The 57671-nt window shown below is 69.9% G+C and carries 42 protein-coding genes and 3 pseudogenes; 26 read left to right on the top strand and 19 right to left on the bottom strand.

Features of this window, described 5'->3' with window-relative positions; translation table 11 throughout:
* Nucleotides 1-131: 131 nt before the first annotated feature.
* The 4 genes from ACFYX3_RS29145 (at nucleotide 132) to ACFYX3_RS29130 (ending at nucleotide 2885) form a co-directional block, all read left to right on the top strand.
* Nucleotides 132-443, top strand: a complete 312-nt coding sequence (locus tag ACFYX3_RS29145) for a hypothetical protein (RefSeq protein ID WP_389019380.1) — start codon at nucleotides 132-134, stop codon at nucleotides 441-443.
* A gap of 9 nt (nucleotides 444-452) precedes the next feature.
* Nucleotides 453-1064, top strand: coding sequence for a DUF1254 domain-containing protein (locus tag ACFYX3_RS29140; RefSeq protein WP_389019377.1), 612 nt, complete (start codon nucleotides 453-455; stop codon nucleotides 1062-1064).
* A gap of 57 nt (nucleotides 1065-1121) precedes the next feature.
* Entirely contained in the window at nucleotides 1122-1403 is a 282-nt protein-coding gene (locus ACFYX3_RS29135; RefSeq protein WP_389019374.1) for a DUF1214 domain-containing protein, read from the top strand.
* Nucleotides 1404-1601: 198 nt separating this feature from the next.
* The gene (locus ACFYX3_RS29130) at nucleotides 1602-2885 is read left to right on the top strand and encodes a cation:proton antiporter (protein WP_389019370.1); all 1284 of its coding nucleotides are present in this window, start codon (nucleotides 1602-1604) and stop codon (nucleotides 2883-2885) included.
* A gap of 196 nt (nucleotides 2886-3081) precedes the next feature.
* Here the strand turns inward: ACFYX3_RS29130 and ACFYX3_RS29125 are convergent, their stop codons facing one another.
* Complete coding sequence (locus ACFYX3_RS29125; protein WP_389019368.1) at nucleotides 3082-3213, bottom strand: hypothetical protein; 132 nt, start codon at nucleotides 3211-3213, stop codon at nucleotides 3082-3084.
* Nucleotides 3214-3357: 144 nt separating this feature from the next.
* Between ACFYX3_RS29125 and ACFYX3_RS29120 the strand changes: the two are divergent.
* A pseudogene (locus tag ACFYX3_RS29120) lies at nucleotides 3358-4564 on the top strand (ISAzo13 family transposase).
* A 7-nt stretch (nucleotides 4565-4571) separates the two neighbouring features.
* On the opposite strand, the gene ACFYX3_RS29115 reads toward ACFYX3_RS29120, so the two are convergent.
* Nucleotides 4572-4943, bottom strand: a complete 372-nt coding sequence (locus tag ACFYX3_RS29115) for a transposase (RefSeq protein ID WP_389019364.1) — start codon at nucleotides 4941-4943, stop codon at nucleotides 4572-4574.
* Nucleotides 4944-6462: 1519 nt separating this feature from the next.
* On the opposite strand from ACFYX3_RS29115, the gene ACFYX3_RS29110 reads away from it, so the two are divergent.
* On the top strand, nucleotides 6463-7479 hold the full coding sequence (locus ACFYX3_RS29110) for a LacI family DNA-binding transcriptional regulator (RefSeq protein WP_389019361.1): 1017 nt from the start codon (nucleotides 6463-6465) through the stop codon (nucleotides 7477-7479).
* Between the two features lie 24 nt (nucleotides 7480-7503).
* Here the strand turns inward: ACFYX3_RS29110 and ACFYX3_RS29105 are convergent, their stop codons facing one another.
* From ACFYX3_RS29105 to ACFYX3_RS29095, 3 genes are all read right to left on the bottom strand, one after another.
* Entirely contained in the window at nucleotides 7504-8355 is an 852-nt protein-coding gene (locus tag ACFYX3_RS29105) for a carbohydrate ABC transporter permease (RefSeq protein ID WP_389019357.1), read from the bottom strand.
* Nucleotides 8352-9365: a carbohydrate ABC transporter permease gene (locus tag ACFYX3_RS29100; RefSeq protein WP_389019354.1), complete on the bottom strand. Its 1014-nt coding sequence runs from the start codon at nucleotides 9363-9365 to the stop codon at nucleotides 8352-8354. The genes ACFYX3_RS29105 and ACFYX3_RS29100 overlap by 4 nt, the downstream gene beginning before the upstream one ends.
* Before the next feature lie 77 nt (nucleotides 9366-9442).
* Nucleotides 9443-10762 (bottom strand): ABC transporter substrate-binding protein, encoded by a 1320-nt coding sequence (locus ACFYX3_RS29095; RefSeq protein ID WP_389019351.1) that lies wholly within the window; start codon nucleotides 10760-10762, stop codon nucleotides 9443-9445.
* A 276-nt stretch (nucleotides 10763-11038) separates the two neighbouring features.
* Between ACFYX3_RS29095 and ACFYX3_RS29090 the strand changes: the two genes are divergently transcribed.
* Complete coding sequence (locus ACFYX3_RS29090) at nucleotides 11039-13468, top strand: glycoside hydrolase family 2 protein (protein WP_389019348.1); 2430 nt, start codon at nucleotides 11039-11041, stop codon at nucleotides 13466-13468.
* Nucleotides 13465-14505: a LacI family DNA-binding transcriptional regulator gene (locus tag ACFYX3_RS29085; protein WP_389019345.1), complete on the top strand. Its 1041-nt coding sequence runs from the start codon at nucleotides 13465-13467 to the stop codon at nucleotides 14503-14505. Before ACFYX3_RS29090 ends, ACFYX3_RS29085 begins: the two co-directional genes overlap by 4 nt.
* 173 nt (nucleotides 14506-14678) lie before the next feature.
* On the opposite strand, the gene ACFYX3_RS29080 is transcribed toward ACFYX3_RS29085, so the two are convergent.
* The 4 genes from ACFYX3_RS29080 to ACFYX3_RS29065 all read right to left on the bottom strand — a co-directional run bounded on the left by ACFYX3_RS29080 (nucleotide 14679) and on the right by ACFYX3_RS29065 (nucleotide 19948).
* Nucleotides 14679-15659: an acetylxylan esterase gene (locus ACFYX3_RS29080; protein ID WP_389019342.1), complete on the bottom strand. Its 981-nt coding sequence runs from the start codon at nucleotides 15657-15659 to the stop codon at nucleotides 14679-14681.
* 118 nt (nucleotides 15660-15777) lie between these two features.
* A complete protein-coding gene (locus tag ACFYX3_RS29075) occupies nucleotides 15778-17403 on the bottom strand; it encodes a cellulase family glycosylhydrolase (protein WP_389019339.1) in 1626 nt (541 codons plus the stop codon).
* Between the two features lie 305 nt (nucleotides 17404-17708).
* Nucleotides 17709-18947: a mannose-6-phosphate isomerase, class I gene (gene manA / locus ACFYX3_RS29070; protein ID WP_389019336.1), complete on the bottom strand. Its 1239-nt coding sequence runs from the start codon at nucleotides 18945-18947 to the stop codon at nucleotides 17709-17711.
* Between the two features lie 20 nt (nucleotides 18948-18967).
* The gene (locus ACFYX3_RS29065; RefSeq protein ID WP_389019331.1) at nucleotides 18968-19948 is read right to left on the bottom strand and encodes an ROK family protein; all 981 of its coding nucleotides are present in this window, start codon (nucleotides 19946-19948) and stop codon (nucleotides 18968-18970) included.
* Nucleotides 19949-20169: 221 nt separating this feature from the next.
* Between ACFYX3_RS29065 and ACFYX3_RS29060 the strand changes: the two genes are divergently transcribed.
* From ACFYX3_RS29060 to ACFYX3_RS29050, 3 genes are all read left to right on the top strand, one after another.
* On the top strand, nucleotides 20170-21555 hold the full coding sequence (locus tag ACFYX3_RS29060; protein WP_389019327.1) for a GH1 family beta-glucosidase: 1386 nt from the start codon (nucleotides 20170-20172) through the stop codon (nucleotides 21553-21555).
* A gap of 970 nt (nucleotides 21556-22525) precedes the next feature.
* Nucleotides 22526-22795: a hypothetical protein gene (locus ACFYX3_RS29055; RefSeq protein ID WP_389019324.1), complete on the top strand. Its 270-nt coding sequence runs from the start codon at nucleotides 22526-22528 to the stop codon at nucleotides 22793-22795.
* A gap of 1222 nt (nucleotides 22796-24017) precedes the next feature.
* Nucleotides 24018-24203 (top strand): hypothetical protein, encoded by a 186-nt coding sequence (locus tag ACFYX3_RS29050; RefSeq protein WP_389019321.1) that lies wholly within the window; start codon nucleotides 24018-24020, stop codon nucleotides 24201-24203.
* A gap of 64 nt (nucleotides 24204-24267) precedes the next feature.
* Here ACFYX3_RS29050 and ACFYX3_RS29045 read toward each other — a convergent pair whose 3' ends face one another.
* Nucleotides 24268-25266 (bottom strand): helix-turn-helix domain-containing protein, encoded by a 999-nt coding sequence (locus ACFYX3_RS29045; RefSeq protein WP_389019318.1) that lies wholly within the window; start codon nucleotides 25264-25266, stop codon nucleotides 24268-24270.
* 137 nt (nucleotides 25267-25403) lie between these two features.
* Entirely contained in the window at nucleotides 25404-29138 is a 3735-nt protein-coding gene (locus ACFYX3_RS29040; RefSeq protein WP_389019315.1) for a S8 family serine peptidase, read from the bottom strand.
* A gap of 332 nt (nucleotides 29139-29470) precedes the next feature.
* Between ACFYX3_RS29040 and ACFYX3_RS29035 the strand changes: the two are divergent.
* The 8 genes and pseudogenes from ACFYX3_RS29035 to ACFYX3_RS29000 form a co-directional block, all read left to right on the top strand.
* Nucleotides 29471-29713: pseudogene (locus ACFYX3_RS29035) on the top strand (hypothetical protein); the annotation flags it as partial.
* 33 nt (nucleotides 29714-29746) lie between these two features.
* Nucleotides 29747-31267, top strand: coding sequence for a gluconokinase, GntK/IdnK-type (locus ACFYX3_RS29030; RefSeq protein ID WP_389019312.1), 1521 nt, complete (start codon nucleotides 29747-29749; stop codon nucleotides 31265-31267).
* A gap of 38 nt (nucleotides 31268-31305) precedes the next feature.
* Complete coding sequence (locus ACFYX3_RS29025) at nucleotides 31306-32223, top strand: cyclase family protein (RefSeq protein ID WP_389019753.1); 918 nt, start codon at nucleotides 31306-31308, stop codon at nucleotides 32221-32223.
* Between the two features lie 123 nt (nucleotides 32224-32346).
* Nucleotides 32347-33951, top strand: coding sequence for a GMC oxidoreductase (locus ACFYX3_RS29020; RefSeq protein ID WP_389019308.1), 1605 nt, complete (start codon nucleotides 32347-32349; stop codon nucleotides 33949-33951).
* Between the two features lie 162 nt (nucleotides 33952-34113).
* Entirely contained in the window at nucleotides 34114-34953 is an 840-nt protein-coding gene (locus ACFYX3_RS29015) for an SDR family oxidoreductase (protein WP_389019305.1), read from the top strand.
* A 38-nt stretch (nucleotides 34954-34991) separates the two neighbouring features.
* Complete coding sequence (locus tag ACFYX3_RS29010) at nucleotides 34992-36467, top strand: cytochrome ubiquinol oxidase subunit I (RefSeq protein WP_389019302.1); 1476 nt, start codon at nucleotides 34992-34994, stop codon at nucleotides 36465-36467.
* Complete coding sequence (locus ACFYX3_RS29005; protein ID WP_389019299.1) at nucleotides 36464-37522, top strand: cytochrome d ubiquinol oxidase subunit II; 1059 nt, start codon at nucleotides 36464-36466, stop codon at nucleotides 37520-37522. Before ACFYX3_RS29010 ends, ACFYX3_RS29005 begins: the two co-directional genes overlap by 4 nt.
* A 45-nt stretch (nucleotides 37523-37567) precedes the next feature.
* Entirely contained in the window at nucleotides 37568-39343 is a 1776-nt protein-coding gene (locus tag ACFYX3_RS29000; protein WP_389019296.1) for a cation:proton antiporter, read from the top strand.
* A 24-nt stretch (nucleotides 39344-39367) separates the two neighbouring features.
* On the opposite strand, the gene ACFYX3_RS28995 is transcribed toward ACFYX3_RS29000, so the two are convergent.
* Nucleotides 39368-41215 carry a glycoside hydrolase family 15 protein gene (locus tag ACFYX3_RS28995; RefSeq protein ID WP_389019293.1) on the bottom strand — a complete coding sequence of 616 codons (1848 nt, stop codon included), beginning with the start codon at nucleotides 41213-41215 and terminating at the stop codon, nucleotides 39368-39370.
* 262 nt (nucleotides 41216-41477) lie between these two features.
* Between ACFYX3_RS28995 and ACFYX3_RS28990 the strand changes: the two genes are divergently transcribed.
* From ACFYX3_RS28990 to ACFYX3_RS28980, 3 genes are all read left to right on the top strand, one after another.
* A complete protein-coding gene (locus tag ACFYX3_RS28990) occupies nucleotides 41478-42764 on the top strand; it encodes a DUF2254 domain-containing protein (protein WP_389019290.1) in 1287 nt (428 codons plus the stop codon).
* A gap of 241 nt (nucleotides 42765-43005) precedes the next feature.
* A complete protein-coding gene (locus tag ACFYX3_RS28985; RefSeq protein WP_389019287.1) occupies nucleotides 43006-44337 on the top strand; it encodes a DUF1254 domain-containing protein in 1332 nt (443 codons plus the stop codon).
* Nucleotides 44338-44711: 374 nt separating this feature from the next.
* On the top strand, nucleotides 44712-46079 hold the full coding sequence (locus ACFYX3_RS28980; protein ID WP_389019284.1) for a pyridoxal phosphate-dependent decarboxylase family protein: 1368 nt from the start codon (nucleotides 44712-44714) through the stop codon (nucleotides 46077-46079).
* Between the two features lie 247 nt (nucleotides 46080-46326).
* Here the strand turns inward: ACFYX3_RS28980 and ACFYX3_RS28975 are convergent, their stop codons facing one another.
* Complete coding sequence (locus tag ACFYX3_RS28975; RefSeq protein ID WP_389019750.1) at nucleotides 46327-46803, bottom strand: DUF2165 domain-containing protein; 477 nt, start codon at nucleotides 46801-46803, stop codon at nucleotides 46327-46329.
* A 1244-nt stretch (nucleotides 46804-48047) separates the two neighbouring features.
* Between ACFYX3_RS28975 and ACFYX3_RS28970 the strand changes: the two genes are divergently transcribed.
* The 3 genes from ACFYX3_RS28970 to ACFYX3_RS28960 are packed head-to-tail and all read left to right on the top strand — an operon-like array spanning nucleotide 48048 to nucleotide 48928.
* Nucleotides 48048-48254, top strand: coding sequence for a hypothetical protein (locus tag ACFYX3_RS28970; protein ID WP_389019281.1), 207 nt, complete (start codon nucleotides 48048-48050; stop codon nucleotides 48252-48254).
* Entirely contained in the window at nucleotides 48233-48589 is a 357-nt protein-coding gene (locus ACFYX3_RS28965; RefSeq protein ID WP_389019278.1) for a hypothetical protein, read from the top strand. The genes ACFYX3_RS28970 and ACFYX3_RS28965 overlap by 22 nt, the downstream gene beginning before the upstream one ends.
* Nucleotides 48590-48601: 12 nt before the next feature.
* Nucleotides 48602-48928, top strand: coding sequence for a cytochrome P450 (locus tag ACFYX3_RS28960; protein WP_389019746.1), 327 nt, complete (start codon nucleotides 48602-48604; stop codon nucleotides 48926-48928).
* 20 nt (nucleotides 48929-48948) lie between these two features.
* Here ACFYX3_RS28960 and ACFYX3_RS28955 read toward each other — a convergent pair whose 3' ends face one another.
* From ACFYX3_RS28955 to ACFYX3_RS28945, 3 genes are all read right to left on the bottom strand, one after another.
* Entirely contained in the window at nucleotides 48949-50013 is a 1065-nt protein-coding gene (locus ACFYX3_RS28955) for a polyprenyl synthetase family protein (protein ID WP_389019743.1), read from the bottom strand.
* An 83-nt stretch (nucleotides 50014-50096) separates the two neighbouring features.
* Nucleotides 50097-51248, bottom strand: coding sequence for a tetratricopeptide repeat protein (locus tag ACFYX3_RS28950; protein ID WP_389019274.1), 1152 nt, complete (start codon nucleotides 51246-51248; stop codon nucleotides 50097-50099).
* Nucleotides 51249-52112: 864 nt separating this feature from the next.
* Nucleotides 52113-52508 carry a cupin domain-containing protein gene (locus ACFYX3_RS28945; RefSeq protein WP_389019271.1) on the bottom strand — a complete coding sequence of 132 codons (396 nt, stop codon included), beginning with the start codon at nucleotides 52506-52508 and terminating at the stop codon, nucleotides 52113-52115.
* 52 nt (nucleotides 52509-52560) lie between these two features.
* On the opposite strand from ACFYX3_RS28945, the pseudogene ACFYX3_RS28940 reads away from it, so the two are divergent.
* Nucleotides 52561-53554 (top strand): annotated as a pseudogene (locus tag ACFYX3_RS28940) (helix-turn-helix domain-containing protein).
* Nucleotides 53555-53889: 335 nt separating this feature from the next.
* Here the strand turns inward: ACFYX3_RS28940 and ACFYX3_RS28935 are convergent.
* The 3 genes from ACFYX3_RS28935 to ACFYX3_RS28925 form a co-directional block, all read right to left on the bottom strand.
* Nucleotides 53890-54876, bottom strand: a complete 987-nt coding sequence (locus tag ACFYX3_RS28935) for a hypothetical protein (RefSeq protein WP_389019268.1) — start codon at nucleotides 54874-54876, stop codon at nucleotides 53890-53892.
* 44 nt (nucleotides 54877-54920) lie between these two features.
* Entirely contained in the window at nucleotides 54921-55436 is a 516-nt protein-coding gene (locus ACFYX3_RS28930) for a hypothetical protein (RefSeq protein WP_389019265.1), read from the bottom strand.
* A gap of 62 nt (nucleotides 55437-55498) precedes the next feature.
* On the bottom strand, nucleotides 55499-56650 hold the full coding sequence (locus ACFYX3_RS28925; RefSeq protein ID WP_389019262.1) for a peptidoglycan recognition protein: 1152 nt from the start codon (nucleotides 56648-56650) through the stop codon (nucleotides 55499-55501).
* Between the last annotated feature and the right edge of the window lie 1021 nt (nucleotides 56651-57671).

Below are 57671 nucleotides of genomic sequence, written 5' to 3'. Positions count from 1 at the left end.
CAAGCGGCTCCCTTACGGGCGCCGACCGGGAAGGAGAGATGTGGAATCCATCGACGCCTGGTGCGAGGCGGTCACCACATTGGTCCCGCACTCCGCAACGGATCTCCGGGACGGCGCTGGCCTACCGCCCGATGCAGATCCACCGGGCCAACGCGTACACGTTCCTGAGCGGGCGGCCGGTCTTCCTGCTGAGATCGCCCGACGAGATCACCTGGGTGATGGAGACCTTCACCGACCACGTGGATCACAGCCTGACCGAATCGGCGCTCCCACGCCTGGTCGAGCACCTCACTCTGCCAGAGGGTTGGACGTACAAGGCGCGGACGCTGGACCGGGACCTGACCATCACCACCCACGGCCTGGCGCACGTCACCTCCGACAACCTGGCCAACATGTACCAGGACTGCGTCGACGGGGTGAACAACTTTGATCCCTGGGAATGAGCACCGGCCATGAGCGACAAGGTCAAGGTGACGGTCGAAACCTTTGTCCGGGCCGAATCCAACCGTGCGATGGCGAAGCTGATGGTGGTCTGCGGTGGCGTCAACCAGTGGCACCACAGCCGGGTGCCGACACCGCTCGATCAGCAGACATCGGTCCGGATGAACCGCGACACGCTGTACAGCTTCGCCGTGTTGGACTTGACCGAAGGCGCCACCGTCACGATGCCGGACAGCGGCCAACGCTACGCGTCGCTCATGGTTCTCAGCCAGGACCACTACGTCACCCAGGTCATCCACACGCCCGGCGAGCACCGGCTCACCATCGACGACCACGGCACCCGCCACGTACTCCTGACGATGCGCGTCCTGGTTGACCCGGGCAACCCCGCCGATGTCGCCGAGGCCAACGCCCTGCAGGACGGTCTGAGGCTGTCCGCGGGGTCGGCCGAACCCCTCGTCGTACCCGACTACGACGAGGATACCCTCAGCGCCGTACGGGACGCGCTTGCCGTGCTCGGCCGGACCCTGCCCGGAACTGAGCGAATGTTCGGCCGCCGTGAGGACGTCGATCCTGTTCGGCACCTCATCGGTACGGCCGTGGGCTGGGCCGGCCTCCCCTAGAGCGAGGCGTTCTACCTGCTGGTCGAGCCGGGCCTGCCCGTCGGGAAGTACCGCATCGTGGTCGGTGACGTGCCCGTCGACGGCTTCTGGTCGCTCTCCCCCTACAACGCCGACGGCTACTTCGAGGACAGCAGCGAAGGCGGATGCGTCCTCAACCAGTTCAACGCCCAAAGGGAGCCGGACGGCTCGGTCGTCATCAACCTCGGAGGGTGCGCCGACGGGCGCCCCAACTGCCTGCGCATCATGGACGGCTGGAACTACACCGTCCACCTCTACCGGCCGCGCCCGGAGATCCTCGACGGCACCTGGACCTTCCCGACCGTGGAGCCCGTCGACTGAGGACGCGCCCACCCGATCCCCGGACCTGTCGCCATGCACAGCGTCATGGGATCGGCGTGTCCCGTCCCTTTCGATGCTGCCGCGTTGGGCCGACCGGGCCGAGCTGGCGGCGTTCGGAGCACGGTTCCCGCAGATCTGACGGGCGCCACCATAGGGTCGGACTTCGCCTCTCTGCGCGAGGCGGGGTGAGGAGTGCGGATGAACGGCTGGGCCGTCGTGGTCGCCGGGGGTGCGGTCGTCGGCTACGGGGCGCTCTCACGGCGTTTGTCGACCACGGTGCTCTCGGGACCGCTGGTGTTCATGCTTGTCGGTCTGGCGATCGGCCCACTGGGCCTGGACCTGCTGGACCGGGCGAAGGATCCCGAGGTCACGCGGACGCTCCTGGAGAGCGCGCTGGTGCTCCTTCTGTTCGCGGACGCGGCGGGGATCAGGGCCCGGGACCTGCGCCGGGAGGAGTTCCTGCCGCTGCGGCTGCTCGCGGTCGGCCTGCCGGTCACGATGGCTCTGGGGTGGCTGGTGGCCTGGCCGCTGCTGCCCGGCCTGGGCGTGTGGGAGCTGGCCCTGGCCGCCGTCATCCTCGCGCCGACGGATGCCGCGCTCGGGCAGCAGGCCTTTTCCAACAAGCGGGTGCCCCCGCTGGTCCGCGGCGGCCTGACCGTCGAATCCGGTCTGAACGACGGCCTGGCCCTTCCGTTCTTCGTCCTGGCACTCGCCGCGGCGGGCGAGGGCAACGGGCATCCGGGCGTGGCCGAGACGTTCCTGCGTGCGCTGCTGCTGAGCGGCGCGATCGGAATCGCGGCCGGCTGGACCGGGGCGAGCCTGTCGCGATGGTCGCTCGCCCGAGGGTGGAGCAACTCCGACTGGCGACAGTTCCTGGTCCTCGCCGTCCCGGTCATCGCGTACGTCCTGTGTGCCATGGTCGAGGGCAGCGGCTTCATCGGCGCCTGGGTCGCCGGCCTGTCCTTCGGCATCCACCTGCGCCGCACCCCCGCAGGCCCAGGCATCCCTCCCCGCGACTCGGACCCCGCGCAGAGCACAAGGTTCGCAGAACGCCTCGGTCTCCTGCTCGCCTCGCTGAGCTTCCTCGTCTTCGGCGCAGTCATCCTGGGCCCCACACTCCAGCACCTGACCTGGTGCACGGTCCTCTACGGGCTACTCAGCCTGACCGTCATCCGGATGCTGCCCGTCGCACTCGCCCTGGCCGGCACCGGCCTGCGCCCCCCTTCCATCGCGTACATCGGCTGGTTCGGCCCGAGGGGGCTTGCATCCCTCGTGTTCGGTCTGCTCGCCCTCGAAGAGCATCTGCCTGGGGAAACCCTGCTGAGCGAGGTCATCGCCGTGACCGTGGGCCTGAGCATCATCCTCCACGGAGCATCAGCGCCCATCCTGGGCGACCGCTACGGCACATGGTTCACCAGGACACTCCGCAAGGAACCGAACCTGCGGGAAAACGCCCTCGCGCAGCACGACGGCCCACACTGACGGAGTCAGCTGCCTTCTGAGGAACAGGGACGCCAGCCGGCCGCGAGGCCAGACCGCCGCAGCCATCGGCACCTGCGTACCCAGAGGGAAGAACTTCTCCGGCCCTCCGGGCGTCGGAGCGGCAGCGAACCGGTCGTAGCAGCCCGGTCATCAGAGAGAAATTCAACAGGCACAGCCAGGAGTGTAAGACCGCTGATCAGGGGAAACGGGCTGATTCATTGTTCAGGAACCCGACGCCGTACTTCCGCTGAAGAGCACGGATCGACAGACCGGCCTTCGCATCACGACGGATCGCCGCGTACGGATCGACCATGTACTTCGGCGGCACCCCCGTCCCCTCGTCATGCCAAGCACAACCATGGCCCCGAAGCAAGCACCCAGGAGCTCTCCAAACCCGACGACATCAAAGAGTGGCTAAGGGCTTACAGGGAATCAAGGTGTTGCTTCCCGTTCTGTGAGTCGTTGGTGTGGTATGCGCATCCCGGTTGAGACTCGTAGCCAGCTCTCCGTGAAGTTCGAGGTTTTGTTCCCCCACTTGGACGAGCGGCAGCGTCGGCTGTTGATGGCTGCCGAGGCCCGCGTCCTGGGACACGGCGGCGTCCGGGCCGTCGCACGGGCGGCCGCGGTGAGTGAGACGACGGTCCGCAAGGGCGTGCTCGAGCTGGAGGCCGGCGAGGAACCCCTGGGGCGGGTGCGGCGTCCGGGAGGGGGCCGCAAGCGATTCGCGGACCTCGATGCGGGGCTGAGGCCGGCTCTTTTGGCACTGGTCGAGCCGGACGAGCGGGGTGATCCGATGTCGCCTCTGCGGTGGACGGTGAAGTCAACCCGCGGGCGACACGGCTGCTGATCACCCCCGACGCGGGCGGCTCCAACGGCTACCGCACCCGGGCCTGGAAACTCGAACTCGCCCACCTCGCCGCCGAGACGGGCCTGACGGTCACCGTCTGCCATCTACCGCCGGGCACATCGAAGTGGAACAAGAACGAGCACCGCCTCTTCTCCCACATCACCATGAACTGGCGGGGCCGCCCGCTGACCAGCCACGAAGTCATCGTCCAGCCCATCTCCGCGACGACCACCCGCACCGGACTGCGCGTCCACGCCGAACTCGACACCAGCACCTACCCGACCGAAGTACAGATCGGGGACGCGGAGATGGCGGCTCTGCCACTGACCCGGCATGCCTTCCACGGCGACTGGAACTACACCCTGGCACCGGTCACACCCCGGCACCCCGAGCCGGCACCGAGCCGACAACAAATCGATCCCGCCCTGACCGCGATGCTCACCGACCCGGCCCTGACCGGCATGTCACGCTCCGCCTTCGACCACCTGGTCGCCATCTCGGACCGTATTGGGACGCCCTGGCCGAGGCGGCATTCCAACGACGCTTCCGCCGCCCACGCAGCTACCTCCACCCGCAAACCAGCAGCCTCGACCACTACCACCGCCTGCTGACCGCCCTGTTGCGCCGCCGCAGAGCCGCCACCAGCACACTTTCGGCCCAGCTCCTGAACGTCACCCGCACCAACCTGTCCAACCAGTTCCAAGACGGCCACCACCTCCTGGACCTGCACCGCGTCGCGGTCACCCCGCTACCCGGAACCCCAGCCCGCACCCTCGCACAACTACAAGCCCGCCTACTTTCACGCGACGACACCTGCACAGATCAACTCTGACAGTTATTCAGACACAGGCCCCCAGGGTGCCCGAGTACTGCCGGGCCACCCCGGGCGAGGAACGGCCGTCCTTGGGGAAGCCGATGTCGTCCACCACCCACACCTGCGGCCGCACGACCGTCACCGCCCGCCACGCCAGCCGGGCCCGCACGTCCCTGACCTGCCACGTCGAGGTCGTGACGAACTGCTGCAACTGCTGGTGATCGACACCGAGCCGTTCAGCCATCGGCTGCATCGACTTCCTGCGGCCGTCCAGCAGCAGCCCCCGCAGATATAACGCACCCTTCGCCCGCTGGTCCCGACGCACCAACGACGCGAACACCTCCGCCGCGAACTCCTCCAACCGGCCCCGCACCGCGGCAAGCTCCCCAGCCCTCATACAGCCAGCGAACTACCACCCACCCACCACGACAAGACCACCTAACAAAGCACTACTAGGCTGGCCGGTCAACTGCACCATGCGGGGCGCGGGAGGGTGACCGGCATCGCTGCTTCCATGGCCGAGCCGGTGATCGTGGCCTATGACGGACGCGAGGGGATCGATCTGCCGTGGCCGGCCCAGTACCTCCTCTGGGCCCAATATCCATGCGGTGCCCGCCAAGCCGGCCCCAGCCGACACCGCCTGACGGCAGCTCCCCGGCTCTTCACCCTCCTCGACGGTTTCTCGCGCCGCTCCCTGTGAGTGATCGACGACACTGAACGGCACGACTCGTCCGCCGTGTACCAGAAGCCATCGGCAACGTCCCCAAGGCCGCGTTCTCGCCCGACACCCACTGCTGGTGGACACCCAGGCAGCCGGGCGCCTCTCCCGCCTCTGTCCATGGCATGCGCAGACGCCGCCTCCGCACAACAACAGGCACAGCGCGTCCAGGCACCTTGGCGATAGGACGACCACAGCCTCGGGTCCGGCCGGCGAGCGCACGGGACATGCAGGACATGGATGGCTCCCAGAACTTCCCATCCCACGCCAGCCTCTCCGCCTGGGATCCACCAGGACCAAGATCCGGACCATTTCCGGACCAGCCCCCACCAGAGAGCCCCGCCCGCCGCGATTTTCGCAGGTCAGCATGAGTGCGGCTGCTGTACCACCAGCAGACCCAAAACCTGCTGGTCAGCTACTCGCCGAAGAAGCTCGGGCTCTTCTGAACCTTCTCGCACGTCGCGGCACGGAGTTTCATACGGTCCGGGCAGAACGGTGGTGGCATCGAGCACCCGCCCGGTGTACGCCTTCGGCCGCTCACCAGAGACCGCGGTCACCGAGCGGTCCCGGCTCGCCGGTCACCGCTCGTCCAGGTCCAAGCGAGTCCGGTCAAGACCGTTCGGTACGGCCACAAGTCCACGTGCGGCCGGCGGCCCGTACTGCAGGCCACCGGTGACGCCTCGGCCGCAGCGCTCGCGGAGTTGATCGGCTCCAGGAGTGACGACGCCGCACTTCGGGGGACGACCCCCAGGATGCGAGCGTGGCAGGCCATCCGAGCTCTTCGCCCAGGTCATGCTGACGTGGGCGAACCTGGAGGTCTCCCTCAAGCTCCTCCCCCGCTCCCGCGCGGGACACGGCCGGCGCGGTGCACTGCCGGTGCCCCACGTGGGAACGGAGCCAGTGCCCGGCGGGCCCCGGCCCGCTGTTGCTCGAGCGTCATCTCATTGAGCTGCCTGCCCACGCGGCGGACCCCGGGGCCCGCCTTCCCTCCGACGACGGCCTCAGCGGCGGCATCCGCTGCCCACCGGCGCTCGTCAAGCGATCGCCTTTCGCGATCGCGCGACCGGGGTGTCGGACGAGCTCTCGGAGGACCGGGAGGTGGTCCGGCGTCCGCGCCAAGAGCCGTACTTGGCAGGCCCCCGTGCCCCTGCGGGTAGGGTCACCATGACGGGAGACCTGTGCAGATTGGGAGTCACGCGTGAAGCGGCCGACGATTGCGGACATCGCGCTCCGCGCCGGAGTGTCCAAGGTGGCCGTCTCCTATGCCCTCAACGACCAGCCGGGGGTGTCCGACTCGACACGTGCGTCGATCAAGGCGATCGCGGAGGAGCTCGGCTGGCGTCCCAACAGCGCCGCGCGGGCTCTCAGCGGTGCTCGCGCCCAGGCGGTCGGGCTCGTCGTGCGGCGGCCGGCCTCCACCCTCGGCACCGAGCCCTTCTTCATGGAGTTCATCAGCGGCATCGAGAGCGTGCTCTCCGACCGCGCGTACGCCCTGATGCTGCAGATGGTCGACAGCGAGGAGCGCGAGCTGGAGATCTACCGGCGCTGGTGGGGAGAGCGGCGGGTGGACGGCGTGTTCCTGGTCGATCTGCGCACCGACGACCCGCGCGTGCCCGCGGTGGAGGCCCTCGGTCTGCCTGCCGTGGTCATCGGGCCGCCGCACACGGCGGGCTCCCTGCCCGCCGTGTGGTCGGACGACGGAGAGAGCGTGCGGGAGGCGGTGCGGTACCTGGCGGCGATCGGCCACCGGCGCATCGCGCGGGTGGCCGGTCCCGAGGGCTTCGCGCACACCGCCGTCCGGGACGCCGCCCTCCGCGAGGGCTGCGCGGAGGCGGGGCTGCCCGACCCGGAGATCGTCCACACCGACTACACCGGTGACGAGGGAGCCCGCGCCGCCCGCCGGTTGCTCATCGCCGCCGAGCGCCCCACGGCGATGATCTTCGACAACGACATCATGGCGGTGGCCGCGCTGTCCGTGGCCCAGGAGATCGGCCTCTCGATCCCCCGCGAGCTGTCCGTCGTGGCCTGGGACGAATCGCCGCTCACCCAGGTCGTCCGGCCCGCGCTGTCCGCCCTCGCCCGGGACATCCCGGCGTACGGGGCCAGCGCGGCACGGACCCTGCTCGCCCTCGTCGCGAACGAGGAGGCCGGGAACGTGGAGGAGGAGTACGCCCGGTTCGTGCCACGGGGCAGTACCTCCGCTCCGTCGGCCTGAGCCGCCCTGCGGACGCCGCGGCCGCTACTTCGTGGCCCCTTGCGCGAAACCGTTGTAGATCCACCGCTGGAGCAGCAGGAACACGACGAGCGTCGGCAGGATGACGAGGATCGCGCCCGCCGAGATGGCCTCCCAGTGCGCACCGAAGGGTCCCTTGAAGCGGAACAGCGAAGTGGAGATGGTTCCGAGGTCCTCCGAGTGCATGTAGAGGAAGGGGATGTAGAAGTCGTTGTAGGTGGTGATCCCCTTGATGATGACGACGGTGGCGATCGCCGGCTTGAGGAGCGGAAGAATGATCTTCCGGTAGATCGTGAACGCGTTGGCGCCGTCGAGGCGGGCGGCCTCGTCCAGCGAGCGGGGGATGGAGCGGATGAACTGCAGGAAGACGTACACCGAGACGATGTCCGTGCCCATGTAGAGGAGGATCGGGGCCCAGCGGGTGTCCACCAGGCCGAAGCTGTTGACGACCTGGAAGGTCGCGACCTGAGTGGTGACGCCCGGTACGAGGGTGGCGACGAGGAAGAGCGCCATGACGAGCTTCTTCGCCCGGAAGTCGAAGCGGTCGACCGCGTAGGCCGTCATCGAGCCGATGATCACGGTGCCGCCGACCGAGAAGACGAGGATGAAGGCGGTGTTGCCGAAGGCCGCGAACATGTGGCCGTCGGTGAACGCCGTGGCGTAGTTCCGGAAGTTCAGCCAGTCCCCCGGCAAGGAGAGCGCACCGCCGTCGGAGACCTCCTCGGACGTCTTGAGCGAGGTGAGGAAGACGACGGCCAGTGGCAGCAGGACCACCACCGTCGCGGCGAGCAGGGACAGGTAGGTCAGCGCGGTCCCGACCGGCAAGCGGCGGCGGCGCGTTGTCAGGGCGGGGGTCATACCAGGTCCACCTTGTCGTCGGGCACGAGCCGGCGCTGGATCCAGGTGATCAGCAGGATGATCGCGAGCAGCACCACGGCCGCTGCCGAGGCCAGGCCGGTCTTGTTGAACTGGAAGGCGAGCTTGACCGTCTGGATGACGAAGGTCGACGTGCCGGTCGCGCCGCCGGTCATGATGTAGGGGATCTCGAACACGGACAGGGAGCCGGAGACCGCCAAGATGATGCTGAGGCTGAGGACGGGCTTGATGCTCGGGGCGATGATGTGGCGGAACTGCTTCCATTTGCCCGCACCGTCCAGCTGGGCCGCCTCGTAGAGCTCTCCGGGGATGGACTGGATGGCGCCGAGGAAGAGGACGAAGTTCAGCCCCGTGAAACGCCAGACCGACACGCCCGCCAGGGACACGTTGGCAGAGGGGGGATCGCCGAGCCAGGGATGATCGGTGGTCACACCGAGCCAGGCCAGTACGGAGTCGAGGGTCCCGCCGTCCTGGAAGAAGTAGAGGAAGACGAAGCCGATCGCGACGCCGTTGATGAGATAGGGGAAGAAGAGGATCCCCTTGAAGAAGTTGCGGAACCTGAGATCGAAGCTCAGGACCGTGGCGAAGTAGAGGGCGACTCCGATCTGGAGGACGGACGCGGCGAGGTAGTAGCCGCTGACGAAGAAGACCCGGAAGAGCTCGGGGCGGGTGAAGATCTGGACGTAGTTGTCCACCCCCGTGAACTCGCGGTCGGGGCTCACTCCGTCCCAGTCGGTGAAGCTGTAGGAGATCATGCTCGCCACGGGCACGTAGGTGAACGTGATCAGCAGCGCCAGCGGCACCGCCAGGAAGAACCACGGGGTGACGCGCCGGAGCGGCGAGTCGCGCCAGGAGCGTCCCCGGGTGCTCGTGGCGCCCGGGAGTTTCCGGGCCGCGAGGGCGACCGGGCCCGCCGGGCGGTCGTCCCGCGTCGTGTGACGCGGTCTCCGCGTCGGCTCGGTCCGGGAGGGGGCAGGAGGTGTGTCGGTCATGTCGGCCTTTCGTGTCCGCGGCTGCGGGAGATCGGGGCCCGGCCGATGTCGTACGGCCGGGCCCCGCTCCGCCGGTGTCAGGAACCGGCGGTCTTCGCCGCCTCGTCCCACCTCTTGTTCAGGTCGGCGAAGAAGTCCTGGAGACCGCCCTCCTGCGCTCCGCGGGCGGTGTCGATGAGCTTCTGCCGGTAGTCGGGCTTGTTCAGGCCGATTTCGGCTGCGTTGTCGATGTCGTTGACCAATCCCGTCTTGGCCTCGGAGCGCTCCACGAAGGTGACATCGTTGTCAACGAAGTCCTTGAGGGTCTCCGGCATCGGAGCCGACTTCACCGCCGGCACCGCGCCCTCCTCCTCCGAGTAGCCGGACTTCTCCGTGAACCAGTCGATCCAGGCGCGCGCGGCCGACTTGTTCTCGGAGTAGGCGCTGACGGCCTGCTGGTAGTCGGAGACCAGGGTGGCGCAGAACTTGCCGCCCTTCTGGGCGGGGAAGGGCATGAAGCCGATGTCCGCCGGCGAGCCGCCGGCCCCCTTCGCCGCACCCTGCATCTGCGTGATCGACCAGGAGCCGAGCATCATCGTGCCGACCTTCCCCTCGGCGAGCATCGCCTTGGAGCTCTCCCAGTTCGTGGTGGTCGGGTCCTTCTCGGCGAGCCCCTGCTTCACGATGTCGTAGACCAGCGTGTCGATGGCGTGGAGCTCTCCCCCGGCCTTCCACGGCGACACCGGGCCGGCCAGCTTGTCGGTCGCCTTCGCGTCGCAGGTCACGGAGCCCACGTTGGCGGTCCACTGGACCAGCGGCCAGCCGTCCTTGAAGTTCGTGTAGTAGGGAACGGCCTCCGTCCTGTCGCCGATGGCCTTCAGGTCCGCGAGGAACTCCTGCGGGGTCTTCGGCCACGCGGCGATCCCGGCCTTCTTCCACACGGCCTTGTTGTAGACGAAGCCGTTGGCGGTGCCGAACTGGGCGATGCCGTAGACCTTGCCGGCCACGTCGGTCTTGTCGCTGAAGCGGTACTTCTCCGCGAGTTCGGCGGTCGGCCCGAGGGGGGCGAAGAACTTCGGGTAGTCGTTCTTGGCGACCGCCGCGGGGATCATCAGCACGTCACCGTAGGCCTTGGCGTTCATACGGATCTTCACCTCCCCCTCGTAGTCCGTGATCCCCTCGAACTTCACCTTCACCTTGGGGTAGATCTTGTTGAACTCCGCGGCGTACCGCTTCAGCGTGCCGTTCTGGACGAGGTCGGTCCGCTGGGTGAGGACCTTGATCTCTCCGGAGACCTCGTTCGGGTCGGCGGGCGCCGCCGCGGTCTCGCCCGACGCGGCACCTCCACCACTGCATCCCGCCACGGTCAGCATCGCGACGGTGAGAAGCGCGCCCGTGAGCGTCTTCGTCTTCCCCATGTGCCCAACTCCTTCAGGGTTACGGCTCAGGTCAAAGTGGGATGTCGGCACTATGACAGGACCGTGTGAACCGGTAAAGCTCCGGATTCCCGCACGATGCCCAATCGTTACCCGTGGCGCCAAGGAGGTGACTTATCACGCTGTCATTCGAGTCCCCCGTGCACGTTCTGTAACCGAAACGAGCTTTACCGGTTCATGGACAGCCGCTGTGCGTACGGCTAGGTTGTCCGGGTCGTATACGCATCCCGCCGCAGTCAGGCGATTGGAGCCGCACACATGAAGGACGTCACCCAGCTGACCGAGGGCTGGAGCCTGCGCCACGAGGGCGCGCTGCTCCCGGCCCGCGTCCCCGGCTGCGTCCACACCGATCTGCTCGCCGCGCAGGTCATACCCGACCCCTTCATCGGCCGGAACGAGACCGAGATCGCGTGGGTCGGCAGGCAAGGGTGGTCCTACGTCACGGAGTTGACCCACGACAGCACGCACGAGCGCACGGAGCTGGTCTTCGACGGACTGGACACCGCCACGGGGATCGTCCTGGCCGGCGACGTCCTCGGCACGACCCGCAACATGCACCGCGCCCATCGCTTCGACGTCACGGGCCGCACGGGCCGCCTGGAGGTGCGCTTCGACTCGGCGTACGAGGAGGCGGACCGGGTCCGCACGCTCACCGGGAACCGGCCCAACGTCTACCCCGAACCCTTCCAGTACATCCGCAAGATGGCGTGCAGCTTCGGCTGGGACTGGGGGCCCACCGTCGTGACGGCGGGCATGTGGCGCCCGGTGCGCCTGGAGCACTGGTCGACCGCCCGGCTCGCCGAGGTCCGCCCGCTCGTCACGGTCGACGGCGCGACCGGTCGCGTCGAGCTCCGGCTCCGGGCGGAGCGCACGGAGCGCGGCACCGGCCGGCCGCTGACCGTCCGGGCCACCGTCCGAGGGGAGGAGGCGGAGACCGAGCGCCAGGTCTCCTTCACCGGCGACGAGGCGGTGCTGCGTCTCGAAGTGGCCGCGCCGCGTCTGTGGTGGCCGCGCGGCTACGGGGACCAGCCCCTGTACGAGCTCGAAGTGACCCTGCTCGACGAGGAGGAGGGGCCGCTCGACGCCTGGCGACGCCGGATCGGCTTCCGCACCGTCGAGCTCGACCGGTCCCCCGACGCGCACGGAACCGGCTGCACCTTCGTCGTCAACGGCGTCCGGATCTTCGCACGCGGGGTCAACTGGATCCCGGGCGACGTGCTGCCCTCCCGGATGACGCCGGAGCGCTACCGGATCCGGCTCCTTCAGGCCGCCGAGGCCAACGTCGACCTGGTGCGCGTCTGGGGCGGCGGCATCTACGAGGACGACGCCTTCTACGACGTCTGCGACGAGCTCGGGCTCATGGTGTGGCAGGACTTCCTGTTCGCCTGCGCCGCCTACCCCGAGGAGCAGCCGCTGCGCGGCGAGGTCGAGGCAGAGGCGCGTGACAACGTTGTCCGGCTGATGGCGCACGCCAGCCTGGTCCTCTGGAACGGCAACAACGAGAACCTCTGGGGCTTCCGCGACTGGGACTGGGAGGGGCCTCTCGCGGGCGACTCCTGGGGCGAGGGGTACTACCTCGGCGTGCTTCCGCGCATCGTCGCCGAGCTGGACCCAACCCGCCCGTACACGGCGGGCAGCCCGTGGTCGGGCTCCTGGGACCACCACCCAAACGACCCCCGCCACGGAACCCACCACTCCTGGGAGGTCTGGAACCGCCAGGACTACGCCGAGTACCGCGCGAGCGTCCCCCGCTTCGTCGCCGAGTTCGGCTGGCAGGCTCCCCCCGTCCTCGCGACGCTGCACCGCGCGCTGCCCGGCGAGCACCTCGCCCCGGATTCCCCGGGCATGCTCCATCACCAGAAGGCCGAGGACGGCAACGGCAAACTGGACCGGGGCATCGCCCGGCACTTCCCGCTCCCCGAGACCGACTTCGACCGTTGGCACTACCTGGCGCAGGTGGTGCAGGCGCGGGCCGTGGCGGCGGGCATCGAACACTGGCGGGCCAACTGGCCGGTGTGCGCCGGCACGGTGGTGTGGCAGCTCAACGACTGCTGGCCGGTGAGCTCGTGGGCGGCGATCGACGGCGACGGCCGGCTCAAGCCGCTCTACCACGAGCTGCGCCGGGTGTACGCGGACCGGCTGCTGACGCTGCTGCCGGGCGAGGACGGGCCGGTGCTCGCCGTCGACAACCAGTCGGGCGCTTCCTGGCACGCCCAGGTCACCCTGCGGCGGTTCGACGCGGACGGCACCGTCCTGGCGAGAGGCGTGGTCGAGGTCGAGGCCGCGCCGCGCTCGGTCGCCCGGTCGGTGCTCCCGGCGGAACTGCTGCCCGCCCCCGGATCCTCCAAGGAGTTCCTCGTCGCCGACGCCGACGGGCTGCGTGCGGTGCACTTCCCGGTGCCGGACCGGGAGTTCGCCTACCTGCCCGCCCGTTACGACATCCGGCTGGAGGCCGTCCCCGGTGAGGGCACGGCCGTCGACGTGGTGGTGACGGCGCGGACGCTGGTGAGGGACCTCCTCCTCCAGCCCGACCGGCTCGGTCCGGCGGCAAGTGCCGACCGGGGCCTGCTCACGCTGCTCCCCGGCGAAGAGGCCAGGATCCGGGTGAGCGGTTGCGGGGACCTCGACCTCGACCTCGAGGGCATCGAACGGGTCCGTGCGGCCCTGTTCAGCGTGGACCCGGCGTGAGCGCCCGCGCTCCCCGTGTGACCATCAACGACGTCGCCGCTCGGGCCGGCGTGTCGAAGGGTGCCGTCTCCATGGCGTTCAACGACCGCCCGGGGGTGTCGCGGGCGACCCGCGAGCGGATCTTCGAGGTCGCCCGCGAGCTGGGCTGGGCCCCGCACCAGACCGCGCGGAGCCTGTCCGGCCGACGCGCGGGCATCGTCGGCCTGGCCGTCTGCCGCCCGGCCCGGCTGCTCGGTCTGGAACCCTTCTACATGGAGTTCATCTCCGGCATCGAGAGCGTGCTGACGGAGCGTTCGTGCTCCCTGCTGCTCCGTCTGGTGCGGGACCTCGACGAGGAGGTCGCCCTGTACGAGGAGTGGTGGCGGAGCAAGACGATCGGCGGGGCCATCCTGGTCGACTTCCACCAGGAGGATCCCCGGATCCCCCCGCTGCGGGCACTGGGGCTGCCCGCGGTCGCCGTCGGGCACCCGTCGCTGACCGGCGGTTTCCCCTCGGTGTGGACGGACGACGCAACGGCGGCCGCGGACGCCGTGCGGTACCTGGCGGCGCTCGGCCACCGGCGCATCGCCCGCGTGGGCGGGCCGGCGGGGCTCGGGCACAGCGCCATCCGCGCGCGGGCGTTCGAGGCCACGATGGCCGAGCTCGGTCTCGACGGCCGCCGCCAGGTGTCGACCGGCTTCGCCGGCGAGGAGGGCGCCCGGGCGACTCGCGGGCTTCTGCTGACGCGGGACCGCCCGACGGCGATCGTGTACGACAACGACATCATGGCCGTCGCGGGGGCCGCCGTTGCGACCGAGATGGGGCTCGTGGTGCCGGACGACGTGTCGTTGCTGGCCTGGGACGACTCGCAGCTGTGCCGACTCACGCATCCGCCGCTGTCGGCGATGAGCCATGACGTGCACCGCTTCGGCGAGGAGGTCGCGCGTTCCCTGTTCGAGGTGATCGAAGGCACCCGGAGCGAGGCACTCCAGGTGCCGACGCCATCGCTGACCCCCCGGGGTTCCACAGGCCCGCCCCGTACGCGCAAAGGCGCATGACGAGAGGCCGTACCTCCAGCAGGGAGGTACGGCCTCTCGTCCCGACAGCCATGGAAGCGCCCGCCCGACCGTCGGTTCCGAGGAGCTGGCGCGTTCGCGAGCCACCCGAGCCTCGGCACCGGCGCCTTCGGCGGATCGCCCCTGGTCACCGGAGCACCCGGCGCGCGGCCGTCTCAGGAGGGGCGCAGACGCGGGTGCGCCCGCAGCCAGCGCAGGTGCTCGACGGCGGTGGCACCCCTGCCTCCGGCGTGGTCGCCGAAGGGCCACTCCCTGACGTCCTTCTCTCCCGCGTACGCGCGGAAGGCCGCGAGGACGGTGGACGGCGGACAGACGGGATCCATCAGACCGGCGCTGAACAGTGCGGGCGCCGTGGCCCGGCGGGCGAAGTGCACGCCGTCGAAGTACCTGAGGGTGCCGAAGGCCCGCTCCGTCGCGTACGGGGCGTGATGGCGGAGGTAGTCGACGAGTTCGGTGTACGGGCCTTCGGTGGCCGTCTCGGCACCGCGCCGGATGTGGCAGAGGAAGGGCACATCGGGCAGGGCGCCCGCGATGCGGTCGCCGGTGAGACCGGCGACGGCCAGGGCGAGCCCGCCTCCCTGGCTGGCGCCTTGGACCACGATCCGCTGCGGGTCGACGTGGGGGATCGTGCGTGCGGCGTCGACCGCCCGGACGCAGTCGGTGACGAGGCGCCGGTAGTAGTGGGCGTGGGGCGACTCGATGCCCCGGGTCATGTACCCGTGCACCCAGTGGGTGCCTCCGTCCGGGTGCGGATCGGGGGTGTCGTGGCCCTGGCCCCGGCTGTCGACGACGAGATGGGCGTATCCGGCGGACGCGTACAGGAGATGGTCGACGACCCGCCCCCGTCCTCCGCTGTAGCCGATGTACGTGATCACCGTCGGCAGGGGCTCCTCCGCCTCGGAAGGGACGAGGAGCCACGCCGCGACGGGCTGGCCGGCCCAGCCGGCGAACCTCACGTCGTAGGCGTCGAGCGTGGTGAGGGGCGAGTCGGACACCGGCCGGACGACCGGATCGCCCCCGGCCTCCCGAGCCGTCCGTAGGGTCTCGTCCCAGAAGGCGTCGAAGTCCGCCGGCTCCTCCGGGAGGCCCGCGGTCCGGGCGGCCGGGTGGTCCGGCGGAAGGTCGGTGTACGGCACAGGAGGCTCCTCACGGAGGGGGCCGGCCGCGCTCGGCCCGTCAGGGCGGCGCGGCCGGTCGTGTCGGGTGGGGTGCGGGCCCCGTCACGGGGGACGGGGCCCGGAGGGGTGAGGCCAATCAACTCTTGTCGCAGGTGGCGCCGTTGAGGGTGAAGGTGGCGGGGACGGCGTTGCCGCCGGTGGACGAGGCGCTCAGGCCGAAGCTCACGCTGCCGCCGGCCGGGATGGTCTCGGTCCAGGACTCGTGCGTGGCGTGCACCTGGTTGCCCTCCTGGGCGACCTTGGCGTTCCAGGCGGAGGTCACCGTCTGGCCGCCCGGGAAGGCGAAGTCGAGCCGCCAGCCCTTGACGGCCTGGGTTCCGGTGTTGCGGATGGTGACGTCGGCATTGAAACCGGTGCCCCAGTCCTGCAGCCGGTAGGCGACGGCGCAGCCTCCGGCGGACGGTCCCGCCGCGGTGGTGAGGGTGAGGGCGACGGAGCGCGGGGAGCGGTTGCCGGCGGCGTCGCGGGCGTACACGGCGAAGGTGTAGGCCGTGGAGGGTGTCAGACCGGTGAGCGTGGCGCTCGTGCCCGTCGTGGTGGTGACGGGGGTCTCCGCCGAGCCGTTGACGCGGACGACGTCGTAGCCGGAGACGCCGGTGTCATCGGTGGAGGCGGTCCAGGTCAGCCGGGCCCCGGTGGCGGTCACCTCGGACGCGGCGGGAGCGCCGGGGGTGGTCGGCGCCTGGGTGTCGCCGCCGGTCCCTCCGTAGACGCTCGCCTCGCGCGAAGTCTGCCGGATGCCGTCGGCGCCGTTGAACAGGCGCTGCCCCCAGGGCGTGAGCCGGCTCGCGTCGAAGTCGGTGGCGAGGTCGAGGTATTCCACTCCCCCGCCGTTGCCGCTCCACGACCAGCCCAGGTAGCCGAGGTTCAGCTGCCGGGCGGTGGCCATGATGGCGTCCTCGTCCGGGTTGCCGTCCGAGTGGTCGTTGCCGAACTCGCCCACCACCAGCGGGAGTTTCCGGTTGACGAAGCTGTTCAGGTACGCCTGGACCTCGGCGGCGGTGTCATAGACGCCGTACATGTGGATGGAGAAGACGGTGTTGCGTTCCGGGTCGGCGGCGAAGACGGCGGGCGCGCTGTCCCGCATGGTGTTCGACCAGTCCTGGCCCCAGTTGGGGGCGTCCGCCATGAGGGTGTGGTGGAAACCGGCGGCGCGCAGCCGGGTGACGGCGTTCTTGGTGTCCTCGGTCCAGGCGCTGTAACCGGTGTTGCCGTGCGGCTCGTTGCCGAGGTTGATGACGACGTACTTCTCCTGGCCCTTGACCGCGCCGGCGACCTCCAGCCAGTAGTCGACCGCCTTGGCGAGGGAAACGGCTCCGCTCTGTTCGCCGTAGCCGGTGGTGTCGTGGGCCTCGAGGACGCAGACCAGCTTGTTGGCCTTGCACTGGGTGACGATGTTCGCGACGTCGACGGCGCCGTTCTTCGTCCACCGGTCGCCCGTGCTGAACACGATCCGGGCCGAGTTGGCGCCGAGCGCCTTGAGGTCGGTGAGGGCCTGACCGGTCCTGCCGGGGTACCAGGCGTGGGCGTGGTTGACCCCGCGGAAGACGAAGTCCTGGCCGTTGGCGTCGAGGAGTCGGCCGTCGGCGACGTGGAAGCCGGTGGTCGAGGTGTCGGCCGCGTGGGCCGCGGCGGGCGCGGTGATCGTCGCGGCGGCGAGGGCGAGCAGCGCTCCCGCCGCGGTGGCCATTGTCCTGTTCATGTGGTGCTCCCAACTCGGTCGCGCGCATGCCGGGGCGCGGTGCCGTGGCGTGCGGGCTTGCCTGACATGGAGGGTGCGGTGCTGCCGGCCCTGCGGAGCGACGCGTCGAGGACGCGAGGATGGGCCGGTGGATTCCCCTGCCCGGTGTGTTTCTGCGGCACTTACCGAGCAGGGGGAGAAAGTGCGCCGACCGGCGGGGGATGTCCCCGCGCGGCGGTGGCGTGGCGGATTCGCGAGACGCCCGGCGACCGATGATGAGGCTAGAGGAGAAGAAGGCCGGAAAACAATAGGCTTAACCTAACCGGTTAAGTCACCTTGTCCTCTTCGCGTGGCCCCTGAGTTGCGCCGGACGCGACCTCGATTCCGACCGTGGCGCGGAAGACGATCCCCTCCCCCGCCAGGGAGACCGCCTCGGCCGCGGGGACGTAGAGGGACTGCCCCGGTCCGATCCGCAGGATGTCGCCTGCCGCCACCGAGGTCACCCGCACCGCACCCTCGACGCACAGGACGATCTGCGGCACTCCGGCGGGAAGCGGGCGCGGCCGCTCCGCACCGCGGAGCCGGAACCGCGACAGCCGGAAGTCGTCGACGGGGACCGGATAGACCTCTTCACCCGCCCGCTCCCTGGGCGTGAGCACACGGCTGGGCAGGGCGCTGAAGCGGACCACGCGCACCAGCTCGGCCGCGTCGACGTGTTTCGACGTCAGTCCGCAGCGCAGGACGCTGTCGGAGTTCGCCATGATCTCCACGCCGAGGCCGGAGAGGTACGCGTGCGGGACGCCGGCGCCGAGGAACAGAGCCTCTCCCGGACCCAGTTCGACGCGGCGCAGCATCAGGGCGGCCAGCAGCCCCGGGTCGCCCGGGTGTACCCGGGCGACCTCCGCGTAGCAGAGGAAGTCCTTCTGGTGCGGGCCGACGTGCGCGGCGGCTGCCGTGACGGCTTCCGTGACGGTGTCGAGAAGCCCTTCGGGCGGGCTGAGGAAGGCGGTGAAGACCTCCGCGAGGGCGATCTCCTCCGGCCGGGTCCTCAGTACCTCGGCATGGGGACGAAGGGCAGGTACGGCAAGGGCGTCCAGAAGATCGGCGCACTGCCGGACGCTTCGGAAACCGCACAGCCCGTGGAACCGGGTGAGGGCGACGATCATCTCGGGCTTGTGGTGGGGATCCCGGTAGGTGCGGTGCGGAGCGTCCAGGGGCACCCCCAGGGCGTTCTCCAGCGCGAAGCCCGCTTCGGCTTGGGCGGGATCGGGGTGGACCTGCAAGGAGAGCGAGGCGTCGGCGGCGAGCAGTTTCAGCAGGAACGGCAGCCGGGGCCCGAACCGGCGCAGGGTGGGCGTGCCGAGTTCCGTCGCCGGGTCCGAGCCGATCACCCGGTCCAGGGGCAGCGGCCCGTGCCCGCGGTCGACCCGGGACGGTGCGGCGGGATGGGCTCCCATCCACAACTCCGCCTGGGGCTCGCCGGTGGGCGGCGTTCCCATGAGGTTCGGAATCGCGGTGCGGGAGCCCCAGGCGTAGGGCTGAACGGTGTTGGAGAGGAGGTCCACGAGCTCTCTTTCCGGATGGGTCACGGACGGGGTGCGCGGTTGACGGTGGTACCGGCGCCCGCGCGGGACAGACCGGCCGACGCGGCGGCGACCGCGGCCGCCCCGATCAGCCCGGCGTCGAGCGCGAGGCCCGCCGGCACCACCGGGACGTCGCGGGTGAAGTCCAGGACCGCGTAGTCGGCGAGGTGGCGGCGGAGCGGACCGAAGAGCGTCTCGCCGGACTGCGCGACACCACCGCCCACGACCACGAGCTCGAGTTCGACCAGCGCCGTCGTGGCCGCGATGCCCGCGGCCAGGGCACGGCCCGCCCGGTCGAAGGCGGCACGGGCCCTCGGGTCCCCCGCGCGGGCCGCGTTCGCGACCTCGGCGGCCGTCGGGGCGACGCCGGGCGGTGGGGTCCACCCGGCCTCCAGGGCATGGGCAGCGATGGCGGTGCCGCTGGCGAAGCGCTCGACGCAGCCGCGCGCGCCGCAGGGGCAGAGGGGACCGTCCTGCTCCACGGTGATGTGGCCGATGTGACCCGCGTTTCCCGAGCGGCCCGCATGGAGAGCGCCGTTGAGGATCAGCCCGCCGCCCACCCCGGTGGAGACGACCATGCAGAGCGCGTTGTCCACCCCCCTCGCGGCTCCCGTCCAGTGTTCGGCCGCGGCCATCGCCACGGCGTCGCCCACGAGGACGGGCCGGATCCCGGACGGCAACCGCGGGTGCTCCCGCACCCGGTCAACGAGCGGAAAGGAGCGCCAGGCCGGGATGTTGACCGGACTGACCGTGCCCGCGACGGTGTCGACGGGCCCCGCGCTGCCGATGCCCAGGCAGGAGAGGGCGGCCCACTCCGGGTGGGCGGACAGTTCCTCCATGACGGCGGACACCTCGGCCATGAGCTCCGGCGTGGAACCGTGGGCGGGAGTGGCTCGCTGGGACCGGGCGACCAGACGGCCCTCGCCGTCGATCAGGGCGCCGGCGATCTTCGTACCCCCGATGTCGAATGCTCCGTACACCATCGCGTCGAGCCTTCCGTAAGCGCGGACAGGGAAATGTGCACCACACTCTGGGCGCAGCATGACAACGTTGTCCAGTTAACTGGTTCAGTTAAGTTCTTGTTTAGTAAAACCCGAGCCCATTTCGCCTTCGGGCCCTGGACGGAACCGCTGAATCGCCTCATGCTCGGCTCTGCTTTCCCGCAGCCGATTTCATGTCTCCCGTTCGAAGGACGTCCCCTTTCATGACTGACCCCGCGGCCTTTCCGCCCGACTTCGAGTTCGGCGCCGCCACCTCCGCGTACCAGATCGAGGGCGCGACGGGGGAGGACGGACGGGGACCGTCGATCTGGGACGCCTTCGCCCGGCGCGGCGGCACCGTTCTGGACGGCAGCAGCGGCGACACCGCCTGCGACCACTACCACCGGCACCGGGAGGACGTCGCCCTGCTCGCGGACCTCGGAGTGGCCACATACCGCTTCTCCGTCGCCTGGCCGCGGATCCAGCCGTCCGGCGAAGGCCCGGTGAACCCGCGAGGGCTCGACTTCTACGAACGCCTGGTCGACGACCTGCTGGACGCCGGAGTCACACCGGTCGTGACGCTCTACCACTGGGACCTCCCCCAGGCCCTGGAGGACACGGGCGGATGGCGCTCGCGGGCCACCGCCCAGCGCTTCGCCGAGTACACGGAGCTGGTCGCGACGCGGCTCCACGACCGGGTACCCCGCTGGATCACCCTCAACGAGCCGTGGTGCAGCGCCTTCCTGGGATACGCCGCCGGCGAGCACGCCCCGGGAGCGCGTGAGGGTACGCCGGCGCTGGCCGCGGCCCACCATCTGCTGATCGGTCACGGCCTGGCCATGGAGGCGCTGCGCGCCGTCGGCGTCCAGGAGGCGGGCATCGCGCTCAACCTCGACCACATCTCCCCGGCCACCCCGGCGGCCGCTGATGTGACCGCCGCCCTTCGCGCCGAGACGCAGCGCAACCTGATGTGGACCGACCCGTTGCTCAAAGGACGTTACGCCGCCGCCGAAGCGGACACCTGGGGCGAGCTGATCGAGCGCCAGGACTTCCGCCGCGAAGGTGACCTCGCCCTCATATCGGCCCCGATGGACTTCCTGGGCATCAACTACTACACGCCGTCCACGGTGCGCGCCGCCCCCTGGCGCGAACCCGACCCCACCCGCCGCACCGCGATGGACAACCGCTTCGAGGCCGTCCCCGTCCCCGGGTTCCGTCACACCGCCATGGGCTGGCCCGTCGTCCCCGGTGCCCTCCAGAAACTCCTCGTCTCGCTCCGCGACCGCTACGGCACGGACCTTCCGCCGATCCACATCACCGAGAACGGCTCCGCCGAACACGACGCCCCCACCCCCGACGGCAGCGTGCACGACACCGACCGCATCGCCTACCTGGACAGCCACCTCCACGCGGTCGCCGAGGCGTTGGCGGAGGGCGTGGACGTGCGCGGATACAGCGTCTGGTCCCTCCTGGACAACTTCGAGTGGGCCTACGGGTACAGCAGACGCTTCGGGCTGGTCCACGTCGACTTCCCGACCGGGCGGCGCACCCCCAAGGCGTCCTACCACTGGTACCGGTCGCTGCTCACCAGGAGGGGGAGCACACCGTGAAGGAAGGACCGTCCCCTCACCTCGGACCGGGAGCTCGACGGCCTCGGGCCCGTCCCGTACGGCCCCCACCCCAGCGACTTCCGACAAGTCCGCCGCCCGCGTCCGCGCCTGCTCGTGGCTCCTCCGCGCCACCGGACACGAGCGCGACCAGGCATCGCACGGCCCGCGCACGGTGACCGTCGGCCCCGGGCCCAGGGCCCGCCGGAGCCCGGCGCGTCCGAGTCTCCGCCGGGAGTTCGTGAGCGACGCCACGACGGCTTGCCGCCCCACCTCGCCCGATCAGGCCGCTCAGTCGGAGCCGCCCGGGGACGACGTGCACCGCCGACGCAGTCGCGATCGGCGAGGGTCCGGGCCAGGAGCACGAAGTCGGCATGGGGGGCATCGGCAGGTCGACTCCGCACCCGCTCCCGATCTTCCCCTCGCCGTCTCACCGCACTCGGATCCCACCTCTCCCCGCCACCGCGTGCACCAAGATCCGGACCATTTCCGGACCACCCTCCTCCAGCGAGTGCCGCAACTGGCCGTTCTCCCAGGTCATCATGGGTGCAACTGCTGTACCGCCAGCAGACGAAGAATCTGCTGGTGTCCTACTCGCCGAAGAAGCTCGGTTTCTTCTAGCGGCATGAAGAGAGGGGCCTGACCTGCGCTTTCGCCCGTCAGGCGCCTCTGGCTCACCCCCAGGGCGGGCCGTATACGCGTGGAAACTCCCAGTTCCTCTCACCGGTGTCCCGTCCCTGACCAGCACTTCCGGACCAGTCACGGGCCAAACCACCGACTCACCGCACAGGCGCCTGGCCCCGGCCGACACTGTCCCACTGCTCCATGGACTACTCGATGAGGCGGTTGGCTGCTCCCCGACGCCGTCCAGGAACTTGGCGTAGCCGCGGAAGAGGACCTCGATGCTCTGACCCGCGCGGCGAGCGGATTCATCCGGGTCCGCACCGGAGTGCAGCCAGAACGAGATGCCGACGTGCCCACCATGTACTGGGCCCTGCTCGACGAAGACGTCTCCGCCGTCGACCTCCTGCAGATCACCAAGAACATGCGGATCGCCGTCTCCGGCGGCGTCTCACCGCTGGCGGAGAACCACCGCCGCTTCGCCGAGCGGTTCTCGGTCGCCATCCGCGAGGGGTACGGCCTGTCGGAGACCAGCCCGATCGCCACCTTCTCCGTCCGCGCCGAGGACGTGCGCCCCGACGCCGTCGGCGAAATCGTCATACGCGGTCACAACGTCATGTAGGGCTACCACCACCGGACCGAGGCGACCGCCAACGCCATGCGCGACGGGTGGTTCCACACCGGCGACCTGGCCCGCCGGGACGCCGGGACGCCGGGACGCCGGCGGATGGTTCTACATCGTCGACCGCGCCGAGGACTCGATCACCAGGGCGGCTTCGACGCCTACCCCGAGAGATCGAAGAAGTACTGCTCACCCACCCGGCGGTGAGCATGGCGGCGGTCATCGGCATCCCCCACGAGCGCCTACGGCGAAGAGATCAAGGCCTGCATCCCCCGGATCCGCCCTCACCGAGGACGAACTCATCGCCTGGTGCAAGGAGAGGATGGTCGGCCACAAGTACCCACGCCTCGTGGAGTTCCGTGACGTCCTGCCCACCACCGCCACCGGAAGACCGACCGAGCCGTGGCGGTGCGGTTGCGCCGGATCTCCCGACTGACGGTGGAGGTCTGCGGCCCGGCTCGGCCGCGATCGTCCGGAGCGAGGTCGTCTCCCGCAGCCGGTCGGCGATGCGGACTGCGGTCGCCCACGGACAGATACCGGGACGGCCCGGCCGGTTCGAGCTCGGGCAGCGGGATCGCTCCGTGTACTGCATCTGGACCGTTGCTTTGACCGGACTGCAGACCCGGGCAGACACGGCCAGGCTGAAGAGATGGCTGGTGGCGCCCGGGATCGCCTGGCCGGGCCTCGGTGAAGCCGATGCAGGCGTAAGCGGCGGTGCGCCTTCGAACGGACCGGCAAGGCTTCACGGGCGTGGCCTGCTTGACCGTCCGGGCAGCCGCCTGCAGAGTCGGCATGCGGTCCCGTAGCAACGCCTCCCCCACCGGCCGGCCGTACCTTCCGAGGGCTGGACAGCGCCATTCACTCCGCACCCGACCGTAAGGGCCGCCATCGTGACCGGACGCACTCCCGAGCCAACCGAAGCCCGAGCCCGAACGAGAGCCTCGGCGAGGCCCGATGGCCGATGGCGGCGGCCGTCGTCGCCGCCATGGGGCTGAGCCTCCTGCTCCCCGACGGCCTCCGTCTGGCGCCTCGCTGGGTCATCCCTGCCGTCGAGGGACTGCTTCTGCCGGCGCTCGGCCGCCCTGCGGAGCATGTCGATCGCTCTGGTGGGAGTTCTGGCCCTCAGCGCCGTCTGGTCGACCGTTCAACTGGTCGACGACATCCTCCATGCCGGGAAGGAGACCGACTCCGCCATCAGCCTGCTGCAGACCGGCGGCACGGTGTGGGCCTGCACCGCACCCTCCTCGCCTTCTCCCTCTACCTCGCGCTCACCAACGCCACCGCCTTCAGCCCCACCGACGTCATGCCCCTGGCACCCTGGGCCAAGATCACCATGGGCGTTCAGTCCCTCGTCTCCCTGCTCATTCTCGGGCTCGTGGTCGCCCGCGCCGTCAACGTCCTCGCCTGACGAGTCGTCGGGACGACCACGTCGGCCCGCACGGTCTCCCGCGGCGCGCGCCGGCGCTTGCCCATCACGCCCGAAGGGGCTCCGCCCAGCCGTTTCGCACCGCGCAGGCGCCGAGCTGCATCCGGGTCCGGACACCGGCCAGGTCCATGAGATGGCGCAGGCGCCTGTGCAGCGTGCGCGGTGACAGACCGAGTTGTGTCGCGGCCGCCAAGTCCGTGAGACCGGCCAGGAGCAGCGCGAGGATCCTGCGGTCGAGCTCGGTCGGGCCTTGCTGACCGACCTCGACGGTGGGTTCGGATCCTCCGACCGCGGCCGACAGCGCGAGCGGGTCGGCACTGCGCCATACCGTCTCGAACAGAGCGTCCAGCGCGTCCAGCAGTCCGCTGCGGTGCAGCAGCGCGGCGCCGGGCTCCCCGTCCGGTGTGACCGCGAGCGGGACAAGGCCGAGGTCGGCGTCGGCCAGCACGAGCTTCATCGGCAGCTGGTCGGCGACACGCAGTTGCACCCCCTTGCGCAGGGAATCGATCGCGTCGTCGAGGATGCCCGGCTCTGCCAGCACGGCCCGGTCCAGTACTGCCCGGAACTGCACGCCGCGGCCGATGGCCATGGGTTCGGCCGTGTTCTCGTCGGGCGGCAGGGCGACGAACGGTGCGGTGATGAAGGAGCGGACCTGCGTACGGGCTGCCTGCTGTACCTGGAGGAAGCGATGGCGGATGGCGTCGACGCCCGTGACGACCTCGATGAGATCGCTGATGCTGCTCCCGGTCATCGCCGCCCGGTGTTCCTCGGCGAAGGTCACCAGGGCGTGCTCGGCCATCCGCAGCCCGTCGCGGCGCTGGCTGATGAGAGCGCCGAGCGCCATGGCCGGCGGTGCGGCGGTGAACTGCTCGTCCGCCGACCTGGTCACGAGTCCCCACTCGACCAGGCGGGACAAGGCCTTGTCGACATGGGCGTGCGGCAGGTCGAGCTGGTCGGACAACAGGATCGCGGTGGAGTCCGGGCGTCCGAGCAGCGCCCGGTAGACGCGCTCGTCATCGGGTTCGAGGCCCAGAACATCCAACATCGGCGACCGACTCTCCTCCGCTTTCCGCAGCGGGGAGAGTATGCGCCACGGCGGCAGACCCTGAATAGTCCCTGATGGGAGCAGGTGCGGGGGGAAGGGCCCCGGGAAGTCACCTCCCCGGGGCCCGGCAGTGCGGTTCATCGCAGGCCGTACGCCCGGATGATCTCGTTCTTGACGCCGAAGCCGCTGTCCGTCCCGGCGCTCGCGCGGACCGAGATGAAGCCGCCGGACTTCCTGGCCGTCCTGAACGAACCCGTCCAGTAGCCGTCGGCGCCCTTGGTCACGGTCACCTTCTGCCAGGTGGCGCCGTCGTCGTACGAGACGTCCAGCTTCACCGTGGTGACGGTGCCCGGCACGGTGCCTCGGCCCATCGACACCGGCTTGAGCGCGATCTGCCGGGTCGCGTCGGCCTTGACGTCGCCGTGCAGGTCCGACTCCAGCTTGTAGTCCAGGTTCAGCACCGGGAACGGCTCGAAGAGGTCCGAGTCGACGGTGTCGGACATGAACGTCCATTCGGTGTGGGTGCGCGTCGACAGCCGGAAGACGTCAGCGGGCCGCTCCGCGTCCAGGACGGCGCGGTAGGGCAGGTTGCCCTCCGGCACCTCGATCCACTGCATGTCCGTGCTGTTCGGGTTGTCGTGGATCAGCTTGTCGCCCTGGAGGACCTGCAGGTGGGTCGGCGTCCCACCCCACGGCAGGTAGCCGCCCAGCCGCATTCTGTCGCTGGAGGAGGCCCACGCCTGCACGTTCCAGGTCATGTAGTTCCGCCAGCGGGAGTTGTACACGCCGAACGACTCGCTCTGGCCGGGCCTGGTCACCGGAGCGAACCAGTCCAATCGGGTGGTGCTGCCCTTGGTGTACGTGTTGTCGCCCGACACCATCACCCACGGCAGGCCGCCGTCGACGCCCTGCGCGTGGAACTCCCTCCAGACCTGGCCCGGAGTCACCCATTCGGTGCGGGTGCCCGGGTGCCACTCGCGCTCGGGGAAGTTGAACGACGGGCTGAGGGTGAAGTCGGACCGGTAGCCCTCCGCCGGCCGGCCCGCCGTGGCCGAGTAGTAGCGGGCGTCGATCCGGGCGAGGTCGTCCTTGGTCGGCTTGTAGACCAGGGCACGGTCCGGAACCTGGCCGGGGTACTCCCGGGTGAGGTCGTAGACGAACGGCGTGTACTCGGTCTGCTTCACGGTCAGCTTGAAGCTGCCGGCCTCGGCCGTCGAGACGAGGGCCTTGCCCGCGTCGCGGTGCACCGTGGCGACCGGGATGGCCGACTCCCCGACGTACTCCATCAGGGGACCGACACCGTCGTTGACCACGATCAGCGCCTTCGCACCGGCCGCGACCGCGGCCTCGGTGCGCTCCTGGGGTGAGACCTCGTCGCTGCGCTCGATGACGACGACCTTGCCCTTGGCCTTGACCCGCTCGTATGCGGCCGTCGCACCGTTGCCCGCGTAGACGGCGTCCAGCGTGTCCTTGGCCGTGCCCAGGGCACTGCCCGCCTGCACCAGTGCCTCGAACCGGAGTCGACCGCCCATCGTGCTCAGGCTGAGCTGCGGCTCGCCCTTGCGCCACCGGGTGGTCAGCATGAACTCGCCCTGCTTCATCGGCTCCGTCGGCGCGACGTAGACGTCGTCGTACGTCGGCGGCAGCACGTACGCGCTGCGGTAGTCCGTGAACGGGTCGAGGTCCTTGTAGTGGACGTTGAAGTCGACCTTGCGCTGGCGGTCCTCGGCGCGCTGCGGCGCCTCGGTCTGCAGCAACCGTGCCTTGCTCGCGTCGAGCAACACGTCCGCGGCGCCGTCCTCGAGCACGGTCTCCGGGTCGACCAGCACGGCCAGACCCGAGCGGTCCGCCTTCTCGCCGGCCACGTCGAGGTACCCCGCGACGGTGTACAGGCCGGGTGCCATGCGCATGGTGGTCGAGCCGTCGACGTAGACCTGCCACGGCCAGAAGTCGCCGGCCAGGTTGATCGTGACCCAGCCGGCGCCGGGCTTGCCGTCCCGTCCGACCAGCTTGATGTTCAGGTCGTAGCGCTCCTCCTCCTTGAGCAGCGCCACGGACGTGCGGGTCATCGGCTGCCCGGTGGCCGCGTCGGTGGCTGTCACATAGCCGACGTGCCGGCCGGCCGATGCGGCCTGCGGGTCACCGGTCACCGGGACGGCGGCGGTGCCACCCGCCGGGACGGTGACCGTAGTGGCTCCCAGCGTGAACGGGCCGCCGCCGTCGCTCAGCGCCAGGTTCAGCGTGACGTCGGCGGAGCCGGTGTTGGTGAAGGTCAGGTCCTTGGTGACGGCGCCGTCGCTCGGCTCGTGCGGCCATGTGTAGTTGCCGAAGAAGAGCGATCCGGTGCCGCGGACCGTGGTGCGCACGGCGGCGGCCACGTCGACACGGCCGGTGCCGACCTCGTACGGCGAGTACCCGCCGTCCAGACCCCTGGCGGTACTCATCAGGTGTTCCTTGAGCTGCGCGCCGGTCCAGTCCGGGTGCTGCTGGGCCAGGATCGCCGCCGCACCGACCACATGCGGGGTGGCCATCGAGGTGCCGCTGATGGTGCGGTAGAGGCCCTCACCACCGCCGGTCATCTCCTGCGAGCGAGCAGCGGTGATGTCCACGCCGGGCGCCGCGATGTCCGGCTTCATGCCGCCGGAGTAGGCCAGCGGGCCGGTACTGGAGAAGGACGCGAGCCGGTCCTGCTTGTCCGTGGCGGCCACGGTCAGCGCCGAGGCGGCCGCGCCCGGGGCGGAGATGCTCTCCGGGCCGGAGTTGCCGGCGGCTATGACGAACAGCGTGCCGTACCGGGCGGACAGCGCGTCGACCGTCTGCGACATCGGGTCGCTGCCGTCCGTCGGGTAGGAGTCGCCGAGGCTCATGTTGACGACGTCCGCGCCGGATTCGGCGGCCCACTGCATGCCGGCCATGACCCAGGAGTCCTGACCGTAGCCCTCGGCGCCGCCGAGCACCTTGCCGACGTACAGGTCGGCGCCGGGGGCGACGCCCTTGTAGTCGCCCCCGGAGGCGGCGCCCGAGCCGACGATCGTGCCGGCGACATGCGAGCCGTGCCCGTTGACGTCGGTGACGTCCTCACCCGGCACGAAGCTCGCCGTGCCGTCGATCAGGCCGGCGAAGTCGGGGTGGTTGACGTCGATACCGGTGTCGAGCACCGCGACCTTGACGCCCTTGCCGTCGTAGCCGGCCGCCCAGGCCTCGGGCGCGCCGATCAGCGGAACGCTCTCCTTCAGACTGGCCTTCACGCGACCATCGAGCCACAGCTTCGCCACGCCCGCGCCCAGCGACGGGCTGCCCTGCGGCGCGACGGTGTTCCAGAAGGTGCGGGTCTGACGCTTCTCGGTGCTGAGCGCGGCGCCTCGGATGCCCTTGAGCTTTCGGGTCAGCTCGCTGCCCCGGGGGGCCGTGGGCTCGACGGCCGCACGGGACTTCGGCTGGGTGTACGTCGCGATCAGCGGTACCGCGGCCGACTTCGCGTCGTCGTAGCCCATCTCGATCAGGTCGGTGACGTTGAACAGCCGTCGGTCCAGCTTGTCCGTGCCCAGTAGCGGCGCCGCCTCGTCCGGGATGACGAAGAGGTCGCCCTTGATCTCCTGGAGCTTCACGCCACCGACGGCGCTGTCGGGCCGGTCGACCTCGGCGATCTGCTTGCCGTCGGCCGTCGTGGTGACGGTGACGACGTCGCCGGTGACCAGGGTGACCTTGTGGGTCGCCGAGGGCTTGGCGGGAACGGTGGGCTTGCTCGGAGTGGCTTGTGCGGGCGCTTGCAGGACCGCAAGCCCCGACGCCAGCAGCGGCACCGCGGTGGCAACCGAGATCAGCCGCCAGCACCTGCGCCGGAAGGCGGAAGCATGAGAGGGGGAGTACATGCCATGGGTCTATCGACCGGTGAACGACGTCGTGAAGGCCTCACGACGGCAAGTCCTCGCCATGGCAAAGGCTTGCCAGCCGTGAATCGTGGGATTCCGGACGGAACATGACGAGCCCCGGGTGGGCGTCCTGCGGTGTCAACCCCATGCCACTGACATGTCGCTGACTCGTGGAGGCGGGCTTCCAGCCCCGCCGGAGGGGTCGCGGCGCCACCGGTCTCCTCGCCTTGCCGACGTGCGCCCGGAGGACGGCGGGGGTCAGATGGGATGTATGCGTTCCACCGGACGGAGACGTCTCGGCGGACCGGCCGGACGACATGGAGGAGCCTGGCATGACGACCCGCACGAGCTCACCCGGTCGGCAGGCGGACACGCACAGCAGCGGTTGGCTGGTGTTTGCCGCCGTCATCATGATCTTCAACGGCATCATGATGCTGCTCGGAGGCATTTCGGCCATCCCCAAGGACGACGTGTTCCTGGCCACTCGCAACTACGTCTACGAGCTCAACCTCACCGGCTGGGGCTGGATCCACCTCATCCTGGGCATTCTGATCGCGCTCACCGGCGCTGCCCTGTTGATGAAGGACTGACGGCCGGGACCGACACCCATGGCACACGAAACAGCGACAGGGGAACTTCCGCAGCTGGTGCTCGTCGTCGGCGTCGCCGGGTCGGGCAAGTCGACGGTGGGGCAGCTCCTCGCCGATCGGCTGGGCTGGGCGTACCGGGATGCGGACGAGTTCCACTCCGAGGCCGACCGCGCCAAGATGGCGGCCGGCCATGCCCTCACGGACGACGATCGGGAGCCGTGGCTCGAAGCCATCGGGGAGTGGATGGACGGGGCGATCGCGGCTGGTCGGCAGGCCGTCGTCACCTGCTCCGCGCTCAAGCGTGCCTACCGGGACAAGCTGCTGGCAGGGCGCCCCGACGTTCTTCTCGTGTACCTGCACGGCACGCGCGAGCTGCTGGCCTCCCGGCTGGCCGCGCGGAACGGTCACTTCTTCCCGGCGGGCCTGTTGGAGACCCAGCTCGCGGATCTGCAGGAGCCTGAGCCCGACGAACACCCGTTGGCGGTGGAGATCGATCAGCCTCCGGAGGCCGTCGTCGCATCGGTGCTCTCGCTGATGCGTCGGGAAGCCGACTCCGGGAGGCCACCGTCCGGGTCCGTCACGGAGCAGGCCGTCCACACTGCCGTGCGCGACGCGTCCCCCAGTCCGACAGGCGCGTCGTGGCGCCTGGTCCACGGAGAGCAGAGTGTGACAGTGGTCCAGCTGGGCGGCGCCCTGCGCGAGTACGCCGTGAACGGCCGACCGCTGCTCGACGGGTTCTCCGCGGGGTCCGCCATCACGGGCGGACGGGGGCAGCTGCTCGCGCCCTGGCCGAACCGCGTGGGCGGCGGACGCTACCGCTTCGGCGACCGGGACCACCAACTCCCCCTGACGGAACCGGAGAAGGACAACGCGATCCACGGGCTGCTTCGCTGGTCCCTGTGGAGGCTGCTGGCCCGTACCGACGACGCGGTCCGGGTCGGCACGACGCTCTGCCCTCAGCCCGGATATCCCTTCCTCCTCGAGGTCTGCGCGGAGTACCGGCTCGGCCCCGACGGGCTCGAGACCGCCGTCTTCGCCACCAACGCCGGTACGGGACCGGCACCTTACGGAGTGGGGCAGCACCCCTATCTGGCCGTCGGCACCGACTTCGTCGACACCGCGCTCCTGACCGTCCCCGCCCGGTACCTGATCCGCACCGACGACCGGGGGCTGCCGATCGGCCAGGAGCCGGTCGACGGGACCGCGTACGACTTCCGCACCGCCCGCCCCATCGGCGATCTGCGGCTTGACACGGCCTTCACCGGACTCGGCCGCGGCCCCGACGGCCGGGCCGTCGTGCGCCTGGCGCACCCATCCGGGCTGCGGGGTGTCGATCTGTGGCTCGGCGAAGGCACCCGGTACGTACAGGTGTACACGGGCGACACACTGGCGGAACCCGAGAGGCGGCGGCGTGGTGTCGCCGTGGAGGCCATGTCCTGTCCCCCGGACGCCTTTCGCAGCGGCACGGATCTCACCGTCCTCGAGCCGGGCGCCACGCATGTGCTCCGGTGGGGCCTCAGCCCCTGGGGGCCGCCATGACCCCGACCGCACAGCCCTCGGCAGTGCCGGGTCCCGATATGCCCGCGCACGAGTTCCGGGCGCTCTACGAGCGGCTGCGGCGCGAATCCGCGCGGCCGACGATGGACGGTCGGCCCGGCGCACTCCGCCATGTGACGCCCGAGCGGGTCGTGGCCGCCGTCGCGGAGGTCCGCCTCGGACGTACGGTGTCGCTGGCCGCTCCGATCGAGACGGTGCCGGGCCCCGACGACCCCGAGCCCGCGGTGCACCGGATGACCGGGCCTGCCCCGGACGACCTCGGTGCGGAGGGGCTGCACTTCGCCACCGACCGCTTCGCCATGAACGTGCACGGGGACGCGGACAGCCATCTCGACGCGCTCTGCCACGTGGTGTTCGACGGGGAGCTGTACGGCGGGGTGCCCGCGAGCAGCGTGACGCCCGAGGGTGCCCGTGCGCTCTCCGTGGACCTGGTCGCGGACGGCCTCGTCGGTCGGGGCGTGCTGCTGGACATCCCGCGGCTGCACGGCGTGCCCTGGCTGGAACCGGGCGAGCAGGTGACGTCGGACGATCTGACGGCCGCCGAGGCCGCGCAAGGGGTCCGCGTCGGACCGGGGGACCTGTTGTTCGTACGGGTCGGGCATCGCCTCCGCCGTACGGAACTCGGACCGTGGAACGCGGCGACGGCTCGGGCCGGCCTCCACCCGACCGCCCTGGGGTTCCTGGCCGAGCGGAAGGTCGCCGTCCTGGGCGGAGACGGCAACAACGACACCGCGCCCAGCACGGTGCAGGGCATCTCCTTCCCCGTGCATGTCCTGGCCGTCCATGCCATGGGCATCCATCTGATGGACTACCTGCAGTTCGAGGACCTGGCCCCGGTCTGCGCGCAGGCGGGGCGATGGAGTTTCCTGTGTGCGGTCGCCCCACTGCGGCTGCCCGGAGCCACGGGCTCACCGGTGAACCCGATCGCGGTGCTGTGACCGACGGGGCCGGTCGGCGACCGCCGCTCCGGTCGCCGTTCAGGGGGCGGGCGGATACGTTCGAACGGGTGGGACGCTCGGCCCCGCACAGCGGGAAAACGGGCCCGAGGCCAGTTCAGGGCCATGATCACAAGGACGGTGGTCGCCGTGGGCGACGCCCCTCATTACGACGTCATCATCATCGGTACCGGCGCCGGCGGTGGCACCCTCGCCCATCGGCTCGCGCCGTCCGGCAAACGCGTACTCCTCGTCGAACGCGGCGGCTACCTGCCGCGCGAGCGGGACAACTGGGACTCGACGGCCGTGTTCGTCAAGGGCAAGTACCGGGCGCCGGAGTTCTGGCTGGACAAGCACGGCAGCGAGTTCCCGCCCGAGGTCAACTACTACGTCGGCGGAAACACCAAGTTCTACGGCGCCGCCCTCTTCCGGCTGCGGCCCGAGGACTTCGGTGAGCTCCGTCATCACGGCGGCCTCTCCCCCGCCTGGCCGATCCGGTACGAGGATCTGGAGCCGTACTACACGCAGGCCGAGCACCTCTACCTCGTGCACGGACGGCACGGCGAGGATCCGACCGAGGGCGCGGCGAGCGCCCAGTACGCCCATCCGCCCGTGGAACACGAGCCGCGCATCCAGCAGTTGAGCGACGACCTCGAGAAGCGCGGTCTGCACCCCTTCCATCTGCCGATCGGCGTCGATCTGAGCCAGGAGAACGGCGGGCGGGCCACCCACTCCAGTGTCTGCATCCGGTGCGACCGGGTGGACGGCTTTCCGTGCCTGGTACGCGGCAAGTCGGACGCCGAGGTCATCTGCGTGGAGCCGGCCCTGCGGCATCCCGGCGTCGAGATGGTCACGGACACGCAGGTGGTCCGCCTGGAGACCGATGCGAGCGGACGCACTGTCAGCGCGGTCGTCGGCCGGCTGCCCGACGGCTCGGAGGTCCGGTTCACGGCGGACGTGGTCGTCGTCTCCTGCGGGGCGGTCAACTCCGCCGCGCTGCTCCTGGCCTCGGCGAACGAGCACCATCCGAACGGTCTCGCTAACAGCTCCGACGTGGTCGGCCGCTTCTACATGCGGCACAACAACCTGGCCCTGATGGCGGTGTCGAAGGAGCCCAACGACACCCGGTTCCAGAAGACTCTGGCCCTGCACGACTGGTACCTCGGGGCGGACGACTGGGACTACCCGCTCGGTGGCATCCAGATGCTGGGCAAGTCGGACGCCGAGCAGATCCACGGCGAGGCGCCTCGTTGGGCCGGTGCGGTCACACCGGACATGCCGTTCGAGGTGCTGGCGCACCACGCCGTCGACTTCTGGCTGTGCAGCGAGGACCTGCCACTTGCCGACAACCGGGTCACCCTCGACGGTGACGCCCGCATCCACCTCGCCCTCGACGAGAAGAACAACGTCGAAGGCCTGAAGCGGCTGCGCCACAAGCTGCAGGGCATGCTCGGCCACCTGGGCATGCACGAGCACCATCTGCTGTCCCACAGCATCTATCTGCACAAGGGCATGCCGATCGGTGCGACGGCGCACCAGGCGGGCACCGTACGCTTCGGCACCGACCCCGCCGCCTCCGCGCTGGACGTCAACTGCAAGGCCCACGACCTCGACAACCTCTACGTCGTCGACACGAGCTTCTTCCCGAGCATCGGCGCGGTCAACCCGTCGTTGACGGCCATCGCCAATGCCCTCCGGGTCGGAGACCACCTCTTGGATCGGCTGGGCTGAGCCCAGGAGCCGTTGGGCCGATCGGACGAAGATAACCGGCCTAACGGCCCAACAGCGGTTCTCCCCCCATGCCGCCCGCCGAGGTCGGTGATTGCGTGACCTCCATGCCCGCCCGGCAGCAGCCGGGCGGGGCGCGGTCGCGCAGCGAGGAGGCAGGGCAACATGGGTTCCACCGTGGAGACATCGCAGGGTGTGATCCCCGCACGTCTGCTGCAGGGCCAGAAGGCACTGGTCACCGGGGCCAATTCGGGCATCGGCAAGGCCACGGCCATCGGTCTGGGCCGAGCCGGCGCCGACGTGGTCGTGAACTACGTCGCCGGCCGTGACGCAGCCGAGGAAGTGGTCAAGGAGATCGCCTCGTTCGGGGTGCGCGCGGCCGCCTACGAGGCCGACGTGTCCCAGGAGGACCAGGTCACGGCCATGATGGACCGGATGGTCGAGGAGTTCGGGACCATCGACGTCCTGGTGGCCAACGCGGGACTGCAGCGGGACGCCCGGCTCACCGACATGACGCTCGCCCAGTGGCAGAAGGTCATCGACGTCAATCTCACCGGTCAGTTCCTGTGCGCCCGGGAGGCGGCCAAGGAATTCCGGCGCCGCGGCGTCGTCTCCGAGGTGTCCCGCGCCGCCGGGAAGATCATCTGCATGAGTTCGGTGCACCAGATCATCCCGTGGTCGGGCCACGTCAACTACGCGTCCTCCAAGGGCGGTGTGCAGATGATGATGCAGACCCTGGCCCAGGAGCTCGCACCGGAGAAGATCCGGGTGAACGCGGTCGCCCCGGGGGCGATCAAGACGCCGATCAACCGCGCGGCCTGGGAGACGGCGGAGGCCCGGGAGGACCTGCTGAGGCTGATCCCATACGACCGGATCGGTGACCCCGAGGACATCGCGAACGCCGTGGTCGCACTCGCCTCCGACCTCATGGACTACGTCGTGGGGACCACCTTGTACGTCGACGGCGGAATGACCCTCTTCCCGGGCTTCGCCACCGGCGGCTGACCCCCCCCTCCCGGACGTCACGAACAGCAAAGGTGCGTATGTCCACCTCGTTCCACCTGCTGGCGGATGCCCCGGCCCAACTTCTGCCGGCCCGGGAACTCATGGCCTTCACCCTGGCGTCCCACATCATCCTGGTACCCCTGGGCGTGGCCTTCCCCTTCATCACCCTGGTCATGCACTACCGCGGACTGCGCCGCAAGGACGCCACGGCACTGCTCCTGGCACGGCGCTGGTCGGCCGTCATGGCGGTGCAGTTCGCGCTCGGCATCGTCACCGGCACCGTGCTCTCCTTCGAGTTCGGCCTGCTCTGGCCCGGCCTGATGGGCAGGTGGGGTGATGTCTTCGGCATCGGATTCGGCGTCGAGGCCTGGGCGTTCTTCCTGGAGGCGGTGCTCATCGCCATCTATCTGTACGGGTGGCGGCGGCTGAAGCCCCGGACGCACTTCCTGCTCGGGCTGCCGCTCCCGGCCGCCGCGCTGCTCGGAGCGTTCGGCATCCTGGCCGCCAACTCCTGGATGAACACGCCGCAGGGCTTCTCCCTCGACTCCGCGGGCAACCCGGTCGACGTGAACGTCTGGAAGGCGATCTTCACGCCGATGTTCGGGCCGCAGTACTGGCACTTCGTCGTGGGGATGATTCTCACCGCGGGCTTCGTGGTGGCCGGTGTCTACGCCGTGGGCTGGCTGCGCGGCCGCCGGGACCACTACCACCGGCTCGGTTTCGCCGTTCCATTCACGATCGCCGCGGTGGCCACGCCGGTGCAGTTCGTCCTGGGCGACTCCATCGCCCGGTCGGTGTTCCACAAGCAGCCGGTGAAGTTCGCAGCGATGGAGATCGTCTGGGAGACCGACACCCGGGTGCCGGAGTACATCTTCGGGCGCCTGCACGAGGACGGGTCCGTCTCGGGAGGCATCAAGATCCCGCTGCTCGACTCGTTCCTGGCCGGATTCAGCCCGAACACCAAGGTGGTGGGACTCACCTCCGTCCCGGCGGACCAGCGGCCGACGGCCACTCAGGCGACCATCGCCCACTGGGCCTTCGACATCATGGTCCTGATCGGGTCCGCACTGGTACTGCTCGCCCTCTGGTATGGCCTGGTCTGGCTGCGGCACCGTCGGCTTCCCGCCTCGAAGTGGTTCTACGGCCCGGCTGCCTGTGCGGGCGTCGCCTCCGTCGTGGCCGTCGAATCGGGTTGGATCGCCACCGAGGTGGGCCGTCAGCCCTGGATCGTCTACCAGAACATGCGGGTCGCCGAGGCCGTGACCTCCACCCACTCCACGACCCTGTGGATCATGCTCGGCGTGGTGATGTCGGTGTACGTGTTCCTGTTCGGCTCGTTCCTCGTCATCCTGCTCAAGATGCGCACGCGCTGGCGACTCGCCGACGAGGAACGGGCTGCCGGCGGGCCACCCCACACGCCGGAGGCGGACACCCCCTACGGGCCGCGGGCCCCCGTCCCCGCGGGTGACGGCTCCGCCGGCGGCGGAGCCCGGGCAGAGGACGGCCGTCCGTGACCGCCGACCTCATCGCCGTGGTACTGCTCCTCGCTGTGGCTGCGTACGCCTGCGCGGGCGGCACGGACTACGGGGCAGGCTTCTGGGATCTGACAGCGGGAGGAACGGAACGCGGCCGACGGCCCCGGTGGCTCATCGACCACGCCATGGCGCCCGTATGGGAGGTCAACAACGTCTGGCTGATCTTCGTTCTCGTCATCATGTGGACCGGCTTCCCCGTCCTGTTCCAGACCGTGTTCTCCGCGATGTGGCTCCCCCTGGCGCTGGCCGCCGTGGGCCTGGTGCTGCGCGGCGCCGGTTTCGCGTTCCGCAAGCCGTCCCGGCGGCTCGCGGGGCGGCGGCTGTACGGTGCCGTGTTCGCCGTGGCCTCGGTCGTCACGCCGTTCTTCCTCGGTGCCGCCGTCGGCGGGGTCGCGTCGGGACGGGTGGCCCCCGGTACCACGGCCTCGGTGGACGCCTGGTCCAACCCCACCTCCCTCATGTTCGGGCTGATCGCCATCGCGACCACGGCTCTCCTCGGCGCGGTCTTCCTCACGGGGGACGCCCGCCGCTTCGATGCGCCCGATCTGGTCGGCTACTTCCGGTGGCGGGCGCTGGGCAGTCTCGCCGCACTCACCGTCCTGGCAGTGATCACCGGCTTCGTCACCCATGAGGACTCCCCCTACGTCTGGCACGGGCTCACCCACGGCCTGGGGCTGCTCTTCGTCGTCGTGGCCGGGGTGGCCGCGCTCGCGACGGTCTGGCTGCTCCTGCGGACGCCGGGCACGTGGGTGCGCGTCACGGCGGTCGGCGTCGTCGCGTCCGCCGTCATCGCCTGGGGCATGGCGCAGCGCCCCTATCTCGTCCCCACCTCGCTGACCGTTGCCGACGCCGCCGGCGCACCCGCCACCCTGACGTGGCTGGCGATCGTCACCCTGGTGGCCCTGGTGCTCGTCGTGCCGGCCGTCGTCTTCCTCTACTGGCTGGACACCCACAAAGAACTGGAAGAGCTCACCGACGCCGAGCTGCGAAGAGGAAGCGGCACGGACGGTGAGGACGCGGCACCAAGCGGCTGACCACCCGGTCCCCCTCGCGCCTGGAATCCGAAGAAGGAAGCCGCTGTGACCGAAGACGAGATCCTTCTCGGACTCGCCCTGACGGTGGTGCTCGCCACCGGCTCGCAGATCCTGGCGAGCAAGCTGCGCGTCCCGGCCCTGATCATCCTGCTACCGGCCGGGTTCGCCGCCGGCGCGATCACGGACGTCGTCAATCCGGACGAGTTGCTGGGGCCGGCCTTCTCCGACCTGGTGTCGCTGTCCGTCGCGGTGATCCTCTACGACGCCGGCCTGGGGCTCGACCTGCGCAAGCTCACCGGCCGCACCCGGGGGATCGTGGGACGGCTGCTCCTGTACGGCGTGCTGCTGACGTTCTTCGTCATCGCGGCGGTGGCACCGGCGATGTTCGACATGCCTCTGCGCGTGGCCGCGATGCTCGGCGTGATCCTCGTCGTCTCGGGTCCCACCGTGGTGGGTCCCCTGCTCGACTTCGTTCGGCCGACCGACAAGGTGCGACGCATCCTGATCTGGGAGGGGACGCTGACCGACCCGATCGGCGGCATCCTCGGCGCGCTCACCTTCCACGCCATCGCCACGACGCACCAGGTCGACATCGGCCGGGGATACCAGCTGGGTCAGTTCAGCCTCAGCATGGCCGTGGGGCTGGTCGGCGGGATCGTGGGAACCGCGCTGCTGTGGTTCACTCTGCGGACCCTTCGACTCGGCGAGACCCTCGGTACGCTGGCTCAACTCGCCACCGTGATCGCTGTATCTGCGGGCTGTGACATCGTGCGGGACGACACGGGGCTCATCGCCGCGATCGTCACGGGCCTGGCCGTCGCCAACATCCGCGGCTTCGACATGCCGGCTCGGCGTCCCTTCTTCGAGACCCTGGTCCAGCTGATCATCGGGCTGCTCTTCGTCTCCATCTCCTCCACCGTCACGCCGGCATCCCTGGTGCCGGTGCTCCTTCCCGCGCTCGCCCTCATCGCGATCCTCGTCCTGGTGGTGCGGCCGCTCGTGGCCTTCGTCGCGACGGCGCGCTCGGGCCTGGGCCGAGGGGAGCGGGCCTTCATCGGGTGGATGGACCCGCGCGGCATCGTCGCGGCGGCCACGGCATCGACCTTCTCCGCCAGCTTGGTCCAGCGGGGGGAGAGCGGGGCCGCGAAGATCCTTCCCGTCACGTTCCTGGTGATCGTGGGAACCGTCCTGCTCTACTCACTGACGGCCGCACCCATGGCCAGACGCCTGGGCGTCGTCAAACCGGCGGGCACGCGCATCCTCCTGGTGGGCGGGGAGGCGTGGGTGGTCGACCTGGGAAGGGCCTTGCGGTCCGCGGGACTCGACGTGTTGATGTGGGCGGGGCTCGACGAGGAACGGGAACGGATCAAGGAGGCGGGGCTCGACCTGGCCAAGGGCGATCTGCTGGCCACGGCCATCAACCCCGGGGCGCGGCTCGAGGGAGTGACGGCCGTGTTCCTGGCCACCGACGACGACGACTTCAACGCGCTCGCCTCGGTCGTGATGCAGGACAACGTCGAGGGGCCCGTCTACCGGGTCGGCCCCCCGCACGACAGCCACGGAGTGGTGGCTCCCTACACCGGCGGCGACATCCTCTTCGGCCGTTCCCTCGTCCGTCACGTCCTGGCGGAGCGGTACGAGCAGGGCGCCCGGTTCGTGGTGCAGCCGGCCTCCGCCCCGCTGCCGGCGGAGCAGGACCCTCTCTTCGTGGTACGGGCCGACCAGCGGCTGGACCCGGTCACCGAGAGGCAGGAGACCGTCCTGCAGGAGGGCGACACGGTCGTTCTCCTCGGTTCCGTCCCGACGGCCGACGGGCAGTGAACCCCGCAAGCCCGCCGCGTGCGTCTACCTCCCGCCCCCGCGTGCTCCCCTGAGCTTCGCGTCCAGGGTGATGGCCGCGTCGATCAGGGCCAGGTGCGTGAAGGCCTGGGGGAAGTTGCCCAGCTGTTGCCCCGTCAGGGCGATCTCCTCGGAGTACAGACCCAGGTGGTTGGCGTAGGTGAGCATCTTCTCCAGCACCAGCCGGGCCATGTCGGTGTGTCCGGCCCGCGCCAGGGCGTCGACGTACATGAACGTGCACAGGGAGAAGGTGCCCTCTGAGCCGCGCAGTCCGTCGGGTGACGCCTCGGGATTGTAGCGGTAGACCAGGCTGTCACTGACCAGCTCACGGTCCATCGCCTCAAGGGTGGTCTTCCACTTCGGATCGTCCGGCGTGATGAAGCCGACCGTCGGCATGCGCAGCAACGACGAGTCGAGCACGTCGTCGCCGTAATGCTGCACGAAGGCCTGCTTCTCGGGGTCCCATCCCCGGCTGAGGACCTGCGCGTAGATCTCGTCGCGCGCGTCCACCCAGCGGCCGCCGGCCGCGGGACGGCCGTCGTCGTAGGCGATCCGCAGGGCGCGGTCGAAGGCGACCCAGGACATCACGCGGCCGTAGGTGAAGTCCTTCCGGCCGCCGCGGGTCTCCCACAGCCCTTCTCCGGGCTGGTCCCAGTTGTCGACCAACCAGTCGAGCAGCGTGTGCAGCGCGGTCCAGCCCCCGGTGTCGAGATGCATGCCGTGCTGGTGCGCGAAGTAGATGCTGTCGAGCGCCTCGCCGTAGATGTCCAGTTGCAGCTGGCTCGCGGCTCCGTTGCCGATGCGGACCGGCGCGGAACCGCGGTACCCCTCCCAGTGGTCCAGGGTCTCCTCGACCAGGTCGGAGGTGCCGTCGACGCGGTACATGATGTTCAGTGGCCCGGTGCCGTTCCCCTCGCCGGCCTTCTCCTTGACCCGGTCGTGCAGCCAGCCGATGAACGCGGACGCCTCTTCCTTGAAGCCCAGTCCCAGCAAGGCGTACACCGAGAACGACGCGTCACGGATCCAGGTGAACCGGTAGTCCCAGTTGCGCTCTCCCCCCAGTTGCTCCGGCAGACCCGTCGTCGGTGCGGCGACCAGGGCACCCGTCGGTGCGTAGGTCATGAGCTTCAGCGCCACGGCCGAACGTTCCACCGCCTCCCGCCAACGACCCGAGTAGGTGGACTGACCGAGCCACGAGCGCCAGAAGCCGACCGTCTCGTCGAAGAGCTGCTCGAACTCCGCCAAGCGGACCTCGTGCGGCGGCCCGGCGGGGGACGACTCCATGACGATGCCGCGCTGCTGCCCCGCCTGCAGGGTCAGACTGAAGCGGAGGTCCTCGTCACCCGAGAGGCTGGTCAGCAGCCGGTCGTCCTGCGGCTCACGGACGGCGTGGACCGCGAGGTCCAGGTCCTCCGAGGTGAACAGGGCTCCGTGCTCCGTGATGTGCAGCTTGTGCGGCTTGCGCCCGTAGTCGAAGCGCGGAGCGATCTCGCCTTCGAAGGTCATGCTGCCCCGCACGCAGCGCAGCATGCGGACCAGACGGTGCCGGTCGGTCGCCGTCGTGCCGGTCACCGGCATGAAGTCGACCACCTCGCCCGCCCCGGCCTCGGTCATGAAACGCGTCACCAGAACCGCGGTGTCCGGGTGGTAGAGCTGCTTGGTGGTGTACGCGTCCGCCGCCGGCCTGACGGTGAAGTGGCCTCCCTTCCGCCGGTCGAGCAGAGCGCCGAAGACGCTGGCCGAATCGAAGCGCGGACAGCAGAACCAGTCGATCGTCGCATCGGTGGTCACGAGGGCAGCGGTCTGCAGATCACCGATCAGGCCGTGGTTCTCGATCAGGGGGTAGTCGTCCATCTTGAGCCCCTTTCGGCCCCGTCAGACAACGATCGGGCACCGCTACGAAGCGCCCGAGGTGCTCCAGGCACCATTCGGCCAGCTTAGGCCGACGGTGTCGTCCCGTCCTGGCGAGCGAGTAGCACCGGGCGATGACGGGAGCTCCACCGCTGCGCCGCTCCGAGAAGGGCTCTACCGTGAGGTTGCGGCGCTCCCGCTGAGGGAGCCCGCGGTCTCGTGTGCCTCATGAGCACCGGACTCCTCCGGGTGAAGGAGACGTGACGTGGGTGTCCTGACGTCCTGGGCAGCCAGATTCAGGCTGCGGCAATACGTCAAGGCAAGCCTGTGGATCGTGCCGATGTTCGGTATCTTGCTCGGTGTCCTTCTCGCTGAGCTCGCGGTCACCGCCGACAGCGCGGACTGGCTGCCCAGCAGCTGGCACTACTCCGCGACGACGGCGAGCGGTGTGCTCTCCGCCATCGTGGGGGCGATGGTGGCGTTGCTCGGATTCGTCGTCACCATCGGCGTCCTCGTCGTGCAACAGGCGACGGGAACCCTCTCCCCTCGGTATATGCGCCTGTGGTACCGGGACCGGCTGCAGAAAGCGGTGCTGGCGACCTTCACCGGGACGTTCGCGTTCTCGTTCTCCTTGCTGCGCAGCGTCGAGACCGACACCGTCCCCGACCTCGGGGTCACCCTGGCCGGCGTGGCGGTGGCCGTCAGCCTCGTACTCCTGCTCATCTACCTCAACAGGTTCACCCACAGCCTCAGACCGGTGGCCGTCGCCGAACTGGTCACCCGCATGGGAGAGGCCGTCTTCACGAGCGGGGCCGCGGCGGTCCGGGACGCGGCACCGCGCGGAGACGGAACCGTGTCGCCCGACGGTCCGGTGATGCACATTCGTACCGGACGCGGTGGAGCCATCCAGGCGTTCAACACGGCCGCGCTGGTCGCGGAGGCGGCGCGCCACGACTGCGTCTTCGTCGCGACCCGGCTGATCGGCGACTTCGTACCGCCCGGCACTGTCCTCATCGAGGTCCACGGGGGCACGTCACGACCGGACCCGGACCGGGTGACCGGTCTCGTCGCCCTCGGGGCCGAGCGCACCATCGATCAGGACCCCGCATTCGCCCTGAGGGTCCTCGTCGACATCGCCATCAGGGCCCTCTCCCCCGCGGTGAACGACCCTACGACCGCGGTGCAGGTGATCAATTACATCGAGTCCTTCCTGCACACGGTCGGCAGCACACGCCTCCCCGGTCGCTATGTGCTGGCCGATCGCCACGAGCACGCCCGGCTCGTACTCCCGGGGCGTGACTGGGAGAACTTCCTTCAGCTCGCCGTGTGCGAGATCCGCGAGTACGGAAGGTCGTCCGTGCAGGTCTGCCGTCGGCTCCACGCCATGCTCGACGGCCTGCTCGACGCCCTGCCGCCGTCGCAGCACGCCGCTGTACGAGCGGAGATCAGCCTGCTGCGGGGGGAGATCGACCGGGAGTTCACCGACCCGACCCGCCGGGCCATCGCGCAGCAGCCCGACCACCAGGGCATCGGCGGGAAGTACCCCTCGTAGTGGGCCCCCACACGTCCGTCCGTACCCGACCCCGCGCAGCAAGGGCGTCGGCCGCCCTCTCGCGCGAGGTGAAGGCCGTCAGCGGCCTCCTGCGCCTGGGCGGAGGGGCGACACCGCTCGTCGCCGGTCAGATCCGACGTCTGCCGTCTGCGTCGCCCGTTCGGCGGACCCGCCGCGCAGGAGGCAGTGGGCGCTCGTAGCGTCGGGCCGACGGAGTTCGCAGAGCACCTGGGAGAAGCCGATGGCAGACGAGTCGCTTGAGGAACTGGCCACGGAGGCGTGGATCTACGGGTACCCGCTGGTCACGGCGGCCATGACCAAGGGTTCCATGACGGCGGTTCCGGCCCGCGACGACGCGCGTCGGAAAGCCCCGATCAACCAGTTCTGCTACATGCGGGCCACCCCGGACGCCTCCTTCACCGAGGTCGTCTCGCCGAACGCCGACACCCTGTACTCCAGTGCCTGGCTCGATCTGTCCGAGCAGCCTCTGGTGCTGACCCTGCCCGAGTTCGGCGACCGATTCTGGATGGTCCCGATCCTGGACGCCTGGTCCGATGTCTGCGCCGTCGTCGGCCGACGCGAGAACGGCCCGTCCGCGGGCCCGTTCTTGATCGCCGGGCCGTCGTGGTCGGGAGCGACCCCGTCCGGCCTGACCCTGTTGAAGTCGCCCACCACCGTGAACTGGATCATCGCCCGGTACGCGACGAGCGGCCCGTCGGATTTCCCCGCCGTCAACCGGCTCCAGGACGACACACGGCTGATCCCGCTGTCGGAGTGGACCGGAGAACCCGCCGACTACACCCCTCCCACCGACGTGCCTGTTCCCGCCGGCGCCGACACCACGACGCCGCCCGTCGACAAGGTCCACGCTCTCAGCGGGCGCGAGTACTTCACTCTCCTCAACCGGATGATGGTGGACAACCCGCCCGACCCCGCCGATGCCCCGTTCCTGGGTCGCTTCGCCAAACTCGGCATCGCGCCCGGCGCGAGCCTGGACGATCTGTCCTCGGAGGAGCTCGCCACCCTGGACGCGGGTGCGCGACGCGGCCCGGAGGCCCTGCGCGATCTGCTCGCCCGAGCGGAGTCCGCGAACTCGGGTGGGTGGACCGTGCACCGAGGCCTGGGTGACTACGGAACCGACTACGCCAAGCGCGCGGTCATCACCCGGTTCGGGTACGGAGCCAACCTCGACGCCGACGCCCTGTACCCGCACGCCACCACCGACGCCGACGGCCGGCCCCTCGACGGTGCCCACACCTATGTGCTGCACTTCGAAGCCGGCGACACCCCGCCCGTCGACGGCTTCTGGTCCCTCACGATGATGAACGAGCGTCAGCTCTTCGCCGACAACGCGCTGAACCGCTACGCGATCGGCGACCGCAGCGGCATGCGGACCAACCCCGACGGCTCCCTGGACATCCACGTCCAGCACGACAGTCCCGGAACCGACCGCGAGAACAACTGGCTACCCGCCCCCGCAGGCAGCTTCAACGTCTTCCTGCGCCTGTACTGGCCCAAGCAGCCCGCCCTCACCGGCGACTGGACCCCGCCGCCCTTGCGGCGCACCAGCTGAATCCAGGCCCTGGTCCGCCTCCTCGTCGCGCCACGGCACCTCTGGCCCCTGTCGGGCGCGTACGAGAGGGCTCCGTGACGCCCGCGAACCCCACACGTCCCGCCCTCGGTCCCCTCAGGCCCGAGGGCGGACGCCGCCGCGTCTCTCCGCCGAGCGGCGCGTACGGGGACCGTCGCGCCGAGGAGCCGTGCGAGCGCAAGACTTCCAGGGGATCGACGCAATCCGCGGTGAACACCCGGTAGGTCCCCGCTCCTCAGGCTGCTCGTCAGTTCCACGGCAGGCGGAACGCATCCGGACCCTCCCTCCGGATCTTGCGAGGGACCCCGTCCGCGGTCGGCTTGCGGGGCGGCGGCGACGGTCGCATAGTCCGAAGTATGGACGCGCGTGAGGCGGCGCTCCGACAGGCGTACGAGCATGCTGTCCGGTGGCTGGCGAGCCTGGCCGACCGCCGGATTCCCGCCCGCGCTTCGGTCGACGCAATCGTGAGCGCGCTCGGTGCCGAACTGCCTGCCGGCCCCAGCACGCCCGCCGACGTCGTCGACCTGCTGGCCACGGCCTGTGAGCCGGGGCTCACCGCGTTCCCCAGCGGCCGCTTCTACGGGTTCGTGGTGGGCGGCACCGAGCCGGCCGCGCTGGCTGCTGACTGGCTGGTCAGCGCCTGGGACCAGAATTGTGTGATGCGCACCGTCTCGCCCGCGTACGCGGCGGCGGAGGAGATCGCCGGCGCCTGGTTGCTCGATCTGCTCGACCTGCCGAGGGACAGCTCCGTGGGCTTCACCACGGGTGCGACGATGGCGAACTTCACGTGCCTCGCCGCCGGGCGGGACACGGTGCTGCGGCGCACCGGCTGGAACGTCGCCCGCGACGGCCTCACGGGTGGCCCGCCCGTGCGTGTCATCGCCGGCGAGTCCCGGCACATGGCCATCGACCTGGCCTTGCGCTACCTCGGGCTCGGTCGGCCCGACCTGGTGGCGGCGGACAATCAAGGACGCATCGAGCCCGAGGCCCTGCACAGGACACTGACGGCCGGCGGAGAGAGCCCCACGATCGTGATCCTGCAGGCCGGCGACATCCATTCCGGCGCCTTCGATCCTTTCGCCGCGAGCATCCGTGCGGCGCGCGAGGCAGACGCCTGGGTCCATGTCGACGGCGCGTTCGGACTGTGGGCAGCCGCCTCGCCGCGCTGCGCCCACCTGACGGCCGGCTGTGCGGACGCGGACTCCTGGGCGACGGACGCCCACAAGACGTTGAACGTCCCCTACGACTGCGGACTCGCGATCGTGCGCGACGCGTCCGCGGTCCGGGCGGCGATGGGCCAGCGTGGCGACTACCTCATCCAGCACGAGCACGGCGACCCCATCGACAAGGTGCCCGAACTCTCGCGGCGTGGCAGAGCGTTCACCGTGTGGGCCGCCCTCAGGTCCCTCGGCCGATCAGGCGTCTCCGACCTCGTCGAGCGGCTGTGTCGCCACGCCTCCGCGTTCGCTGCCGGCATCGCCGAGATCGACGGCGCGACCGTTCTCAACGAGGTCGCGTTCACGCAGGTCTGCGCCGAGTTCGGCAGCGACGGACGCACCGACCGGGTGCTCGCCCGGCTGCTCGACGACGGCACGGCGTGGATCAGCGGCTCCACCTGGCACGGCAGACGCGTCATGCGGATCTCGGTGAGCAACTGGTCGACCACCGACGACGATGTGGCGCGCACGCTCGACGCGATCCGGCGTGCGGCCGCCGGGGCCTGACGACAGTCGAACCGCCGGTCGGGCGCCCCTGCACCCGAGCGCGGAGCGTGAACGGCGTCCGAACGCATGACCGACTGCGGGACTCGCTGAAGTCGTCCGGACAAGGCAGACCTCTACCAGAACCCCGTTCAAGGCGGTCGCGGATGCGCCGTGGGAAGACCGCCCTCCTTGCTGAACGCGCTTCCACCGCCACGACCCTCGTCGCCGGGAACGGGCAGACCGCGGACACCGTACGGCGCAAGGCGCGTCAGGTCCGGTCGGCATCCGCCGGGCGAACACGGGGCAGGTGCACCACGAGGAGCGTGAAGGCGGCCAGCGCACTGTTGCGGGCCGCGGCGTCCAGACCGTTCCAGTCGGACGACTGCCACATGGCGAACCACTCGCCGCCGATCGCGAGGAAGCCCACCCCGAAGAGCAGCAGCACCATCACCAGGCCCACCGTGCTTGCCGCGCGGGCGCGGTCGTACGCGTCGCGGCGCAGCCCCGTGATCCAGAACCAGGTGGCGGCGAGGAGAACCACCGCGGCCAGTGCCTCCCAGACGATGACGGCAACGTAGGCGGCGTTCTGGAGGGCGGGGGATTCGATCGCACGCCACATCAGGTCGGGGTCCTTGAACGTGGTGTCCATGCTCAGGACGTGCTGGACGAACTGCTGGTTGGTCCCGAAGTCCATGATGTTCCCAAAGGCGACCAGGGCCGTGTAGAGCGCGACGGTCGCCGTCATCGCGGTCGCCGCGACGGGCGGCGCGCCCAGCCGGAGAAGCCAGTTCCGCTCGTTGGCCGGACCCGCTCCCGGGGAACGGGCGCCGGAGTTGGTGCGGGTCGGCCGATGGGCCTGTGCCATGGATGTGTCCTCCCTCTTCGTCCCGCGCACGCTTGGCCCGCGGGTCGTGCCGTCAACTCTGCACTCCGACTCAACGGGAAGCGCCAACGAGGTGGAACGACCCTCCGGCTGGGAAGAGGCGGAGGCATTCGATCAGGCTGGGAGAGTGCGGCCTGGTCGTGTGTCGCGTGCGGGGCGAAGTCCGCTGCCGAACTGGAGGGTCATTCGTGCTGGTCAGGAGGATGCCCCGCCCGTACCACCAGCAGACGAAGAAGCTGCTGGTCAGCTACTCACCGAAGAAGCCCGGGTTCTTCTGAGCCTCTTCGCGAGGCTCGGGACGGCGCGGCATCTCATCGCCTGCGTCGGCTTCTCCGCGCCTCCGCTCCTGACGGTTGACGGAAGAGCCTTGCCTGCCCAGTCGCGGGCCAGGAGTCGTTTCGCGGTCGCATCGAGGAGCAGGACGAGGCGGCCGCGAAGGCCGCCCTCGGCCCTCCGGGACGGGTTGCTGCAGCGTCGTCGAGGCGAACCGTTCTCATCCGGCCCGAGCGAATCGATGCTCCCTCCATGGAGGGCCTGCACATCGGTCTCAGCCTCAGCCGGGACTCGGCACGACCTCGGTCGCGCCATTCGTGTTCCCAGAGCCCACAGCTCATCAGGACGAGGTGTGGAGACGTCGGCGCGCAGGGCGATCGTTCAGCTTGATCGGGCGGGCGCTCGGGCACCGATGCACCACGTCCGCCAGTGAGCCTGATCCACCACGAGATGGAGAGTGACGTGTCTTCGCATCGCTGTCGTGTCGGCCTCCAGTTCCGCGTTGCGGAAGGCGGGGGCTGCCGCCGGAACCGCGACGACGGCCTCCGGCCGGCCGAAGGGCCTGTTGACCCCACAAGGCCGGCACCAGCGCGAGCAGCGTAACGGACAACACCTCAGCGAGCGGGGTGTGCAGGTCAGGCTCTTCCGTACGAAGACCGATGTGCGGCTTGCGAACCTGACAGACCCTGTGCCAGGCGTCTCCGGCTCATCGGACGGGCATCGCCGGTCCGATGGCGGGGGGGCACGGGCAGCTGCCAGGTCGAACGCGCGCCGGTCCACCATGACGCCGCCACGGGCTGTGGCTCGTCAGCCGGTATGGGGACGTCCGCCGGATGCTGCTCGATCCGGCCGGCTTCCGACCCGACAACGCTCAACAAGCGGTCACTCTCCTGGGCGTTCCGGTGCTGCGGCCCCTCGCCCCGGCCGCCTCCAGGCTGCGCCCCGCACTCGCCGACAACGCGTCCGAGAACCACGCGGGCCTGCGGCGCGTCGTCATGCGCTTCTTCGACGCCCGCGGATGGCGGCAGTGGTGCCGGTGATCGAGCGGATCGCCGACGGGCTCCTCGACACGGTACGGGCAGAGCTCGACGCGACGGGCGAGAACGACCTCTTCTCCGGGTTCGCGCACACGCTGATGGAACTCGTGAACGACCCGATGGCGTCGACGGACAGCTTCGTCCGGGCGCCGGCCCGCCACCGCCTGCCCGACGGGTCCCTGCTCGACCCGAAGACGGTGGTCGGCGCCGTCTTCTTCGTCTTCGTTGCCGGGCATGCCACGACCGGCCGGCCCATCTCCACCGTCCTGCGCCGTGCGCTCGCCGAGCCCGGGGTGTGGCCGCGCACCACCCGTGACGAGGGCTTCGCCGGGGCGTGAGTCGAGGAAGCGCTGCGGCGCGAGCCACCCGTCGCCTCGTGGTGCCGGGTCACCGCACGCCCGCTGGAGCTGGGCGGCGGTGTGGAACTCCCCGCCGGTGCCGAGCTGCTGCTGATACTCATGGGCAGCGGCTCGGACCCGGCCGTCTTCGACTCCCCTGGGCAGATGGTTCCCGGCCGCGCGAACATCCGCCACCACCTCGCCCTCGGCGTGGGGCGCCACCGCTGCCCGGGCGCGGCCCCGGCGCGTACGGAGGCGGCGGTGGCGCCCACTCTCGGTCCGCTGTCCTTCCGCGCTCCGCTGCGGGCCCCCGTCGTCGAGCCGTCACCGACGGGGTGATCACCAAGGCGGAACGGTGATCACCTGGTCCGGTCGAGCACGTACGTGAACAGCCTGTCCAATTGCTTTACGGCGGTGTGCGCGAGGGACACGTCGCGCAGCGCGCGGCGGGCGGTGTCCAGGTGCCGGCGCGCTTCGTCGCGGGTCGCGGTCCGCCCGCCCAGCTCCTCCACGAGTGCCGCGACGTGTGCGGCGGCCTCGTGGTCGAGCAGCTGGGGAGGGTCGAGCAGCGCCGCCAGTTCGTACGCGGCCCTGCCTCCACCTGCCAGTGCGGCGAGCATCGGGTAGGTCTTCTTGCCCCTGCGCAGGTCGGCGTAGACGGGTTTGCCGGTCACGGCGGGGTCGCCCCAGATGCCGAGGATGTCGTCCACCGCCTGGAAGGCGAGGCCGAGATGGCGGCCCGCCCGTTCGAGCGTGGTCACGGTCCGGTCGGGGGCGCCGCCGAGGACCGCGCCGAGCGCAACGGCGCAGCCCAGCAGGGCGCCTGTCTTGTGTTCGGCCATCGACCGGTACTGGTCCAGTCCGACTGCGCCGGGGCCGTACCACGGACGGTGTTCAAAGCGCAGGTCCTGCGCCTGGCCGGACACCAGCGCGTTCAGGGTCCGGCAGAAGCAGCGGACCGCGGACGCCGCGTGCCGGCCCGGGGCCTCGGCCAGGGTGGTCACGGCCTGGGCGAGAAGCGCGTCGCCGGCGAGAACGGCCGGGCCGGTCCCGTATGCCTTCCACGCCGCAGGCCGCTGCCGGCGCAGGGCGTCGCCGTCCATGATGTCGTCGTGGAGGAGCGAGAAGGTGTGCACGAGTTCGACGGCCACGGCGCCGGGAACGGCCTCCGCGCCATCAGCCCCGACCGCCTCCGCCCCGAGCACGGCGAACGCCTGGCGCACTCCCTTGCCCTCGGATCCGCCGGAATCCGGAGTACCGGCCATGTCGGACCAACCCAGCGCGTACGCCGCCATCTCACCGGTCCACGGATGGAGGCTGCCCACCGCCTCCACCAGCGCAGGCCGGACGAGTTCACGACAACGCTCCAGGACACGGGCCGGCGCTGCGTCGTGATCGACGTCGTGATCAATCTCGCGATCAATGTCGTGATCACGAGAGGAACGCACCGTGGCCACGACTGCAGCGCCCGGCGAGCACACAGACGAGAACGGTGTCGGGACGGTGCTCACCGCAGGCCCTCCACATCGGCGGCCTGAAGCGCCTCGGCCCCGACCGCCGGCAGCACGGGCCTCGCGGAGCCCTGCTCGTGGCCGCCGTGGTCCGGCAGCGGCCCGACCCCCAGTTCGGCCGCTGCCTTGTCCACCATGTCCCGGGCATGCCGCAGCCCGATACGGTCCAGCGTCGAGCGCAGTTCGGCCAGGTCCGCGGCAGTGTGCGCGGCGTCGCGGCCCAGATGGGCGGAGGCCTTGACCAGCCCCAGTCGCGACAGCGCCGTCCCGCGCGGCTCGTCCATCTCCTGGAACTCCTCAAGGGCCAGCGCGTACATCTCACGGGCCTGCTCGTATCGGCCCGCCCGGTACAGCACGTTGCCGCGCATCTTGTGGTTGTAGGCGAGCGCGCTGGACAGCCGCATCTCCCGGCAGGCCTCCTCCGCCTGGGACAGCAGCGACAGGGCGCGCTCCACGTCGGCGTCGCGCACGGACACCACGTCCGCGATGCCGCGCAGCGCCCATGCCCACCCGCGCCGGTCCTCGGCTCGGGACGCCGTGTCGGCCGCCTCCTCGAACAGGGCCAGGGCCTCGTCGTATTCGCCGGTGTTGCGGTGCATCTGCGCGATGCCCTCCAGCGCCCACACCGTATGCCGGGCCTCGCCTCGGCGGCGGGCCTCGGCAAGCAGCTGCTCGTGCAGCCTCCTCACCGCCGCGTAATCGCCCTGGATGCGCCCGGTCTCGGCGAGCCCCGCCAGCGAGTAGCCGCGCACGACGACGTCACCGCCCCGCTCGCCCGTCTCGGCGGCCAGCCTCAGCAACCGGTACGCCAGCCTGAACGCACCCCGCTGTCGGGCCAGCGTGCCGCCGCTCCACAGAGCCCACGCCATGGCCCCCTCGTGACCGGCCGAACGCGCCGCTCGGTAGCTCGCCTTCCACGCCCGGTCGGCCTCCTCTATGCGCCCGAGCCTGCGGCAGGCCTCCGCCACGGCCAGCCCGCAGCGCGCCTCCTCCCGCCGGTCCCCGGCCCGTTCCGCCGTCCGCAGCTCCTCCATGCCCCGGGCCAGCACCTCGGGCAGTGAGGCGTTCACCGACAACGATTCGAGAGCACCCTGGTACTCCGGCGCCGATGCCTTCGCCCGCCTCGTCTTACGCACCTGACCTGCCATCACACCCCTCCTCGTGTCGACTCGACGATCAAGTCGACACGAGAACCAAGACGGCGACCGCGGGCCGGGGTTCCCTCTCGGTCGAGAAGTCCGCCTCCATACGGACGCGGGATCGTCCTCAAGTGCTACGCGGCTGTCGACGACTCGTCAGCGAGATGTACGCCGGATCTCCCGGACCGACAGGTCCGGTCAGCGCGGGGTGAGGCTCGAACGGCGGACGACCGGTTCCTGCCGGAGCACCACCTGGTCGTGGCGGTGGTCGTCCGCCTGGTCGCCGGTCTCCTCCAGGAGCGGCTCGGCCGCTCACGTGCCCAGGGTGACGGCCGCCCGCGACCGGCAGATCGCGAACCCTGCAGCAGGGAGGGGGTGCGCTTGCCTCGAAAGTCCCCGTTCATCCCACCGGTGTCCCACTCTGACCAGCTCTTCCGGCCCAGTCACGGACCAAGACTCCGGCTCACCCCGCAGGCGCCTCACCCCGGCTGACGCGGTCCCGCTCTTCCATGGACTGCTCGATGAGGCGGTTGGTCTGCTCCCGGACACCGTCCAGAAACTTGGCGTAATGGCGGAAGAGAACTTCGATGCTCTGGCCGACGCGGCGGGAACATTCGGCCGGGTCCACACCGGAGTACAGCCGCGTAGAGGCCGGCCTGGTTCCGGAACAGCCGGCCATCCGGTGTCACACCGAGACCCATGCGGCTGAAGCGCGTCGCCGGATGAGGGCCGCGCCCGGCTGCTGAGCAACTGCCTCGAGAAGCCGGGCAACCTGCGCCGGGTCGGGAAGGTCAGCCGGGTCGACAGCCGCTGACGGAACCACCCTGTGATGTGCTGGTGCCACGGGATGGGGCATGCCCGAATCCTGTCGGCTCAGACGTTGAGTGGATGTCCGGTCGTGGAGTCCACGTGGTCCGGGACCTCCTCGTGGCGGTCGCCTACGGTCAGTGTCCCGGCGGGCTCGAACATGAGGAGTGCGGCGCCGGACGGAGCGTACGGCTTGTGTTCCGTGCCTCGGGGGACGGTGAAGACCGCACCCTTCGGGAGCAGGACCGTGCGTTCGCCGTCGGGCTCGCGCAAGGAGATGTGCAGCTCTCCGTCAAGCACCAGGAAGAACTCGTCGGTGTCGTCGTGGACGTGCCAGATGTGTTCGCCCTCGACCTTGGCGATGCGGACGTCGTAGTCGTTGACGCGCGTGACGATGCGGGGGCTCCACAGGGCGTCGAAGGAGACCAGAGCCTTGCCGAGCGGGATGGGTTCGTTACTCATGGGCTCATCCTGAGCCGTATCGCATCGTCGGCGCGAGTGCCAGGAATTGCATGTGGCGAAAGAATCCTCGCACGCAGTACACCCGGCGGGCGTACACCGGGTCGTCGTGATCGTGGACGAGAACTCGAACCCCTTCGAGCTCGGCTGCGCGACCGAGGTCTTCGGCCTGCGCAGACCGGAGATCGGTCGTGATCTCCACGACTTCAGGCTCTGCTCCCCCGCGCCCCGCACCCTGACGCGAGACGGATTCTTCACGCTCACGGGAGTCGCCGGCTTGGAAGCGGCCGACGCGGCGGACACCCTGATCGTCCCCAACCGGCCGGACACCGAGGTACCCCACCGTCCCGCCGTGCTCGATGCCGTCAGACGGGCGCACGCACGCGGCACGCGCCTGATCGGCTTCTGCAGCGGCGCCTTCACACTGGCCGAGGCCGGAGTCCTCGACGGTCGCCGGGCCACTGCGCACTGGCAGTGGGCGGATTCCTTCCGTGCCCGCTTCCCCTCTGTCCACCTCGAATCAGACGTACTGTTCGTGGACGACGGCGACATCCTCACCGCCGCGGGAAGCGCGGCCGCGCTCGACCTCGGGCTGCATGTGGTCCGCCGCGACCACGGTGCTGATGTCGCCAACTCTGTGAGCCGGCGTCTGGTCTTCGCCGCGCACCGGGACGGCGGGCAACGGCAGTTCGTGGAGCGCCCCATGCCCGACCTGCCGGACGAGTCCTTGGCGCCGGTCCTTGGCCTGGGCCCAGGAGCGATTGGGCTCCCCCCTCACGGTCTCCGACCTTGCGGCACGTGCGGCGGTCAGTGCGGCGACGCTGCATCGCCGCTTCCGGGCACAGCTGGGAACGACACCGTTGACATGGCTCACAGGGGAACGACTCGCCCTGGCCTGCCGGTTGATCGAGCGAGGTGAGTACCGCTTTGAGGTGGTCGCACGGCGTAGCGGGCTTGGCACCGCTGCCAACTTGCGCGCGCCGATGCGCCGCGAGACCGGCATCACCCCGTCGGCTTACAAGAAGCGCTTCGGGCCAAGAACGGACTGACGGCGGGGCACCCCCGTCCAACGCAGCACAGGAGCATGCCTCGTCCTCGACTGTCGCCCATCCGCGTCGCCGAGGCCGTGAGCGAGGTGGCAGATGCTGCGGGCGCGGGTTCGGCCGAGCAGAACGGCCGGTGCGGTCGGAGGGGCGGTCGTGTCGGTGTGCTGGATGGGTGACGGGGCCTGTGCCCGCGCCGCACGAGGCTCCCGTGCCGTTGAGAGAGGTGTTCGACGTCTCAACCCATCAGCGCGGGAGCCTCGTTGATTCCATGTCCTGCCGCACTCGATCCGTCTCACGCTCTGGTCGAATGGCGCCCAGGACACGCCCCGCGCCCGGTATCAGCCGGCCAGCTCCGCGTCGGCTGCAGCCACTGCGTTGCTGTTGCGCGTACGGGTACCGTTCAGCTTGTCCTGGTGCTCGGCGATCTGCGCCTTCTGGATCTTCGACTCCTCGGCGAACCACACCGCGACCAGATCCGTCTTTTCCTTGCAGTCGATCTCCGCCATGGCGACGGCGATCTCCTCCTTCGACGCGGGCCCGCCTTCCGCGTGCGGCACGATCTCCGCCGCCTCGAACGGGGTGGCGGCCGTGTAGCCTTCGGTCTTCATGCACTGCGACCAGCTGGCCAGGGCCTGCTTCACGGCCGGGGCCTGCATGGACTCGGTGAAGCTGTTTCCGTTCAGCTCGGAGACGAACGTCAGGTCTTCGGGCGTGGGCTGCGTCAGCTTGCCCTTCGCCCACCCGAAACAACCACCCTTGTGGATCTTCTTGCCCTTGTAGGACTCGGGGGCGGGTTCGGCTGCCCGGGCCGCACCGGGCGTGTTCGGCATGGTGGGCTTGGAGTGACCGGTCAGCACCTGAACCTGTTCGTCGGTCAGCTCTGGCATCTTCTGCCGCACCTGGTGGGTCAGCGCCTCGGGCAGCCCGTACCCGTACTGGGCAGCAGCCTGCCGGTCGGTGAGCCCGTATCTGCGCTCCATGTTGGCGTCGTTGTCGTTCGGCGGCGGAGTCGTACCGGCCAGCGGCAGCTCGATGGAGAAGCCGTAATCGGCCATGCACTTCTCCTGGAGATTCCGCGACGCCTGGTCCAGGGCCACGGTGTCCTGGTAGGTCTGCATGTACGTCTCCAGCGGCAGGGACAAGCCCTTGGCCAGACCCCGCTCCGGAGTCGCCTTGGGCCAGTTCGCCTTGTCCACCATCGGCTTGTTCTCCGCCACCGGCGTGGTGCCGGCATCGGTCGCGGTCCCCGCGCCGCATCCGGTGAGCAGGGCGGTCGCCGCCGCCATGGTCGCGGCGGCGAGGCCCGCGCGCTTGTTCCAGGTCATGAGTGATGTTCCGATCTACGAGAACGATAGCAAGGGGCGGTGGCTCAGGCGAAGTGCTGCGACGCGTTCTCGTTCTTGAGCGCCGAGATCAGGTTGGTGAGATTGCAGTCGCCCCAGGGCTCGTTGTGGGCGAAGTACTGCGAGGTGCCGCCGTAACCCGAGTTGTAGTACACGCGGTAGTTGTCGGCGTAGGAGCAGTTCTGCACCGAGGCCGCATTGTTCTTCACGTACTGCCACGCCCCGTTGCCGTTCCCGTTGAACACATAGCGGTACGTCGTCAGGGTCGACCCCTGGTACTGGCTCGTTCCCCAATAATCGGAGACGTTCCCGTAGAAGGCAGCCCAGCTGGTGACGTAGCGGCCATCCTTGATGGCGTACTCCTTGGAGTTGTACAGCAGCCAGAGGTCGCCTTCGGAACAGGTGATCCACGGAACATCGCAGTTGCTGGTGACCGTGTATTCGGCGGCGTGAGCCGGTGTGGCGGTGACCAGCAGCCCGATGCCGGCAGCGAGAGCGGCGAAGGCGGCGGATATCTTGGATCGAGCTGAGGTGTTCTTCATGTTGTGCATTTCCTTCCCCAATGACGGGCAAGCCTTTTCCGTGCGGTCGTTTCCGGGCGAGGTCAGCCCGTCTGCGCCGCCGAGGCGAGTGTGCGGATGACGGGCAGGTCGGCATACAGGTTGTTGCCGGGGCACTCGGTCGGGTAGCCGTCGCGGTGGCCCGAGATCCGGTTCAGGGTGACCTTCTGGCCCTTGGTGTACTTGCCGTTGTCGGCGGCCGCGGCGAGGACGACGGTGCCGGCGGCGTCGTAGCCGTACAGACCGAGCTTCCAGGCGGCGACCCCGGCCACCGCGTCGAGCACGGGCTGCGAGGAGATCGCGTCGTTGTAGTTGCCGAGGACGGCAACGCCGGTGGTGTCCGTGTTGAAGCCATAGGTCTGCGCGCCGAGGACCGGCTTGTCGATGCCGCCCGCGCGACCCTCGAAGACGGTGCCGCACTTGTCGACGAGGAACTGGTAGCCGATGTCGTTCCAGCCCTGGCTCTGCACGTGGTACAGGAAGATCGCGCGGATGATGTCCGGGGACTGGTCGCAGGTGTAGTCGTTGGTGCCGGCAGTGTGGTGGGCGAACACCACCTTGGTGTCGGTGGTGTACGTCGGCGGGTCCTTCACCAGCGACTCGTCGGCATTCCAGCCGGAACGCGGGATGACAGCGGGCTGCGGAGCCGTGCTCGCCGTGGCCGTGGCCGTCGTCGTAGCGGTTGTGGCGGCGTACGACGTGGCGGAGGCCGCGACCGTCTCTGGGTCCACCAGCTCCACCCGCAGCCCGGCGGGCAGCTTCGAAAGCTTTCCGTGCTGCCCGGTCACCCGGACCTGGACACCGTCGGACGGCCCGGTCCACAGCGGCTGGGTTCCGGCACGCACCCTGCCGGTTTCGGTGGTGGTCCCAACCTCGGGCGTACGCATGTCGAGTTCGAGCTCACGCCAGCCGGACCAGACACCGGTGACGCTGTCGCGGGTACGGACCTGCGCCGTTCCGCCGAGTTCGGCGCGCGGGTCGGCCCAGGTGACGCCGAGCATGCTGAACGGCGCGGTGCTCCGAGCGGAGAGCGCGCGCTGGGCGGGGTCGGAACCGTGCAGCGCGATGCTCCGCACTCCGGCCGGAATCTGCGCCGCCGGCGCCACCGGGGAGGTGAGACCGAGGGTCGCAAGGGTGACGGCGGTGGCCGCCACGACCCTGGCCGTACGACGGAAACGGAAGAGGTGCGGGGTCACTGGGCTCCTTCAGGGGCTGTGGATGCTTCGGGGGGTGGGGAGTTCACTGCTGCACGTGGTCCGGCCGAAGGCCCCGATGGCGATGGGGAAGCGCCGAGAGGAACGCTCACGGTCTTCCTCCACGGCAGGACGACGTCTGCCTTGCCTCCGCCGGTCCCGCGGTAGGAGATGGCGCCGCGCCCTCGCCGAGCACGTCGTAGGCCACCTCTTGGGTGAGCGTCGTCGCCCGCTTGCCCGACGGCTTGTCATCGGAGTCGATGACTCCATAGGCGAGGAACGCGCCGCACGGGAGCAGCAAGACCGGGGCGACGGCGATTCCACCGCGGTCGAACGGCGGCCGTCCAGGCACCGGGAACCCTTATGACATCCGGGGTTTCGGAGTCATCTGGTCCTGCTGGTCTTACCGGCTGTTCGGTCGTCGACATGGCCGCACTCTCTGTCGATGGAAATTCACCTGGGTTATACATCATCGGATTCAACGAATGCCAGGCAGCGGAAAAGTCGGACATGGCTACCCTGATCACCATCGCCCTGTCAGGGAAATGCCCTATATGTCTAAACGGTTGACGAGTCATCAACTCCGTGTTGGAGAATCCCCCCGCCACGATCACCCACCTCTGGCGAGGCCATTCTTCCGCGAACGGAAGGTGGCCTGGTTTGGCATGCCTTGAGGCGTTCCGGTCGAGGTCAGATCCACCGTGACCGGCGACGGAGTACCCGCGCCGGCGCGTCGGTGCGCCCAATTCGCCAAGCGCGGGAGGGGCGCCTATGAAGGGAATGGTGTGAAAGTTAGATACGGGCGGGCGATAGCCTGCCTCGTGGTTTCGGCGGTCGCCGGAACCGCGCTGCCACAAGTCGCTTATGCGGCACCGGTTTCGAATGATAGCGGCGAGGGTATCTTCGATGCCTTCGCCGGCTGGGTCTCGGAGGACGAGGGTCGGTCGGGTGGGCCCGGGGCGCCGTCGGGCGACGGGACTTCGGTGGTGCCGAGCCGGGAGAAGCTCCCGAAGGGCAAGGCGGC

The organism is Streptomyces sp. NPDC002463 (genome assembly GCF_042889835.1).
GTDB classification, from domain to species: Bacteria; Actinomycetota; Actinomycetes; order Streptomycetales; family Streptomycetaceae; genus Streptomyces; species Streptomyces nymphaeiformis.
This window is presented reverse-complemented; position numbering and strand designations above follow the sequence as displayed.

What these genes read in the sequence shown, in the direction of transcription:
- ACFYX3_RS29015 (WP_389019305.1), top strand. Translation starts at nt 34,114, where the DNA reads ATGGGTTCCACCGTGGAGACATCGCAGGGTGTGATCCCCGCACGTCTG.
- ACFYX3_RS29060 (WP_389019327.1), top strand. Translation starts at nt 20,170, where the DNA reads ATGACTGACCCCGCGGCCTTTCCGCCCGACTTCGAGTTCGGCGCCGCC.
- ACFYX3_RS28995 (WP_389019293.1), bottom strand. Translation starts at nt 41,215, where the DNA reads ATGGACGACTACCCCCTGATCGAGAACCACGGCCTGATCGGTGATCTG.
- ACFYX3_RS28970 (WP_389019281.1), top strand. Translation starts at nt 48,048, where the DNA reads ATGCTGCTCGATCCGGCCGGCTTCCGACCCGACAACGCTCAACAAGCG.
- ACFYX3_RS28945 (WP_389019271.1), bottom strand. Translation starts at nt 52,508, where the DNA reads ATGAGTAACGAACCCATCCCGCTCGGCAAGGCTCTGGTCTCCTTCGAC.
- ACFYX3_RS29130 (WP_389019370.1), top strand. Translation starts at nt 1,602, where the DNA reads ATGAACGGCTGGGCCGTCGTGGTCGCCGGGGGTGCGGTCGTCGGCTAC.
- ACFYX3_RS29100 (WP_389019354.1), bottom strand. Translation starts at nt 9,365, where the DNA reads ATGACCGACACACCTCCTGCCCCCTCCCGGACCGAGCCGACGCGGAGA.
- ACFYX3_RS29075 (WP_389019339.1), bottom strand. Translation starts at nt 17,403, where the DNA reads ATGAACAGGACAATGGCCACCGCGGCGGGAGCGCTGCTCGCCCTCGCC.
- ACFYX3_RS29040 (WP_389019315.1), bottom strand. Translation starts at nt 29,138, where the DNA reads ATGTACTCCCCCTCTCATGCTTCCGCCTTCCGGCGCAGGTGCTGGCGG.
- ACFYX3_RS29020 (WP_389019308.1), top strand. Translation starts at nt 32,347, where the DNA reads ATGATCACAAGGACGGTGGTCGCCGTGGGCGACGCCCCTCATTACGAC.
- ACFYX3_RS29140 (WP_389019377.1), top strand. Translation starts at nt 453, where the DNA reads ATGAGCGACAAGGTCAAGGTGACGGTCGAAACCTTTGTCCGGGCCGAA.
- ACFYX3_RS28975 (WP_389019750.1), bottom strand. Translation starts at nt 46,803, where the DNA reads ATGACGGCGACCGTCGCGCTCTACACGGCCCTGGTCGCCTTTGGGAAC.
- ACFYX3_RS29145 (WP_389019380.1), top strand. Translation starts at nt 132, where the DNA reads ATGCAGATCCACCGGGCCAACGCGTACACGTTCCTGAGCGGGCGGCCG.
- ACFYX3_RS29090 (WP_389019348.1), top strand. Translation starts at nt 11,039, where the DNA reads ATGAAGGACGTCACCCAGCTGACCGAGGGCTGGAGCCTGCGCCACGAG.
- ACFYX3_RS28950 (WP_389019274.1), bottom strand. Translation starts at nt 51,248, where the DNA reads ATGGCAGGTCAGGTGCGTAAGACGAGGCGGGCGAAGGCATCGGCGCCG.
- ACFYX3_RS28930 (WP_389019265.1), bottom strand. Translation starts at nt 55,436, where the DNA reads ATGAAGAACACCTCAGCTCGATCCAAGATATCCGCCGCCTTCGCCGCT.
- ACFYX3_RS29105 (WP_389019357.1), bottom strand. Translation starts at nt 8,355, where the DNA reads ATGACCCCCGCCCTGACAACGCGCCGCCGCCGCTTGCCGGTCGGGACC.
- ACFYX3_RS28935 (WP_389019268.1), bottom strand. Translation starts at nt 54,876, where the DNA reads ATGACCTGGAACAAGCGCGCGGGCCTCGCCGCCGCGACCATGGCGGCG.
- ACFYX3_RS28965 (WP_389019278.1), top strand. Translation starts at nt 48,233, where the DNA reads ATGGCGGCAGTGGTGCCGGTGATCGAGCGGATCGCCGACGGGCTCCTC.
- ACFYX3_RS29025 (WP_389019753.1), top strand. Translation starts at nt 31,306, where the DNA reads ATGCCCGCGCACGAGTTCCGGGCGCTCTACGAGCGGCTGCGGCGCGAA.
- ACFYX3_RS29065 (WP_389019331.1), bottom strand. Translation starts at nt 19,948, where the DNA reads ATGGTGTACGGAGCATTCGACATCGGGGGTACGAAGATCGCCGGCGCC.
- ACFYX3_RS29010 (WP_389019302.1), top strand. Translation starts at nt 34,992, where the DNA reads ATGTCCACCTCGTTCCACCTGCTGGCGGATGCCCCGGCCCAACTTCTG.
- ACFYX3_RS28980 (WP_389019284.1), top strand. Translation starts at nt 44,712, where the DNA reads ATGGACGCGCGTGAGGCGGCGCTCCGACAGGCGTACGAGCATGCTGTC.
- ACFYX3_RS29045 (WP_389019318.1), bottom strand. Translation starts at nt 25,266, where the DNA reads ATGTTGGATGTTCTGGGCCTCGAACCCGATGACGAGCGCGTCTACCGG.
- ACFYX3_RS29115 (WP_389019364.1), bottom strand. Translation starts at nt 4,943, where the DNA reads ATGAGGGCTGGGGAGCTTGCCGCGGTGCGGGGCCGGTTGGAGGAGTTC.
- ACFYX3_RS29030 (WP_389019312.1), top strand. Translation starts at nt 29,747, where the DNA reads ATGGCACACGAAACAGCGACAGGGGAACTTCCGCAGCTGGTGCTCGTC.
- ACFYX3_RS28985 (WP_389019287.1), top strand. Translation starts at nt 43,006, where the DNA reads ATGGCAGACGAGTCGCTTGAGGAACTGGCCACGGAGGCGTGGATCTAC.
- ACFYX3_RS29095 (WP_389019351.1), bottom strand. Translation starts at nt 10,762, where the DNA reads ATGGGGAAGACGAAGACGCTCACGGGCGCGCTTCTCACCGTCGCGATG.